This window comes from Stackebrandtia soli (genome assembly GCF_965137155.1).
Lineage (GTDB): Bacteria > Actinomycetota > Actinomycetes > Mycobacteriales > Micromonosporaceae > Stackebrandtia > Stackebrandtia soli.
Genome location: NZ_CBCRZX010000003.1, coordinates 42,306 through 99,976 on the forward strand (window position 1 = coordinate 42,306; position 57,671 = coordinate 99,976).

The window sequence follows — 57,671 nt, forward strand, 5'->3', positions numbered from 1 at the left end:
ATCGTCCNCCNNCCCCACAGTTCTTGGTGCTAGAGGCCGGCGAGGACGGCCTCCATGACGGCGTCGGAGAGGGCCTCGACCTCGCTTGCACCCAATGGGGGCTCGGGGTCCAGCACGGTGTCGAGTGTTGCGCGGAATTCGATGACCACAGCGCTCCCATGTGATGTGAAAGCCGCGCGCATCCCAAATCCATAAGTGTCTTCGGTCGGAATGTCGGTGCGGCAGTACTCGGTGTCTCCGACCATCGCGGGTCTGGTGGGGGTCGAACCTGGCGAGATCTTCCCCGATGCATACAGGAACCCGATTCGGTCATAGATCTGACATTCGTTCACAGGTTCGTCACTGCTCTCGAACAAGTGGGCCGCTGTTTCGAGGTCATCACTGTTGAGAGGGTTAATTTGGAGCACGATTTCGACGGACTGGGATTCCGTCACGGGCTGGTCGATCGAGCACTCCGCACCCCGGACGTCGAAGGGATTGTCCCTATCGACGGTGATGTCGGGCATGTCCAGCTTGTCCGCAGTGGCGGTTTGGACTGCCGCGCAGACCGTGTCGATTTTGTCGCCCGTGAATGGATCGCTGGTGAAGCGTTCGTCGAGGCTTGACTCGGTCGCCTCCGAAGGTGCTTTCGTCGCCTCAGATACGGGTGAGGCTTGACATCCGACCATCCCCAGCGTGATCAGCCCGGCGGTTATGGCGACGAGGCCTTGTCGAAGGGTCATGTCGTTGTCTCCCAATCATCTTCGAGGACTTCGTCCCATGGATCTCCGGTCGCGGATACCCCCGGTTTGTATTCCTTGCGTGCCAACGTGACGTCTCCGTCGGCGCTCCGGTCGTCCCGTCCCAGTCTCCGCTTTATGCTCACTTGTGGTCAGTAGGGTAACGCACTGTGTCAATGTGTCGATTTTGGCGTCGGTGATCGGGACGCGAGCCGTCGAGGCGCGGTCGCGTCGTCGTACGACGCCCGGGGACCGACGGTCGAGACGGCTGCCTTAGCCTGTCGGACTGGGTTGTTTGAGGAGGAGTTTGATGTTCAGCGCGGTCGAGATCATTCGGGTCAAACGGGACCGGGGCGAGTTGTCCACCGAAGAGATCAATTGGGTGATCGACGCCTACACGAAGGGCATCGTCGCCGACGAGCAGATGTCCGCGCTCGCCATGGCGATCCTGTTGAACGGCGCGACCGATCGCGAGATCGCCGACTGGACCGCCGCGATGATCGCGTCCGGCGAACGCCTCGACCTGTCCGGCGTCGGCAAGCCGACCGTCGACAAGCACTCCACGGGCGGCGTCGGCGACAAGATCACGCTTCCGTTGGCTCCGCTCGTCGCCGCCTTCGGCGTCGCCGTTCCCCAGCTGTCCGGCCGGGGTCTCGGTCACACCGGCGGCACCTTGGACAAACTGGAGACGATCCGCGGCTTCCGCGTCAATCTGTCCAATCAGGAGTTCATCGCGGGCCTGACCGGCCCCGGCGCGGTGGTGTGCGCGGCCGGAGACGAACTCGCGCCCGCCGACCGTCGCCTGTACGCGCTGCGGGACGTCACCGGCACCGTCGAGTCGATCCCGCTCATCGCCTCGTCGATCATGAGCAAGAAGATCGCCGAAGGCACCGACGCGCTCGTCCTCGACGTCAAGGTCGGCACGGGCGCGTTCATGAAGAACCCCGACGACGCCCGCGAACTCGCGCAGACCATGGTCCGTCTCGGCGCCGCCCACGGCGTCCGCTGCAGCGCCCTGCTGACCGACATGAACACCCCGCTCGGCCGCACCGCGGGCAACGCGCTCGAGGTCGCCGAGACGCTCGAGGTCCTCGCCGGCGGCGGACCCTCCGATGTGGTCGAACTGACGATCGCACTGGCGCAGGAGATGCTCGCGCTCGCGGGACAGCCCGAGGCCGACTGCGCGGCGGCGCTCACCGACGGCCGCGCGATGGATGCGTGGCGCGCGATGGTCACCGCGCAGGGCGGCGACCCGGACGCGCCCCTGCCGGTCGCGGACGAGACCGAGTACGTGACCGCGGAGTCCGAGGGCGTCATCACCCGAATGGACGCCTACGACGTCGGCATCGCCGCGTGGCGGCTCGGCGCGGGACGCGCCCGCAAGTCCGATCCGATCTCCGCCGGTGCCGGGGTCGAGATCCTCGCGCAGGTGGGGGAGCGCGTCGCCGCCGGGGAACCGATCATGCGGTTGCACGCCGACGACCCGACCCGGTTCGCCGCGGCCCGCAAGGCCCTCACCGGCGCCGTCGACATCGGCGAGCGCGGTGTGCGGGCGCCGCTGATCATCGACCGGATCGGTTGAGCCGACACGTCGTGACGACGACGCGGCTCGTTCCCGAGCGGGCCGCGTCTCGGCTGTGTGGGGTACAACCCGGAGATCCGAGCCTTCGACATCCACTTACTGGGCCAAGGGCCGCCGGAAACTTCCGGCTTGGTGGGGCGGTCTTCCTTGGGCCCGATGGATGTCCTTTCGGGGCATGCCTTTTGCTACCTACCAATACTTCTCGCCCTCGGGCCGGGTGGTCGGGTTTCCCGGCTTGGTGGGTCTCCCCTCCTGCCAGTGCATCATCGTGCGGCCCCGTACCCCGCCCCACCAAGCCGAAGGACGTCGCGCGGACGGTCGATCAATGCCACGGCGGGCCGAACCGGATCGACACTTCGCGCGTCCCATCTCCGATGAACCTTGGGCCCCAAGGGAAATCGAACACGGGAGAAGGAGATCGAGTTGAAGAAGTACATGATCGTGGCGGCGGCGTTCGTCGCTGGAATGGCGGTGGCCGTCGCCGGGTTGTTCCTGTTGCCCGGGCACAGGTGGTTCTCGACGCAGTACGCGGATGTCCTGTGGGTGTGCGACATCTCGAACCCGGAGGTGGTCGCCGAGGAGGTGGACAACATCTTCATCGGCCGGGTGACGGCGCACGGCGGTCAGCCGACGTACCAGGAGGGCGAGGACAGCCCGACCACGCTGTGGCAGGTCGAGCTGGTGGAGAACCTGAAGGGGGAGTTTCCTGAGACGGGGACGGTGACTCAGCTGGGTGGTTTCGACCGGGAGGGCACCACGCTGTATCTGAACGAGCTGCACGAAGAGCTGTTGACGGTGGGTGCGACGGTCCTGTTCACGGTTCACCTCGATGCCGAGTCGGGTGAGTACGTCATGATCCCGGCGGTTTCGGCGGGCCCGATCACCGAACCCCTCGGCCCCGACAACAAAATCCGCCAACTATGGCTCGACGCCATCGCTGGCTAGCCTCACACCCCCGCAGCACGAGTCTGGATGATTCCGACACACCTCGACGAGGCGAACCTGCCCGCCCTCGTCGATCGGGGCTACATCGGACTCGACGGCCGGATGATCGCGCCGCTGGAAAACAGACGCATCAAACCTGGTCCGCAGAGGAGCTACCACAGGATCCACGTCAGACTCCAAGCACCCGGAAGAACGCCTTCGCCGAGCTCAAAAAGTGGCAGATTCCCACGCGCTTGTGCTGCTCACCAGCCCGAGCCGCCGACATCGCCTGAGCCATTCACCACACAGGATGAAAGGTTCACGGTGCCTTTGATGTTGAACGGCGCCACGCCCTCGCGGGCCAGGCGTTCGGCTCCCATCGTCACACCTCCAAGGTGGAGTCGCGAGACGATCGTAGAAGGCAGTCACCTGAACGGCCATATCGATATAGTCCAAATGGGTTCCCTATTGGACTCTCTGACTACGTACGGTGATCTGGCGATATGTTGACAAAGTTGAATTGTAATGTGTGAACACTCCCTGGCCTGGGAAAGCGGATTCGGGTAGCTGGCCGAGTTTGAGGAAATCGCTTTCAAGGGCACTACTGAACGTGACGCCTCTTGTGGATACTCGAACTATCATCGAGGTCAAGTGGTCTTAGCGGTAACGGATCGGCGGATGAATTGACCGAGGGTGTCATCACCTTGAGGCATTCCAATGGCATTTCCAGGTTGGTCATCCCGCGAGGTCATTGAATCGATTGAAAAGCTGAAGTGGACAATCGAGCACGTGAAAATTGTTTGAAGTTACGGAAGGGAAGACTGAAGAACATGAGCCATGGCAAGAAGCCTAGATATTTCACATTGCGCGGTTGGGCGCATTTGATCGCTGCGGTGGCCGTTGGTAGCCTCGTCGGATCTTCTGTTGGAATTGGCGTTGCACAAGCTGCTACAGATCCGCTGGCGCGCCTCGTAGAACTGAATCCTGGAGCAACTGAAGCAGATGTACGGGAATCTCTGGAGGCGGCCTCAAAGGAGCTCGGTCAAACCTATGATCAGGTTCTTTTGCAGGGACTTGAGGAGGCTGAGGCAGCGGCAGTCGAGGGAACTAGTGGTTGTGGAGGTGATGAGTGCGTCAACGGAGGAGGCGGAGGCAAGGTACCCCTTCAGAATGAACATGCGGGCGCTATATTCACTTCGTATGCAACTACGGCACTTTACCCACACGGACACACCGGAATTTATTCGGAACGCAGCCGGATTGTGCACCACCCGGGCGCCGGTGATGTCAGTCGGTTCAAGTGGATTCATGAGGAACCAACCGTTACTGGACCGGTTTCACTGTATCGAGTCGAGACAACCGTTGCAAAGCGTGAAGCTGCGGGAGAGTATGCGTTGAATAGTCTGCGCTACAAGCCCTATGACTATATCTTTACATTTAACAGGGTCAACGGGGCATCGAAGCTCAATTGTTCGGAGCTCGTTTGGCGTGCCTACATGTATGTTGGAATTAATGTCGATGGTAATGGGGGAACCGCAGTATTTCCTTCGAACATTGCTGCGGACGGAAGTACAACGAGATACAAGACTCTTAATTAGTTGATTCGGGATCGCCTCGCCTATAAAGTCTGGCCAGGCGATCCCGTCTATCTGTCAGTTGGTACACGTAGGTATTTCTTGGGTGGAACTCTTGTCTCATTCGAGTACGCGTTGAGGGGTTTGATGAAACGGATTATTGGCGTTGTTGGAACTTGCTCGCTGGCGTTGTCAGCATGTAGCGCGGCAACTATGTTCGACGATGTTGCGGTGGAGAATGACTCCATCCGGCTCGATTCATCCTATGTGGTTGCCTTTATGGTGAGCAATATGGACGTTATTGACCAACCGCGCGAGGAGGGTCCGAGCTACCTTGTCCTTGTCCGGGAAGACGGCAGCTTCGTAACGACGCGCGTCGGTGACTTGATCGGCGGCGACATCGATTGGACGTCCGATGGTGTCTTCTTCAGTGACGCCGATAGTGATTACCAGCTCGACGAACGTGGCCTCTCGACTTCTCCGAGTGTCAAACGTGGTTCGGAGCAGCTTAGCCATAGTCTGGTCGGGCCGGAGATCCATGTCGGACTATACAATGTGGGCTTTGAGGGAAGCGATGGCTACGTTACGGAGGTTGTCGTATCGGGTGAACGCACTGAAGCGTATGACGTGCAGGGCGCCTACTACGACCACGCTGTGTGTGACGGCGTCTTGTTCGGGATCAGCAGTGAGGCAGGCGTCAATGCCGATAAGTACGATGGTGACAAGCCCGATGATGTCGAGTTCTTGGCTCAATTGTTTCCATCAGTGAACGGGAAGGAATCCCTGGTCGGATGGAAGGACACCGCGTCGCTCTCAGCGAGTGGTCCCATTCTTGCGTGTGAGGACGGCGTCATTTCCTATGTGGCCGTATCGGAGAAGGGGAGCCTCGATACGGACCCGGCTCTCTTGGTGAATTGGGATACCCGGACCGGCGACGTGGTGGAGCTGCCGTTGGTGACAGGTCCGGGAGAGTTCCTGACGAACGGTGAGATCGGCATGGCGCGATCGGCCCATCGGTCCATACGTGATGGCAACCTACAATGGATTGACGGCGCAGGGATGCTGTGGTCTACCGACCTGAAAACCGGAGCTACCGATCCTCATTTCGATACCAGCATGTCGTTTGAGAACGGGCTCGGTGCGACCAAGACGGTTTTCACAGGTGACTCTGTCGTCGTCTTCACGGAGCAAGCCGATGGTGGTGCCCGTGTTGTCGTTCTTGACCGGCTCACGGGTGACAAGGTGACGACCATTGAACTTCCTGGGTTGGTCGACAGTATCGAGCAGGATGGCCTGACGGTTTGGAGCGCGGCGGTTCGTCCAGAGTGGGCGTGAACCGCGACGAACGGTGCTTGTTGCGGCGACATCAATCCATACCGGTCTTGGAGCGGAACCTGACGTTCATCGGCGACAGATAGACCCGACCCCGAGCTGATGTCGCTGTCCTTGCCAGTACCAAGCAGCGCCTTAAGGGCGCTGCTTCTTTCATGTTGGGGGGGATGTATTGGCGCTCCCCGCCGGACCTCGCGTGGGGCCGCCTTCAAGTCACGGCCGGGCCGTCAAGCCGAACGTGGTCGGGTCCGAGTTAGAGGTGACGCTTCCGTCATAGCACAATCGACGGAACACGCGTATGTGGAGCGTGTGTGCATGTAGCGAGCTATATGAATGTGTCGAATGTAGGGGGTCGGGGCTTTCGNTGNNNCGTCACGCGGAGTAGTATCCGCTGGGTAGGTGTCTCGAAGATGCTTACCCCACAAGAATTCCCCACCGAGCCGTCGAACGCTCGCGTGTGGAGACATAGAACGACCGGAGCGGCACACAGCTTCCAGGCAAGTCCGCTCCGGTCTTTGAGAAAGGAGGTTCCCGTCATGGACGGAAACCGACCCCTATCCGTACCCATTGTGCCAGCCGGGTAACGGCCCGGCTACCTCGATACCGCAGGCTTCCACCACCATCGATNANTTTCACGTCGCNGCCTGCGGCTTAACACGATCAAACNTCGGCAAGGCCCGNCACNNCGNNGAGCGCCCNCGCCGCNANCGATCGTGCCCCCGTGGAGCCCGTGTCGNGCGGCGCGTCCCACCAAGGCGCNCCCCCCGACGCCCACTCGCTCCACACTCCACCATCCACTCTCGTACCGCGTGCCGGGGCGGCGCGTGCTGCGAGAAGCGCTCGAAATGGGGTTCTACATGCCTATCTACGACCCTGCCCACTGCCCAATCCGAGACCACAAGGGACTCAAAGGAGGCGACGCTGCCGTGCCCACACCACAACCGGACATCCGCACGACCACCGACGTCACACCCCGCCGCACCGCACTCACGGACCGAACCGCGACGCGAGGAACCGGAAACACCGACACCACAAGCGAACCGGCCCGACCGCTCGGCGTGTTCACCGTCGAAGGCTGCCCCGCCGTCATCACCACCACGGGCCGCGGGGAGGCGCGCGTCGACCTGCTCGGAAGCCGAGGCGTCGTCACCGGCCCGCTCGGAGCCGTCACCGGTCTCGACACCGCCGTACCACTGCTGTTCCTCGACACGCGCGAGCGCGCATGGGCGTCCGAACCAGCGATCGCCTGGCACATAACGAGGACCACCGTCGACCGCTACCGATCGACTCCCGTCACCGCCATCGAGAATCCGAGCCTCCCCGACGAACCCCACCTACGCGATACGCGAGAAGCCGAGAACCGCTGCGGTTCTTGGAAGCCCGTGGTCCCGTCAGACGTACGGTCATTGGGGACGATGGTCGTGGAGGGCCGGATCGTCGTGGTGACCATGGAGCGCCCCGGCCGTGCCAGGGTCGACCTGCTCGTCGGCAGCGGCGCCGTCGCCGCCCCGCTCGGCGTCGTGACGGCCCTCGGGACGGCGATCCCCTTGCTGTACCTCGATACCGGCCAACTCGACTGGGCCGGCGAACCCGCGATCGCCTGGCACATAACGAGGACCGTCATCGACCGCTACCGATCCGACGATCCGAACGACGCCACGACCGACGGCCCCGTACCCGTTCAACACACGATCGGCACCGAGGCATCCGCGTCCCGGCTCGATTCCCCAACGGTGAACCTCGCGTCGGCGTTGGCCGACCCCGAACCGATCGATGACCAGTACCGCCATTGGTTCGGTGACGCGCAGCAACGCCGATCCCATGCGCACAGTGGCAACTTCTACGAGAAGGCCACTATGGATGATGTCCACCCGGTAGCCGTGAACGGCGCCGACATGACCAACCTGGACGGTACCGACGCGGCGGTCGGGCGAGGGGCGGGCGGGCAGTGACGACCCTGAACTATCACCTCGACCTTCCGGCACCCGTGGCAACGCCGCGAATCGTTGCGGCCCAGCAATACCAGGAAGACTGGCGGAACCTCGCGCAACGCATCGTCGAACAGGCTCGGACTCGACGCCCCGGCTCGTCGGAAGAGTCCGTGCGTCACCAGGACCCCGCCGACGGAACCGCTGTGATGCGAAGCGCTGCGCGCCGAACCGGTCGTGACATCCCATGGCTACGGCGGCGGCCAGACGGCACGCCGGTGGCGATTTTCGTCGAGGTAGCGCCCGACCACCGACCGAAAGCCGATTCCCGACACCGCTGGGTGACGTTCTATCTGGATGGTCGCCGCATTCCTGGACCTGATGCGGGAACGTCCGGGCCACGCCACCTCACCACGGGCCGAGCCGTCGGACGATGCCCGGCCGTTCCAGCCGACCGACCTGGTTCAGTTGAAGGCGACCGGTTCCGTCCTAACAAGAAGCCGGATCGAGTCGGGCCGGTTCATTGGGACCTGACTCGACCGATCTCGTCAATGCGGCCGCCGTCGGCCACCGGGGCCGGATCCACGATGTCGAAGCCCGCGCTTCCTTCTGAGCCCACGCCGCCGGAACCCACACCCGAGATCGGACCGCCGACCACCCCGACGCCCGGCACAGTACCAGTCCCGCCAAGGGAGTGCGCCACGGAACACCGGAAAGCGACAAGCCGGGACGGCGATGCCGTGTGCCTGGCGCATGTTCCCCGTCGGTCAGGCCTTCGTCGGTTGGCGGTGCGGCTCTTTGGGCCGCGGGCCGCCCGCCGGGACCACAAGGTGGCGAGGTGTCGATCATGTCGGAGCGAATGGCCCTGTCCGACCTTGGTCGAGCAGCTCTGCCGCCGCTAGCACCTTTATCCCCCAGGGGTTTCGCACGGAGGTGGACCGTGCGGAGCCTCACCCGGCCGGGCCGCGTGGGCATCGCGGCCCGGCCACCTTTCGTCACCTTGGCGGGGTAGCGCGGTATCACGGCTTGATGGGTCTTTGCGTCGCCCCACCAAGCTGAAGGTGGGTGGTGTTGCGGGTGGGCTTCCCTGGTGGAATCGTTCCACCGGCTGGTTCTCACTCGACGGTTCGAGGATCAGTCGACAACCCGCTCCACGCTGTGCTTGGTGAGGCTGGCCGCTCCGGCGCCGTTGCCGAGTACGCCGACCTGACCTATCGCGGTGAGGAGCAAGCTCCACGCGCTGACGCCGGCTGTCATTGCCAGGATCACCGCGAACACTATGCCCGCCTGGGACGTGTCGGCGTCGTCGCCGGGGCGAACCAGTCCCTCACCGGCGGCGTTGTCGAGCATGATGCACGCGATCACCGCCAGCACGCTGACGAGAAGCGACGCGGCCGCGCACAGCTTGAGTACTCTAACCCTCTGTTTCATCGCACGGGTCGATTGCACTCGGAATTCGAGCCGTTTGCGGCACTGGGAGCATCGAACCGAGACCGTGGTGGGTGGATCACCGTCGAGTGGACGACGCGCGGACCAGAAATGGCCACGGTAATTCCACTGAGGACCTACTGAGTTCGTTCGGTGAATGAGTGTGAACTGTTCTTCGAGTCTTTCCTCTTCCGCCATGTTGTGACCCTATGGCCAAATGCTGAGTCCTGGCTCAGAAGATTACTGCGCTGCAACGTATTCGCTCCTCCGGCTGACAGAATCGTGTTGATTCGCAGTGTCGGCGTGTGCTCCGCTGATGCTGTTCTTGTGCTGGGCGTGGGTACACGTTGAAGTATGAACCTTCCTTCACAGCCTCTCTTCTTCGAAGGGCCGCGAGCCTCACGAAGGCTCGATGATCGCCACGGAGACCTGTCCAGCATCGCCCGGGCCGTGGAAGAGCTGAGGGACCAGGCGGCGCGGGCCGATGAGCGCCGCCGCCGCGTCATCGAGGACTTTGAGCATCGGGCCGCGTCGATGGTCGAGCGCCTGGAGCGTGAGACGCGCGAGTTGCGGACCACCGAACTCAAGAGCCCGGAGGGTGCTCCTTCCGGTTACCGGAAGGTGCTGGAACGTGTGAACAGCGGCGAGGTCAAGGGGGAGGACGTCTTGACCGGCGCCGGGGACGATCCGGACGTCCAGAAGGCACACGAGTGGATACGGCCCAGGCTTGAGGTCATGAGCCGGGTGGGGCAGTTGGTCAAGCAAGGGTTCGAATTCGAGCGTGCCCGTGAACTGGCGTTGGACGAGTACCGCGAGCGCATGGAGAAGAGGGCCCGATGAGTGTGGACGTCGAACCGAGGCATCTGCGCGGCTTCGCCAAGCAACTGGTTGGTGATTCCACTGTGATCGGCTCCATGGGCGCGTATTGCTCGACCAACACCGATCCCGCGAAGCTCGATGGTCCCCTTTGGTTGTTGCAGGACCTCATGGGGATGTACCGGGACAAGATGGTCGAAATCATGGGTGTGGCCGAAGACCGCATCCTGCGGATGTCCAACGAGTTGGCGTTGACCGCGGACAGGTATTGCCTGACCGACGCCGAGGGGGCCGAAGGCCTCGCGGAGAGCTACGTCGTCGTGCTCGACTTCGGCGACGATTCGGGGTACACGGGTGATGAGACCATTGGGGCGAGCCAGATCGCCGATGACAATCAGGGCGTCGCGGACGGATACAGCGACGGTCCGGACGTCGAGCTGAAGGAGCCCGAGTACGACTCGTTCTTCATCGACTGGGTGCGTGGGGCGCTCGACGACATCTTCGGCGGAATCATCGCCGATCAGTTGGGAACGGCCGGTCAGATTGCCGAGGTCGGTGCCGACATCGCCGGAGACGTCGTCGGGATCTTCGACGAAGAGGCCGGAAAGGCCGTCAGCCAGACGCTCAGTCTGTCCAGCAACCTCAACGATCTGATCAAGCAGTTCACCGACTACGACATCCTCGGAAAGCTGTCCACGGACGTCATCGGGGACTCCGGCCGATTGCGCCAGCTCGGCAAGGCCTGGGAACAGCTGGAACCCGCGTTCACCAAGCTGTACGAGGACTTGGAAAGCGGCGTGACCACCCTGGACGGTCATTGGGACAGTGGTCCGGGCGGCGCCTCCGAGGTCTTTGTGGACGATCTCATCCGCGGTCGGTGGGCGCCGTGCATGGACGGATTGGCGAACCTCTGCTGGATGCTCGCTCTCCAGTGCGAGGGCATGGCGATGCAGTATGAGCATCTCATTAAGACACTCGTCTGGCTCGCCAGGTTCTATGTGGGCAAGGCCCGCAAGTTTCTGCTCGCGCTCCTCGGTCAGCATGACGGTCCCAGCGGTGGACTGAGCGGGCTGATCGACGCTATCGGCGAGCTGTGGGATCTCATCCTCGGCGTCCTCGAGGCCATCTGGGATGAATGCATGATGTTCATCCAGTTCCTGAAGACCACGTACGCCACTATCAAGCAGTACGTGAACATCCTCCAAGGGGACTTCGACGTCCTCAAATAGATCAATGCGGCTGGCGCCGTTCTTCGTCGCCGGATCGTGATGTCTGCTTCGCTGGGATTCTCGGTAGGCTCGGCGGAACCACCGATCACCACGTCCGTGTCCTCGGGTCGGTCGGTAGCACACAGTGGAGGAAACATGCGACGTCGATCCCGGCTCGCCTGGATGGCTGCGGCCGTCGTCACCGTTCTCGCCGTGGCGGGCTTCGGCACCACGATCGCGACCGCCGACAGCGCGTCCGTGACGGTCTATCTGGCCGTCAATGGTGACGACGACGCCGACGGCAGTTCGGGGCGTCCGCTGAAGAGCCTGCGCGGCGCTCGGGATCTGTTGGCCGACATCGATTCCACGTCGGCGACCATCGTGGTCCGGCCAGGTACCTATTACGAGTCCGCGACCGTCAACTGGGCCGGCGTTCCGCAGACCACGATCGCCCTGCGACGCGACGGCGGCACCGAACGCCCGGTGTTCGACGGCAGCAGGGCCACCGGCACCGCGCGGTACTGGATGGACTCCCACGGCGGTCCGTCCCTGGACGTCCGGGAAGTACTGGTGCGCAACTACCGCACCGGCGGTCTTCGTCTGGACACCGACGGAAACACCGTCCGCAACATGATCTTCGAGAAGCTCGGCAACAAGTACGTCGGAGGGGGAGACGGCTACGCGGCCGTCCACCTGTTGGGCTCGTCGAACAACACCATCACCAACAACATCTTCCGCAAGCTGGAGAACACCGACTGCCCTGGCTGCATCCACGGTGTCTACGCGGCCAACGGCAGCAGCGACTCCGAGATCACCGGCAACCGCTTCTCCGACATCACGGGAGACGTGGTGCGGCTGCGCAACGGCACCGTCGACAACCTGGTGTCGGACAACACCTTCAGCCGATCCGGCAGTGCTGCCACCGACAGGGCGTTCGTCTCGTTCTGGCGGTTCCGCTCCAGCGAGACCTGCGGGTCCGGCAATCGCGTCGAGGACAACCAGTACGACGGCCGCTACTACAACGGAACCACCGGTCAGCGCATCGCCGGTTCGGGCGCAGAACCGGGCCTCTCGCGTTGCGTCAACGCGATCACGGAATCGGGCAACACTCGGATCTGACGACGACGGTCGGCCGTGACCCGTCGAATCGGAGTAGAGCCGGTTCACCATGATCGACTGGGCGATCCCCACGAGATCTGGCCGTCACGCTCCTCCCGCCGTGGCCGCCGCGGTTGATCGTTCCGGCGCCGGCGCCGGAACCTGCCGGTGTCGCAACATGATTCGGACCCCGACGAGCGGTGCGACCTCGACGGATATGACGCCCTCGACACAGGAATGCGGAGCGAACTCGGTGACGTCGGCAGGTGGTTCGTACTTCCGCTCTCATAGCCCGACGAGCCCTCCGGAGCATCCGCGGATGAGCGTGCCCTCGTGACCGTCGCGGTCTTCGCGATGCTGATCACGCGCGGAACCGTTGTGCGGCAGTCGGATTGTTCGTCGCCATCGTCCGCCTGGTCGTCGCGGCGGTGGCGGTTCGGCGTCGGGGCCTATGATGGCGCCGTGGCGACGACTCTGGGCATCGTGTGGAATCCGTCGAAGGGCGACAAGGGCGAGCTCGCGTCCGCCGCTGTCGCCGCGTTCGATCGAGCCGGGGTCGCCGCCGAATTTCTCTGGTTCGAGACGACGAAGGACGACCCAGGTCAGGGCCCCGCCGCAGCGGCGCTCGCCGCGGGGTGCGACACGATCGTCGCCGCGGGCGGGGACGGCACGGTTCGCGCCGTCGCGGAGAAGCTGGCGGGAACCGGAGTCAGCGTCGGCATCGTTCCACAGGGGACGGGGAATCTGCTCGCCAGGAATCTCGAGATACCGATCGCCGACCCGCGAGCGGCCTTTCACCGCGTCGCGACGGCCTCGCCGCGTTCGGTCGACATGGGGTGGGTCGAGATCGACACGGCCGTCGGGACGAGGAAGCACGGTTTCGTCGTCATGGCCGGCTTCGGCGTCGATGCGCGGATGCTGAACGAGACCGACGACGAACTGAAGGCCAAGATCGGCTGGATGGCATACGCGGAGGCGATGGGCAGGGCACTCACCGCGAGCGAACTGGTCGACTTCACCCTCAGCGTCAACGGTGCGACGGCGGCGCGAGTGAAGGCGCACACCATGCTGATCGGCAATTGCGGAACGATCCAGGGCGGCATGCGCATCCTGCCCGACGCGCGACCCGACGACGGAGTGCTCGACGTGCTCATGGTCAGCGCCGCCGGAGTCGGGGAATGGTTGGGAGCGCTCAAGACGATCGCCTGGGACAACGGCCTCAAACGACTCTTCGCCGGTGGTGCCGACGCCGAGAGCACCGACTTCGCCGAATATCTCACCGTCACCGAACTCGGCGTCGAACTCGCCGAGCCGCAGCCGTTCGAGATCGACGGCGACGAGGTCGGCGACGTTCGCGGCTTCTCGGTGACCGTCCAGCCGGGTGCCCTCTCACTTCGCTGACCGCTCCGTCCCACGGTCGTGAACACGGGGCCACGGCGGCCCAACCTGACGGCGAGCCGGTGTCGCCGAGCGTTTCGGGCGTCCGAGCCGGTGCCGCCGCCCCCTTCACGTTCGACGGACGGGTCCACATTTCGCCCCTGATTTCAGGAACGCTTAATTGTCCTCCCACATCCATAATCACTTCGGCAATGAGCGGATTCGGTGTCGGGCGACTAGCGCTCGCATCGCCGTCGAATGAATGAGCTGTTCGGCAGGGGTATGAAGGGCCGGATGCGGTGTTCTGAACCCGTACGGGCACCGTCCGGTGGCGTTCGCCCATAACCATGAACCATCCATGATGCATTGATTGTTGTATCCGTATCTAATCTATGCGGACGGCGACGAATCATGCTGTTCGTCAGGTGAATCGTCGTCCCTCATATCGGTTGCCAGAAAGGACCGGCACAATGACCGAGCAACCCGCCACCCCGCGTAAGACTCGGAGCCGACGGTGGCTCCTGACCCGTGGAAGTCTCATCGCGGCGACGGTCGCGGTTCCCAGCGCTTGGGCCGCGCACAGCGCCACCGCCGACGAAGTGCAGGCGCTCGCCACCGTCGACATGGAGATGGTGCTGGTGGCCGCTCAAGTCGATCCGCGTAAGTCGGGCACCGGCATCACACCCGGCGCGGGCCCCAGCGTGAAGCTGGTCGAGCAGGCACTCCAGGCCAAGGGGCTGCTCAACTCCGCGCAGGTCGACGGCCACTTCGGAACGTCGACGATCTCGGCGTACTCGGCATTGCAGCGCAGCCTCGGCTACTCGGGGCTGGACGCGAACGGCATGCCGGGTAAGACCTCACTCACGAACCTCGGTAGTGGACGGTACACCGTGTCTCGTCCGATCAGCCCCGGTTCCCGCACCGACTCCTACAGCGGAAAACGCACGAACACGCGGACCGTTCGGATGCTCGCCGCGGCCGATGCTCGACTGTCGACGAGCATCCGGTTGACTCAGGGCTCGTACACGTCGAGCAACCCCGGCTCCGCGGGCACCCACGACGGCGGCGGCGTCGTCGACATCAGCGTCAGCGGCCTGTCCACGACGCAGCGGTGGCAGATGGTGCGCGAACTGCGCCGCGTCGGTTTCGCCGCGTGGCTTCGCACGCCGGCGCAGGGCTTCGACTACCACATCCACGCGGTCGCAGTGGCCGACCCGGATCTGGCGAGCGCGGCTCAGCCGCAGGTCCACGACTACTACTTCGGCAAGAACGGCCTCGCCAGCCACGCCGCCGACAACACCCCGGAGGCGTACCGCCTGCCGTTCACGTGGTGGGAGAAGTACAACCGCGGTTAACCGCTCTGGCGTGTGCGGACTCCCCTCCGTCGTGGTTGTCTTCAGATGGATGCGCTTCGGGCGGCGAGGCGCCGGCGCCGGGAAACGAGGCTCCCACACACGCTTCAGCCCACGACTGTTCGTCCTTTTTGTGCGATTGTGACCGTGTCGGTGCGGCAAGATGGAAGGCCAGTCGTGGAAAGGGAGCAACCGTGGTCGAAGTCGTTCTGGACGTCAACGGTGATGATGACGCGCGCGACGAACTGTTCGCGTGGGTTCAACGGATTCCCTTGGTCGCCGAACTGAACCTTCGTCGCGACGGCGACACGATCGAGGCGACCCTGAACACCCCGGCCCAGTTGGGAACCCTGGCGATGGCCGTGGCGACCTTCCTGCGGATGAAGCCGTCGAGCCGACGACCCGCGGTGACGATCCAGGCTCCCAACGGGGAGTACCTGGACGTGCAGGCGACCCCCGACCCGAACGCCGTCCGGCGTGTCTTCATCGCCATGGACAAGGCGATCGCCCCGATCATCCCGGCCGTTCTGGAACCCGAGGTCGTGGACGCCGAGATCATCGAGGACCCCGTGCCTCCCACCACCCGTCGGCCATGACGCCGGTCGGCGGGCACTCGCCATGACCGTGTTCGACGTCATCTGAACATCCGTGGTCAGCGCGAACGATTGTGGCCGTTTAAGGTTGGCGGATGTCTCGCGATGATGAGTTCTTTGCCAAAGGCATCGCCGCACTGCGCGGCGGGGACATCCAGGCCGACCTGCCACTCGTCGACGGCGGGCCACGATGGGGCGTCAGCGCCGTCATGCGGCCGGGACGCGAGGCGATCACCGCCCTGTCCGACGTCGGAGCGGAGGCCGCCGCGCTCGCCGGCGCGGGACATTGGCTGCACGGCGAGCCGTCCATGCACGTGACCTTGCGTGGTTTCGAACCCCACAGCGTCCGAGACTTCAGCGGCGACGAGCACATCGCCCGGTACATCGCCGCGATCGACGCCGCTGCCGCCGCGTCCACCCCCATCACCGTGACCTTCCGCGGAGTCGCGCCGCATCGAGGCGGGGTCTTGGCTCTCATCGACCATTCCGGCGATACTCCCGAAGCGATTCACGGGAACCTCGTCGCCGCCGTCGAAGAGGCGGGCCACCCGGACTACGAGACCGACTTCCATCGCGACATCTGGTATGCGAGTCTGCTGCATTTCGCGGGGACCGTGATCGCCCCCGAGGCGCTCGCCGTCTGGGGCGAATACCACCGGGATCGACTCATCACGTCGAGTCGGCTCGACGTGATCGAGCTGGTGCGCTGGCGATACACGGGCAAGGGAGTCAGTGCCGAGACTGTGCACTCCGCGCCGATCGGTGGGCTCGACGGCGCCGTCGAGGACCTGAGCGAGACCGCGCGCCTGAACTGATGGCCAGTCGCCCCGGTACGAGTGACCTTCTCGGTCGGCAAGTCCGCAGACGGCGATGTGCCGTCATTCGCGGTGCGTCGGCTGCTCCACTCCACGCTGGCGGGACGCCGTCCAGTCTCGACGTATTCGGCGGCGATCCGTTTCGAATCCGTCATGCTGACACGGACGAGTTTCATTCTGTCAGGCGATGGTGGGAAGTATTGCGGCGCAGGAGATCCATATTCGTCCTCATTGTTCTCATCCGTCGCCGTTTCGAAAGCGCCTGGCTCGCGCCGCGAAGCACGGCTGGGTTTCCGGCGATGCCTTGACACCGCGCTCGCTTCGGGGACGGGACGGATCAACGCGGATATGACGGAGAACGCCGTCTTCGACGACGAGACGTTGAGCGTCCACCCTTCGGCTTCGGGCCGGGGCATCGTGGACGGCTCGGTGAGCGCTCCCCGGAACCCCGGCGACTACCTGCCCTCGATGTCGGCGTGGCTCGGCGGGCTCACCCGCGCGCGACGACTCCTGGCAGACGCGGAATGGACCGTCACCCTCGACGACCTCGTCGTCGAGTGGAGCGAAGACACCGGCTACTTCCTTCCCGGCATGGACGATCCCGTGCTGCGGGCCGAGCTCAGCCGGTTCGACTTTTGAGCCTGGGTGATGCCGATCGTCGTGGGATCCACTTGCCGAGCATCACCGCGCCCGCCGCTCCGACCGCCGCCGTCGCGAAGACAGCGGGAGCGAGCGCGAACATCGTCGCGATGCCAGAGATCAACAACGGACCGCCCGCGTTGCCGAGGTCGGCGCAGAGCCTCCAGCCGCCGAGGAACTGGGAACGGCCGACGGGAGGAGACGCGTCGGATCCGAGCGTCATGACGATTCCCGAACCCATCCCGTTGCCGAGACCGAGCAGCAGGGCGACCGCCAGGAGTGACCACAGGCCGGTCGTGAACGGCAGCAGCACGAGGGCGATGGCCATGACCGTCATGCACGGGACGGCGACGAACGCGCGCCCGAACCGGTCCATCGCCTTCCCCGCCGGATAGAACAGCAGCATGTCGACGGCACCGGACAGGCCGAAAACGATCGCCGTCGTCGTCGCGTCGAGACCGATATGTGCCGCCCACAACGGAATGACCACCTGCCGGGACGCGCGGACGGCGCCGACGGCGAGAACGCCGAGCCCGAGCGTGCGAAAGGTCGGCACATGCCGCCGCAGGACCGTCCACGTCGATTCGGCGTTCCCGCCTCCCGCTGGGGAGGTCGGGTTGATCGAGGCAGGGTCCTTCAAAAAGGCCACCAGCGCCGATGCCGCGAGCGCCGACACGATGTGGACCCAGTACGCGCCGTCGGTGTCCCACAGTCGCATCGCGGCGGCTCCGACGAAGGGCCCGATGAACATGCCGATGCGATGTGTCCCACCCAGTGTGGACATCGCGCGGGCGCGCAGGTGGTACGGCACGACCTCGGTGAGGTAGGTGTGTCGGGCGATGCCCCAGACGGCCCCCGCCAGCCCCGTCACGAAGATCGCGATGCCGAGCACCCACACCGTCTCCGCCAGCACGCAGACGAGGAGTGCGACGCACATGAGGATGCCGGAGGCGATCATGGCGGGGCGTTCCCCGAAACGGTTCGCGAGCGCCCCGGCGGGTAGATCGCCGATGAGCTGGCCGATGCCGACGAGCGCGACGACGAGACTCGCGACGCCGATCGACGCGCCCATGTCGAGCGCCGACAACGCGACGATCGGCGCGATCGCGCCCTGGCCGATTCCGAATAGGATCGCCGGCACGAAGATCGTGGGTGTGACGGAACGCAGACTGGTGATGGTTGTCGTTCCGCTGTCAGACATCGAATGACATCTTGCCGGAACCGGCGCCCGCCGTCGATGTTCTGTGCGCGTTTTCACGGTAAATCGCCAGGCAGTGGCCGGATACGCGCTCACCGTCGTGGACTCGGACGTCGTACTTCTCGTGATTCCGATGTGGCCCTGAGCCTCGCGTGGTTCGAAGCGCCGGGGTCGCTCGGCGGCTGCGTCGGGAATCCGTCCACTGGTGAGGATCGATGCTCGGCGCGCCAGCTGGAGGCGCGCCGAGCATTGCCCTTGGTCGTTCCCTTTCCGGCGGTTCGGTTCCGATACCTTGTGACGGGACGACCGTGGGACGGTGCCCACCGCGCGGGTGCCAGCGGCGCCTCACGGCGTTGCCGGTGCACCGGTACTCGGTGGCACCTCCGACCCCGCGCCGCCTCCACCTGAGACCCGCTTGGTACGGAGGCGGACCCGACGCACGCGCCCTAGTCGGGGCGGGGGCTGGCGTTGAGCATCACCGATCTCAGGAGCGGGCGGCTGATCGCGCTCGCCGCGATCACTCCGACGACGCCGAGGCCGATGGTGGCGAGCAGGGTGGTGACGCCGACGGCGTTGAACTCGGAGGCGATCGGCAGACCGAGGATGACACCGGTCCCGATTGAACCGCCGCCCATGATCGCGAGCGGCCACATCGTCTCGGCGAGTCGGGCCCGGTTGAGCACGCCCATGGGGGTGCCCGACAGGTGCAGCAGCGCATAGGTGCGACGCCGGTCGAGAACCGATGAGGCTCCGGAGATCGCGGCGGAGACCATCGCGATGACGATCGAAACGGACATCACGACCGTCACTCCGACGCGGATGTCGGTGAACAGGAGGGCCTCGGACGTTCGACCGTCGCTCGTGGCGAACGGCGGCGATGCGGGCGACCAGCCGGCGAGCAGAGTGCGCACCTCGTCGACGAGCGCCGCGTCCGGCTCGACATCGACGTGAATGAAGGTGAGTTCGCCTTCGCCGGATTCGTGGTCGGGGGGAAGGAGAGTGGCGTTCGTCGGGAGGCTCTCGGCGATCTCGGAGCGGGCGTCGTCGCTGGTCTCCGCCGGTACCCCGACGCTGACCGTGACGACCTCGCTTTCGGCACCCGACATGGTCGGCGCGAGCATCGCGATGAAACCCGCGACGAAACCCGTCATCGAGACACCGGCGACCGTTCTCCACGCCGAACGTGGATCGTCGAGGAGACGACGCCCCGCCAACAAGGTCGAGGCCCGACGCGACGTGGAGGACAGGATCACCCCGATGAGGCGGACCACCCACGGCCCGGCGTAGTTGATCGCGACGAAGGTCGCCCCCAGCATCACCAGGATCATGATGGTGCCGAAGGTGTCACTGCTCGATACCGTTCGAGTGAGGACGATGAACGCCGCCCCGAACACGACGACCCCCGCGAGCCGGAACACTCGCAGCGCCGGAGGCGTCTGCCGCGCGGTGACCCCGGGCGACTGACGACGACGCGACGCAGACCGATCACGGCCGACACCCCGACCAGCAGCGGCACCGCGACGAGACTCCCGGCAATCCACAGTGGTGGAGGTATGAGATCGCCGACGAACCAGCTCGCGCCGTCGATCGGGATCTGCGCCAGGAGCGGCGTCGCCGCGAGGTAGAGGAGGGTGCCGCCGATCGCGCCGACGAACGCGGCGATGACCGCCTCCACCGCCGTCATGCGCACGACCTGGCCGGGGGTCGCGCCGATAAGGCGGAGCGTGGCGAGGCGTTCGTCCCGCCGGGCGACCGTCAACCGGGCCGACGCCCCGCCGAACACGAGCAACGGGACGACCATGAGGACCGTCGCGATGCCCATCAGCGCGCGATAGAGACCGTACGGATCCGCCGTTCGACCGGAGTCGAAATCGGCGATGAAGGTCGAGCCGGGGCCGAAACGCTGCGCCGTCATCGCGGGTGAGTCGGCTTTGTTGCCGACGACGACCACGAGCTCGTCCGCGTGGGCGAGCGCTTCGTCGCCGAGGACGCCCGTGATGTCACCGAAGCGATCGGCGAGCCGGTCGTTCGGCAGGTTGCCGATGAGGTCGCGCAGAGCGGGCGACACCCAGACCTCCCCGGGCGCGGGAAAACGATCCAGCCCCGGAGGAACCGGGGCGACCTCGCCCGGGATCGCGGCCAAATCGATCCGTGAATACGGAAGATCGTCCACATAGTCGATCGCGTAGGCCTCGATCGCGGTGGCGTCGCTCTCGGGGACCGAGTCCGCCTGCCTCCAGGTCGTGCGATCCGCGCGGTCGGCGAACGCGTAGTTGCCGGAGACCGCGAACAACAGCAGGGCCGTCGCGAGTACGACGGCGGCGATGGTCAACGTCTGCGCCAGCAGCGCTCGCCACCCGCCCGCGCGGACCAGTCGCCACGCCAGTTTCAGGCTCGTCATGAGCTCGCTCCTCTCGACCTGAGAGAGGGCCGTCTCCGGGACGACGTGTGCCGGACGAACACTCGAACGTTCACCACTCGCCCGCCTTCACCGGCATCGACGCGGTCGCCGTCCCCGTGGCGATCAAGCCGTCGACGACCTCGATCGTGCGGTCGCAGTGCGCCGCGACCGCCGGGTCGTGGGTGACGACCACAAGGGAGGTTCGTTGGCCCTTCGTCGCCGATACGAGCGTGCGCATCGTCTCGTCACCGGTGGCGCGGTCTAGCGCGCCGGTCGGTTCGTCCGCGAAGACGACGACGGGACCGCCCACGAGCGCGCGCGCCAGCGCGACGCGCTGCGCCTGCCCGCCCGAGAGCTCACCGGGACGGCGGCGTTGGAGCCCGTCCAAACCGAGGGACGGGAACCACGTGTCGGCGGCGGCCAGCGCCTTCGCCTTCGGCATTCCGTCGAGCATGCGCGGCAACGCGACGTTCTCGATCGCGGGCAGTTCGGGGAGGAGTTGGCCGAACTGGAACAGGAACCCGAAGCGGGTGCGCCGAAGTCGGGAGCGCTGCGCCTGCGACATGGTGTCGATGCGCTCGCCGAGGAGCGTCACCTCGCCCGCGTCCGGGGCGAGGATGCCCGCCAGACAGTGCAACAGCGTCGACTTGCCGGAGCCGCTCGGGCCCATGACCGCGACCGTCTCGCCGCGTTGGATGGTGACGTCGATTCCGGCGAGGGCCACGGTCGAACCGAAGCTCTTGCGCAGGCCCCGACCTGTCAGGACGATCTCGGTCACGACCGGTCCCCTTTCGGGTGGTCGCGGTCTTCGTTGAGGTGCCACAGGGGGATGAGGACGCCGCCGGCGATGACGAACGCCGCGCCGATGACGACCCCGATGAGGGTGATGGTCGTGGTGACGAATTCCATGTGTCCCACGATCACGCGCCTGGTCGTCGTCGCGCATCGGTCGGTGGACGGGTTGTCGTCGACGGCTCTCGGTCAGATGGCCGAGGCACCCGGCTCCGGCGCTACCGTGGGCGGGTGATCTCCAGTGACCGCATCCACCGGGTGGGTGGATTCATCATCCGCGCGAGCATGGCCGCCGTGCTCGCGGGTCTGGTGCTGCTCATGGGGCTGGGGGCCGATCCGGGCGAGATGGTGGTCCTGCTGCCCGGGCTGGCCGCGATCGCGATCGTGTTCTTCGGTGAGACGCTGCTGCCGCGCTGGGGCCTGGTCGTCGCGGGCGCCTCGTTGCTGGTCACTCTCGCGGCGGCCCTCGTACCGGACCGTTCCCACCTCGTCGTCTCCCTTCCGGAGGCGGGCGCGGTCCTCATCCTGCTGGCGTGGTCGGTACGCCGGTGGAGCGCGCCGCAGGGGCGGGCGACCGTCGCGCTGCTGGTCCTCGCGCTCGTGCTGATCCCCGCTCGCGGCCCCGCCGTCGATCGCCCGCAGGTCCTGTTCGCCGAGTTCATGCTGCTCGTCGGAGTGACGGTCGCCGTCGCAATCGGATCCTATTTGTACAGTTCTGACGCGAAGCGGACGCGCATCCTCTCCGACGTTCGACGTATCGAGCGTCTCGACATCGCCCGCGACCTGCACGATTTCGTCGCACACCATGTGACGGGCACGGTGGTGATGGCACAGGCCGCTCGGTACATCGCCGACGGCGACACGGCCGCGTTCCGCGGAACGCTCGCCGACATCGAGCGCTCCGGTATCGAGGCGCTCGCGTCGATGCGCCGTCTCGTCGCCGTCCTGAGGGAGGACGACGGGGGTGCTGGGGTCCGCCCGGTGGGGGATCTGGATCGACTCGAGGCGCTCGTCCGCGACTTCGACATGAAGGATGACAATGCATCGCTATATATCGATCCCGAGGTAATCGGGGCTCCGCCGCCGCCGGAGGTGGCCGCGACGGTCTTCCGCGTCGTCGTCGAGGCGCTCACCAACGTCCGCAAGCACGCGTCCGGGGCGACGGGGGTCGCGGTCACCGTCGCCCGCCACGGTGGCGGTGTGGAGGTGGCCGTCAGGGACAACGGTGGCGGCACCCGTGGTCGGCTGTCGGCGACGGGTGGCGGTTTCGGGTTGATGGGCCTCACGGAACGCGTCGCGGCCCTGGGTGGCTCGTTCGAGGCCGGCCCGCGCCCCGAAGGCGGTTGGCAGGTCGTCGCCTGGTTGCCAGAGAGCGTCACCGCCGCCCCCGCCCCAAGAGTCCAGAAAGGACAACACTGGTGACCGTGTCCGACCCGATCCGCGTCGTCATCGCGGACGATCAGCAGATGGTGCGCACAGGCTTTCGGATGATCCTCGACGCCCAACCCGACATCACCGTCGTCGGGGAGGCCGCCGACGGTGTCGAGGCGGTGGATCTCGTCCACGCGACCTCGCCCGACGTGTGCCTGTTCGACATCCGGATGCCGCGCAGAGACGGCCTGGAGGCGACCCGGATGCTCGCCGGCCCCGACGTCGCGAATCCCGCCCGCATCGTCATCGTCACGACCTTCGACATGGACGAATACGTCTACGGGGCGCTGCGGTCCGGCGCCACCGGCTTCCTTCTGAAGGACGCCGGGCCGATCCTGCTCATCGAGGCCGTCCGCGCCGCGGCGGCGGGCGACAGCCTGGTGTCGCCGTCGGTCACGGTCCGACTGCTCCGCGAGTTGGCTGTGCCGCGCCGTTCCCCGCGAGCGGTGCCGTTGACGGAACGCGAGCTCGACGTCGTGGAACGGGTCGCCCGCGGGCGTACCAACAACGAGATCGCCGCCGAGTTGTTCGTCTCCCTGTCCACCGTCAAGTCGCATATGGAGTCAGTGCACGCCAAACTCGGCGCCCGCAACCGTGTCGAGGTTGCGGCGTGGGCGTGGGAGAACCGAATCGTCGGGTGACGCGTCAGTACCGTGCCGCTCCAGCCCATCCGAGGGCGCAGATCAGCACGAACACGACGACGATGATCCCGACGACGATGCCGACGGTCGCCCACACCCGTCCCGCGGACATGAACGACGTGTCGCTCTGCGGTGGGCGCGGCGCCTGGTACGCCGGGGGCATCATCGGTTGCTGCGTCGGCGACGTCGGATGCTGCCAACCGGGCGACATCGGCTGCCCCGACATCGGTTGCCCCGTAACGGGTTGCGCCGACACCGGGTAGTTCGGCGGCGGGGGCGGGTACGAACCCGGTTGGGTCGGAGACATGCCGTGCGGGGTCTGGTGCGACGGCCAGCTCGTGTCCTGCGGGGCGGGCTGGTAGCCCGGGCCGTCGAAGGAGTACTGCTCGCCGACCGAGTTCCCCGAATCCTGGTCGGGTTTTTTGTCCGATTTATCCGGTTGTTGCGAGCCGAACGGGCTGTATGGGTCGTAGTTCGTCATCGCGGGCTTGGAACTCCTCACACATCAACCGTCTAGGCCCGAGCGTGGCGACGTCGCGAGAAGGTAAGGCTCCGTGAGACTCGCGGCGCGCACGCGCGGGGAAGAAACGGACTTCCGGTTTCGGTGGTCACCTGTCACGATCCTGATCGAGGGGGCCACGACAGCCGGATCGTATTCCGGGACAACCATTCGCGGTAAGGATATGTCGTCCGCGCCAATCCTCGCCAACGCGCCGTCGCCGATGGGCGCGCTCGAGGCACCACGCGATATTGGAATGATGCCCACATGGTGGGCCTATACGATGTCCAGCGTGACTCCCGAGACTCTCGCCGAGAAGGTATTGACGGCCGCGCGGGCCGCGTTTGACGACGCCGGACTGGACCCCCAGTCCCTCACCTCCGGGGTGAATCTGGAGCGTCCGCGCAACCCCGAACACGGCGACTACGCCACCGCCGTCGCGTTGCAGACGGCCAAGAAGGTCGGTCGACCGCCGCGCGAGATCGCGACGTTGATATCCGAGCGCCTGCGCGAGGTCACGGGCATCGCCGCCGTCGACATCGCGGGCCCGGGCTTCCTGAACATTCGCCTCGACGCCTCGGCGACCGGCACGATCGCTCGCGACATCATCACCGCCGGTGACGCGTACGGCGAGAACGAGACCATGTCCGGTCAGTCCCTCAACCTGGAGTTCGTCTCCGCGAATCCGGTGGGGCCCATCCACATCGGGGCCGTTCGTTGGGCCGCCGTCGGCGACGCGCTCGGGCGGGTGCTGCGGGCGTCCGGGGCGAAGGTCGCGACCGAGTACTACTTCAACGACGCCGGTGTGCAGATTGACCGTTTCGCCGAGTCGCTGTTCGCCGCCGCGCAGGGGGAGCCGACTCCCGAGGACGGCTACGCCGGTGAGTACATTCAGGACATCGCGAAGCGCATCGTCGGGGAGCGGTTCGACGTGCTGCACTCGACCGACCCGATCGCCGTCTTCCGAGAGGAGGGCGTCGCCCTGATGTTCGCGGACATCAAGCGCTCTCTCGACGAGTTCGGTGTCCACTTCGATGTGTTCTTCAACGAGAAGGACCTGCATGATCGCGGCGAGCTCGACGCCGCGTTGAAGCGGCTCCACGAGGAGGGCCACACCTTCGAGGCGGACGGTGCGGTCTGGTTGCGCACGACCGATTTCGGCGACGACAGGGACCGCGTGTTGCGTCGTTCCGACGGCCGGTGGACGTACTTCGCCGCCGATTGCGCGTACTACCTCGACAAGCGCAAGCGCGGGTTCGAGCGTTGCGTCATCATGTTGGGCGCCGACCATCACGGCTACATCGGACGGATGAAGGCGATGGCGGCGTGTTTCGGGGACGACCCGGACGCCAATCTGGAGATCCTCATCGGGCAGATGGTCAACCTCGTCCGTGCCGGCGAGGCGATGCGGATGAGCAAGCGCGCCGGCACGATCCTGACGCTGGACGAGCTCGTCAAGGCGATCGGAGCCGACGCCGGACGGTATGCGCTGGCCCGGTACTCGAGTGATTCGAACATCGACCTGGACCTCGACCTTTGGACGAAGGCCAGCAGCGAGAACCCTGTCTACTATGTCCAGTACGCGCACGCGCGCATCTCGTCGCTGCTGCGCAACGCCGCCGAGCTCGGCCACGCGCGTGGCGACGACTACGACCCGGCCCTCCTGTCGCATGATCGGGAGAAGGACGTCCTGAAGCAGCTCGCCGAGTTCCCCGCGGTCGTCGCGACGGCGGCGGAACTGCGCGAACCGCACCGTGTCGCCCGGTACGCCGAGGAGCTCGCGGGCGCGTACCACCGGTTCTACGACGCGTGCCGCGTTCTGCCGCAGGGCGACGACCCGTTCACCGCGACGTCGGCCGCTCGACTGTGGCTGGTCGAGGCGACGCGAGTCGTCCTCGCCAACGCCCTCCGGCTCGTCGGTGTCTCCGCTCCGGAGCGTATGTGATGCGGTCACACGAAGCGGGGGCGCTGCACGGCGATTTCGGGCACGGTCCGTCCTGGCTGAGGCCGCCGACGGATGTCAACGACCTGCTGCCCCAGCTGTGGGCCAGCACGGTGGAACGGGACGCAGGCGGTGTCGTGAACGTCGGCGGGATCAGCGTCGTCGATCTGGCCGCGGAGTTCGGAACGCCGATCTACGTCGTCGACGAGACGGACTTCCGGGAGCGGTTGGCGGCGTTCAAGTCGGCGTTCTTCGACCGGTTCGGTCAGGGCAGCGTCTACTACGCGGGCAAGGCCTTCCTGTGTAAGGCGGTCGCGCGCTGGGTCGACGAGTCCGGCGTCAATCTCGACGTGTGCACGGGCGGCGAGCTCGCCGTCGCGTTGGCGGTCGGCATGCCCGGCGAGCGCCTCGCCTTCCACGGCAACAACAAGTCCGAAGTGGAGTTGGCGGCTGCGTTGGACGCCGGGGTCGGGCGGATCGTCCTCGACTCCTTCGACGAGATCGGTCGGTTGACGGTGTTGGCGCGCCAGCACGGCGTCCGACCGAAGGTGCTGATCCGTACGAAGGTCGGCGTCGAGGCGCACACCCACGAGTACATCGCGACGGCCCACGAGGACCAGAAGTTCGGTCTCTCGTTGGCGGAGGCGTCGATGGCGGCCGACCAGATCATCGCGGAGGGCGTTCTCGACCTGGCGGGGCTGCACTCCCACATCGGATCGCAGATCTTCGACACGACGGCGTTCGAGGTCGCGGCGAAGCGCGTTCTCGGTCTGCACCACCGTATCGCCGCGACGAACAGCGTGACGCTGCCCGAGCTGGGTCTCGGCGGCGGCTTCGGCATGGCTTACACCACTCAGGACGATCCGCAGTCGCCCGAGCGCCTCGCCGACGGGCTCGCCAAGATCGTCGAGCACGAGTGCGCCGCGTACGGCATCGACGTGCCGCACATCAGTGTCGAACCGGGCCGGGCGATCTGCGGCCCGACGACGTTCACGCTGTACACGGCGGGCACGATCAAACCGGTCGAACTCGACGCCGGTCAGCTTCGCTGCTACGTCAGCGTCGACGGCGGTATGAGCGACAACATGCGGACCGCCCTGTACAACGCGTCATACTCCGCGACTCTCGCGTCGCGGGTGTCGGACGCCGCGCCCGTGTTGGCGCGTATTGTCGGTAAACATTGCGAGTCCGGTGACATCGTGGTCAGGGACGAGTTTCTCCCGGGGGACGTGGCACCCGGCGACCTGCTGGCGGTGCCCGGCACGGGCGCGTACTGCCGCAGCATGGCCAGCAACTACAACCATGTGCCCCGACCCGCCGTCATCGCCGTCGCCGACGGCGCCGCGCGGGTCATCGTCCGAGGAGAGACAGTGGACGATCTGCTGCGACTGGATGTGGGATGACAATGAAACTGGCCTTGATCGGTTGCGGCACCGTCGGTTCCGAGGTGGTTCGGCTCCTGCACCGGCAGGAGACGGACCTGACGTCCCGCATCGGGGAACCGATCGAGATCGCCGGGATCGCTGTTCGCCGTGGGGGACGGGATCGAGGCGACCTGCCGGTCGATCCGTCACTGTTCACGACGGACGCCCTGGGCCTCGTCAACCGCGATGACGTGGACATCGTCGTCGAGGTCGTGGGCGGCATCGAGCCCGCCCGCGAGTGGATCACGACCGCGTTGCGAGCGGGCAAGGCCGTCATCACCGCGAACAAGGCCCTGCTGGCGGAGGACGGTTCCGCCTTGGCGCAGGCGGCCGTCGACGGTGGCGCCGACCTGTACTACGAGGCGGCCGTCGCCGGGGCCATTCCGTTGCTGCGCCCCTTGCGCGAATCCCTGCACGGGGACACGATTCACCGCGTCATCTCCATCGTGAACGGAACGACCAACTACATCCTGTCCCGCATGACGGAGACGGGCGCCGGCTTCGCCGAGGCTCTGGAGGAGGCGAGCGCCCTCGGGTACGCCGAGGCCGATCCGACCGCCGACGTCGAGGGCTTCGACGCCGCCGCGAAGGCGGCGATCCTCGCGTCGCTGGCGTTCCACACGCGCGTCACCGTCACCGACGTCTACCGCGAGGGCATCACCGAGGTCAGTGCCGCGGACATCGCCTCGGCAGCCGAGATGGGCTGCGTCGTCAAACCACTGTGCATCGCCAGCCGTGACGGCGACGTCGTCAGCGCCCGCGTCCACCCGGCGATGATTCCGCGTGAACATCCGCTGGCGAGCGTCAACGGCGCGTACAACGCGGTTTTCGTGGAGGCGGAGGCGGCGGGTCGGCTCATGTTCTACGGCGCGGGCGCGGGGGGCGCGCCGACCGCGTCGGCCGTTCTCGGCGATCTCGTCGCGGTGGCGAGGAACCGGCGCGCGGGGGCGACCCCGATGCCGCCGACGGTGTACGCCGACCTCGCGATCCGGCCGATGGGGGACGTGCTGACCCGCTACCACGTCAGCCTCGACGTCGACGACGAGCCGGGCGTCCTCGCCGAGGTCGCGTCGGTGTTCGCCGCGCACGGCGTCAGCATGCGAACCGTGCGGCAGTCGGGGCGCGGTCACGAGGCCGTGCTCGTCGCCGTCACGCACACGGCGACGGACGCTCAACTGTCCACTACGGTCGATCAACTGTCCAAGCTGGATTCCGTACGTCGGGTCGCGAGCGTCATGCGCGTCGAAGGAGAGGTGTGACATGGCCTGGCGCGGACTCATCACCGAATTCGCCGACCGTCTCCCGGTCACGCCCGAAACGCCCGTCATCACCTTGCGGGAAGGCGGCACGCCCCTACTGCCCGCGCCGGAACTGTCCGAACGCACCGGTTGCACCGTCCACCTGAAGGTCGAGGGGGCCAATCCGACGGGATCCTTCAAGGACCGGGGCATGACCGTCGCCGTGTCGAAGGCCGTCGAGAGCGGCGCCAAGGCCGTCATCTGTGCCTCGACCGGCAACACCTCGGCCTCGGCCGCCGCCTACGCCGCGCGCGCCGGGATCACCTGCGCGGTACTCGTTCCGCGAGGAAAGATCGCGCTCGGCAAGCTCGCGCAGGCCCTCGTGCACGGCGCGAAGCTGCTACAGGTCGACGGAAACTTCGACGACTGCCTCGCGTTGGCGTCGAAACTCGCGCTCGACTACCCCGTGTCGCTCGTCAACTCGGTCAACCCGGACCGCCTGCAGGGGCAGAAGACCGCCGCGTTCGAGATCGTCGAGGCGCTCGGCGACGCCCCCGACGTCCACTGTCTACCTGTGGGCAACGCGGGGAACATCACGGCCTACTGGATGGGCTACATGGAGGACGCCGAGGCGGGCAACGCCACGCGTCGTCCCCGCATGTTCGGGGTGCAGGCGTCCGGGTCGGCTCCGATCGTGGACGGGCGGGTCGTCGAGCACCCGCAGACCATCGCGACCGCGATCCGCATCGGCAACCCCGCGAGCTGGACGAAGGCCCTCGACGCGCGCGACTCCTCGGGCGGCGACATCTTCGCCGTCACCGATCGCGACATCCACGCCGCGTATCTTCTGTTGGCGCGGAGCGAGGGCGTGTTCGTGGAGCTCGCGTCCGCCGCGAGCGTCGCCGGCCTCCTCCAGGCTGTCGACAGTGGAGCGATCGAGCGCGGTTCGACGGTCGTGTGCACCGTGACCGGGCACGGCCTCAAGGACCCGGACTGGGCCGTGTCGACGGCGCCGTCGCCGCAGACGATCCCCGTCGACGCGATGGCGGCCGCCCAGGCGCTCGGTTTGTGACAACCCGGATCGCCCCGGTGAGTCGCGGGGCGGCCCATGAATCGAGTGATGGCCGTCGAGCCGGCCGGGCCGTCGTCCGTCCCGCCGGCCCGAGCGCGGACGCCAGGGGCATGGCCGGGTCCTCGTCTCGCATTTCCGTGAGACGACGGCGCGACCATTCGCTGCGCGTTCCTCGGGTTGCCCGAGATTGTCGGTCCGGCCCGGTACGGTCGCTGATGGTCGGCGAGGGGCGCCGACGGTGGTGGAAGGCGGCCGAGATGGTGAGGAAACCGGAGAACGTCGACGAGTACGTCGAGCGGTTCGGCGCGACCGCGCAGCGGGTGCTGGTCCGAGTCCGCGAGATCATCGCCGAGGCGGCGCCGGAGGGGGAGGAGTCGATCTCCTACGGCATGCCGACAGTGACAGTGGACGGACAACGGCTGCTGCACTACGCGGCGTGGAAGCACCATGTCGCCCTCTACGGCGTTCCGACCCTGCCTGACGCCATCGAGTCGCGACTGCGTCCCTACCGCGGAGACAAGGGCACCATCTCGTTCCCCTTGGCCGAGCCGATACCGTTCGACCTGATCGCCGACGTCGTCCGCCAATTGCTCGCACGCTGACCGCTACGCGTGCCCGACGATCCCACAGCCCCGAGAACCGACGGCCCGCCTGCTCCTGCCGCGGCCACCTCGATCCGGAGAGCGATGGCCCGGGTGGACACCGGATCTGCTCGTACTGTTTCGGGGAGGAAGATCCGATTCAGCCGCGCCGGCCCGATTGGAGCGGCGGCGCGAACCGTTCGTCACTGATCGAGGCGCAGCGCCGGTACGCCGCGTCGGAGCCGTCGATGAGCGGTTCCCGAAGAACGTCGAGGAACCGACGTGGAAACACCTCACACGACGCGTTGTTCCGGTCAATCGGCCCGTGCGTCGACTCCTTCGAACCGAGTGGCTCGCGACCGCGCCGTAGCCGACCGAGATGACCACTTTGTACTATTCGCTCGGAGCTTCCGGCGCGGACACCCGAGCACGATTCGTTGACCGGAACGCCTACCGCCGAACAGGTTCCGACGCGCCACGGTGGATCACCCGAGAAGCGATTTCTCCTCTACAGTCGAGGAATGAACGCGTATCTCCCCCCAGCAGAGTGGTTCGCGACGTTGCCGACCGTCTTCGTGTCGACGGGCGCGCTGATCACGGCGGAGGACGGCAGCGTCCTGCTCGTCAAGGCGAGCTATCAATCGCACTGGGGTTTCCCCGGTGGGGTCATCGATCCCGGCGAGGCACCCCACGAAACGGTGGCTCGGGAAGTCACCGAGGAGGTCGGGCTCACGGTCGAGGTCGGCGCGCCTCTCGTTCTCGACTGGAACCCCACCGAGGGAGAACGCCCGAAACCCTTGGCGTACTTCGTCTTCGACTGCGGCACGATCCCGGCTCGGACACCGCTGGTGCTTCAGGAGTCCGAGATCGAGACCGCGGCCTTCGTTCCGGTCGTCGAAGCCATTACCCGGATGGACGGCTACGGCCGACNGCGGTACCGACCCTCGGCGGGGCCGGACCCGTTGGCGCGCCCCGACGACGGGAATCACCCGTGAAGGAATCCACCTCATCGCCGTGGAACGGGCTCGTCGGCGTGATCCTCGGCGTGCTGGTCCTGTCGTTCGGCTTCAGCAGCGTCACCGACACCTACGAGTTCGACGGACGCGAGGTCAAGGGCAGCGACTACTGCTACGACCTGTCCTCCGAAAGCGACTCCGACTCGAACCGCTGCGAGGATGTCGCCGAACTGAAGGAGACCAACGTGGGCAGCCGAATCTGCGTCGGTCTCGCCGGGGGCGGCTTCATTCTCGGGGGTCTCTACGTCATGCTGGCCCCGGGCCGCCCCACCAGACCCGACGGCCACCCGACGGACTGACGATCACGCCCGCGACCGCCGCCTCAACGGATGCGATGGGTCGCGCCCCAGGCCAGAATGGTCGCGGTCAGGCCGGAGAGCTCGCCGTCAGCGAGATGCTTCCACATGCGAGTGAAGGTCGGTTCGTCGTCGGGCCACGACATGCGTGGCGCCGCCTTCCGTGCCCAGGTCTGAATGGCGAGGTCCGTGTACGGGTAGTACCCGAAGTCGCCGTGGATGTCGGTGACCGCTACGTGTGCCGACCACGCCCCGAGGCCGTCCACGCGACGAAGCTCGTCCACCAGCGCTCCCGGCGACAGCCGCCGCCACCGCGCCGAGTTGTCGAGATACGCGCGCGCGGCCGTGCCCAGCAGCTCGGATCGGAAACCGAGCCCGACATCGGCGAAACCGCGCTCGGGGAGCGCCGCCACCGTCTCGGCGTCGGGGAACAGGGCGTACTCCGTCCCGTCGGGAAGGGTGAGACGGCGTCCGTGCGCGGCCGCGAACGCCTCGCACAACTGGCGGACCTGCGCCGCGCGGGGGACCTGCCGGATGATGGCGACGCCGATCGCGTTCCACCAGCCGGGGTTGCGGAAACGCCGTACCGTCCCGAGCCCGGCGAGCGCGGTCGCGAGGTCGCGGGCGCTCGTCCACAGGCTTTCGGGCGGGCGATAGGTGGGCGGGTCGCAGTCGATGGGGAGGTCGGTGTCGAGGTTGACGGCGGTGATCGTGTCCCCCACGACGTCGACCAGATAGTGGCAGGTGCCGTCGGCGAACACGCGTCGATAGCCGCCACCGCCGTATCGCCACTGAGGACACTCGGTCATCACGGTGCCATGAAATTCTCGGCTCATTGCGCTTTCCTGTGGGCCGCTTAACGAGTGGGGCCATCGATAAGCTATGTCTCTTATGGACTTACAGAGGTGATGCTGGTGCTTCGTGTTGGGTCACGATCGATCTGGGCTTGCGGGTGTCGTTCTTGTCGCAGGATACGGCCATGGGCACCCTCTGCGGGGCAAAACCACGCCGAATCGTTGAGGGACCTGACGTTGAACGGTCATGCGGTCCGGCAAGGTGTCCTGGATGCGCTGGGGCGATGGAAAAGCGTGAATAGGTGACGGTCCCGGAAAGCTCGAGACCTCGTCGTGCGCGGGCGTGGAGGCACGATAATCCATGATGGATGGTAATGGTGTCGCTAAGGCGTGGGGGCGATCCCGTTCCGGGCCGACCTCGACAGCTCCGCTTGGTTGGGCAAATGTCGGAAACAGGCGTGTTTTCGCAATTTGCCCAACCAAGCGGAACTTTTGCCCAACCAAGCGGAACTTTTGCCCAACCAAGCGGAGTCGACACGTGGGGGTCAGGACGGACCAACCGCTGGTTCAGTCCTTGACGCCCGTCCAGCTGCGCCACAGGTCCCGGTATGGACCCGCGGCCGCGAGCAGTTCGGCGTGGCTGCCCTCCTCGACGACCTGTCCCTGATCGACGACGATGACGCGGTCGGCCTGCTCCGCCTGCGTCAATCGGTGCGCCACCACGAGCGTCGTCCGGCCCTCGGTCGCGGCGAGCGCGGCCTGTTCCAGCCGTCGGGCCCCGGCGCTTCCGGCTTCCGCCGTCGCCTCGTCCAGGATCACCACGGGGGGATCGGCGAGGACGACCCGCGCGAGCGCGAGCTGTTGCGCCTGAGCGGCGGTGAGTCGGTGGGCGTTCTCGCCGACGCGAGTCTCCAGTCCGTCGGGCAGGGTCGCGGTCCACTCGTCGGCCGAGACGACCGCGAGAGCCGCGCGCAGGTCGTCGTCCGTCGCGTCCGGTCTCGCGAGCCGAAGGTCCTCGGCGAGGGTTCCGTTGAAGACGTGGACTTCCTGACTGATGAGCGCGATCGAGGAACGGACCTCGCGGTCGGGAAGCGCGGAGAGCTCGGCGCCCCCGAGTCGGACCGTTCCCGCCGTCGGCAGGACGACGCCCGCCGCGATCGCCGCGATCGTCGTCTTTCCCGCGCCGGACGTGCCGACGAGGGCCACCTTCTCGCCGGGGGCGATTCGGATGTTGACGTCGCGGACGACGGTGGGCCCGTCGTAATGGTGCGAGACCCCGGTCAAGGCGAGTCCCGCGTCGAGAACCTGCGGCGGTTCGGTGGGTTCCACCGCCGACGGCATCAGGGTGACCCCGGCGAGACGGGCGAGGCTCGCGCCTGCGGACTGGATCTCGTCGAAGTTCGACACGAGCGCGCCGATCGGGTTGAACAACCGGTGGAAGTACAGTGCCGCGGCCGTCGTCGCGCCGACCGTCACCAGGTTCGCGTCGACGAGGAAGAATCCGACGACGAGCACGGTGACCAGACCGACGCACTCGGCCCGGTTGTTCCGAGACGCGAAACGCGTGAAGAGCCGGAACACGCCGAGGGACAGGTTCATCGCGTCCTCGGAGCGGCGCCCGATCACGCCGACATGAGACTCGGTGAGTCCGTACGCCGTGACCGTCGCGGACCCGCGCAGCGAACCGACGAGCGCCTCGGACCGTTCGCCCATCGCGACGCGTTCCTTCGCGTAGAACGGCCCGGAGCGGGGGAGATACCAGCGCAGCGAGAGGTAGTAGGCGGGCACCGCGATGAGGCCGGCCAGTCCGAGTCGCCAGTCCAACGCGAACAGTCCGACACCGGTCAGCAGCACGGTCAGCAGCGAGTTGATCAACTGTGGACCGGTCGCGATGATCGCCTCGGACACGACGGACACGTCATCGCCGACTCGTGACAGCAGGTCTCCGCTGCGGATGCGCTCGGCCGTCGCGGTCGGCAGGTGCATCGTCTTGTGGACGACGCGTTCGCGCAGGTTCGCGAGGATGGTGTTGCCGAGGCGGGCGACGAGCACGGTGCCGACGCCGGTCAGCGCGGCGGCGGCTAGCGCGGCCGCGACGAGGATGATGACGACGTTCGTCAACGACGCGACGTCCTGGCCGTCGTTGACCGCGTCGACGAGGACGCCGAGCATCCATGGGGCGACGAGCGCCGTCGCGGCTGCGGCCGTCGCCGTCAACACGGTCAGGACGACCGAGAGACGGGACGACGCGAACTCGCCGCGCAAGACCGCCCAGGTCTGCGCGGGATCGGCGATCGGCAGCAGCTCACCGGTTGGGACCGACGGCGCCTCGGTCGCGGTATCGGGACGTGTCATCGCAGGACCGCCGTTCGGTAGGACTCAACACGGTCAATAAGATCACTGTGGACACCATCGGCGACGATCCTGCCGCCGTCGATGACGACGACCCGGTGCGCCTTCCCGAGCAGCGCCGGCGACGAGGTGATCGCCACCGTCGCCAGGCCGGCATCGTCGTCGAGACCGCGCATCGCGATCAGGCCCTCCGCAAGGCGTTCCTCGGTGGCGGCGTCGATCGCGGTCGTCGCGTCGTGCAGCACGAGGACCCGTGGAGCGGCGACGAGCGCCCTCGCGACACCGATTCGTTGCCGCTGCCCGCCGGACAGGCTCGCGCCTCGGTCCGTCAAGCGTCGTTCCAGCCCATCCGGGTGCGCGGCGACGACGTCCGTCGCGGCGGCCGCGCTGACGGCTCGGTCTATCGCGTCGACGGGAGCGTCGGCGGGCAGCCGAGCGGCGAGGTTGTCGGCGAGGGTGCCTTCGAACAGGTCCGCCTGATGTGGTTCGAGGTGGACGAACTCGCGCAACGTCGCCAAGTCGATGTCGGCGATCGGCACACCGCCGACGCGAATCTCTCCAGTGTGGTCGTTCGGCGCGGCCCGGCGCCCGAGCAGTGCGAGGAGGGCGTCCGCGTCTCCCGGGTCATGGCACACGATGCCGAGCACTTCGTCCCGCCCGACGCTCAGGTTCAGCTTCGACAGGCCCCGGTACGAGACCTCCTCCAGCTCGATCACGGTCGGCGCGTCCGGCGACGGCGCGGCGGTGCCGTGATCCTCGACCAGCGGCGCCGTGTTCAGCATCTCGACGACGCGGCGGGCCGAACCCCGGGCGATCGCCGCGATCTGACCGCAGTAGCCGAGCGTCTGCATCGGTTCGGCGATGAACTGGGCCAATCCGACGATCGTGACGAGCTCGCCGACGCTGATGCGGTCCGTCAACGCGAACCAGCCGGCGAAACTCGCGATACCGGCCAGGAAAAGTCCACTGAGGGCGGTGGTAACGCCTTGGAACACGCCCGCCGAGTTCGCGGCCGAGAGTGATCGATTCAGCGCGGCCCTGCTCGCGGTGCGATACCGGACGGCGCCGTTGTCGGTCGCTCCGATCCCGCGCAGGGTTCGCAGCCCCGTCACCAGATCCGTCGCGACTCCGGTCGCGCTCGCGGTCGCCTCCTGGGCGTCGGCGCTGCGGCGCGACAGCCACGGCGCGAGCGCCTGTAGCGCGCCGAGCAGCAATGGCACTCCGATGAGGACGGATAGACCGAGCGTCAGGTTGATGCGTAGCAGCGCCGTCGCGGAGACGACGAGGGCCACGGTCGCCGCGATTCCCATCGACACCGCCCGCACGATCAGTGCCGTCTTCTCCGCGTCCGAGGTGGCGAGTGACAGGGTCTCCCCGGTGTTGTTGCCACTGGTGATTCCGCGCGGATCGAGTGCGCGACTCGCGACGAGCATTCGCACGCGGTGGATCTCGTGCTGCATCGCCGTGACACCGAAGCGTGATCCGAAGCGCCAGGCCAACGCGAGGACGGTGAACAGCGCGACGATGCCGCCGACGCACCACGCGAGCGCGATCGGATCGCCGGTGTCGACGGCGACGTCGATCGTGACACCGATGGCGATGGGAACCGCCGCCTCGCACGCCTGGTGCAGGGACAGCAGTAGCCAGCCGATCGCCAGCCTTACTCGGTTCCGCCACACGATGTCGCGCATCAGCGCGCCGGGCGTGCTGGGGTGATGGGGTGTCGGCACGGTCTTCCTCGGGGGCAGTAAACCGCCGACGGCGGGTGCCGCCGGCGGTGAATACGGACCACTCTCGGCGAGGTCCTCGCGCCACGTGGCGGACGCGGCTGTTCGCCGATCATGAAGTCGTCTTCGTGCTGCGGCCAAGCGAACAACCCGACGTCTCTTAGGTAAGCCTAACTTAAGCCGATGGGGCTGTCGACGGTGGCCACGCGGGCTTGTCATGAAGAGTTCGCACGATGCCTCGCCACCGGGCGAGCGTCCACTTCTGCTCCGCTGCCCGCCCAGCATAGGTGGACCGTCGCAGAGTGGCACCCCGATATGACGCCCACGTGTCCGGGCGCCCGATAGCGCTCCACGGCGAATCGGGCCACTCGCCACCCGCGTCCGCAGTTTCCTTGCGCCCGAACGTTTGTCCAACGGCCTGCTCATTTCCAAGGCGCCGAGAGGGCAGCACCGAGAGGACCGATCGTGAGAGTCGCTGTGCCGACCGATGGGATCCGCATCGTCACAAGGCGGCCTTGGGCCGCCGATGGAGGCCGGTGCCCCGGTCGCCCGGCTTGACGGGCTCGGCCCTCGGGCACGGTTGAAACGCACATTCGCACATTCGCCCTGCCAAATCGAAAACACCCCGGTCGGCCGTGTGGTCCTCAACCGGGCTCGTCCGCTCTGAATACCGGGCGCGTGCCTTCCATTGAACGTCAATGGTTCCCGGCGAGGACCGAGTGGCCCGTGACTTTCGGCCTGGTGGGCGGCGTACGCGACCACGCTATTCCGGTGACGGCACGGAGCCCCACCACGCCGCAGAGACGACCACGCGCGGACCGCGAGCCACTGAAAACCATCGAGCTCCACCGCCCGACTCCACTGCCCATCGAGAGACGCATGGTCCCAGAACCTCAGGTACCCAAGGATCTCAAGAAATCGAGGAGGGTGCCGGCACAAACCGACACCCTCCTCGAAGTCGAGTTCTAACGGACGATCGGGAACTGGCCCGTGTTGGCCAGCGCCTCGTCCAACAGCGGGCGCACCTGGGAGGTGAAGTGCCCGATCTCGTAGCCGAGCTGCTCACGTCCACACTGCGAGACCGCCAGCAGCGACAGGCAGATCTGTGGCCCGACCGGCGCCGCCAGGAGCAGACCCTCGGCCATCTCGACGATGATCTGGTTGGCCACCCCCGTCTGCATGACCTGACCGGCACCATCGCCGATGGACAACAGGCCCGCTCCGATACTGGCCAGCTGTAGCGCTCGCTCGCGCGGGAGCCCCGCCGACATCGCCAGTGGCATGCCGTCGACACTCACCAGCGCCGCGTGCGACAGGCCTGGGGTGCGCGCCACCAGGGACGCCAACAGCATGCTCAATGAACGTTCGTAAACGCCCAGATCTGTCACGTGTCACCCCACCTACTCTCCACCGACGCCGGCACCGACCGTTTCCCTGCGGGCTCTGCTCCAGCCCTTGAAGTAACCCGAGGTGTGCGAGGCGAGAGTCTGCGCGTCCCGGTTGATCGGGGCGGGCGTCGTGTCCGACAGAATCGCGGAGCCCGGAACGAGGTTCGCCTGGGGAACCCGGCGCGGCAAGCCGACACCGGTCATGTCCTCGGGCGGGTTCTTGCTGGTCGCGACGCTTGCGGCGGCACGCCAACCCTCGTCGGCGGGCGACGTCCAATCGTCCTCCGTCTCGTCGATCGCCGTCGGGCCCTTGAACCAGGCCGATCGGGCCTGGCTGAAGATCAGCAGGTCCTCGTCGGTGTCGATCCCCTCGGGAAGCCCCGGGGCGTCCAGCGCGTCACCGGCGGTCAGGTTCGGCAGCGGCAGATCGGGCTGCTGGTGTGCCGGAGTGAAGAACTCGTTCTCCATGAAGGCCGGCGGTTCCGGCATGAGCGGGAACCCTCGTGACGGGGTGCGCGGGTTCACCGGCTCCTCGACGCGCGGAGGCAGCGGAGCGGTCACCGGTTCCGCGTGAGCGGCCCGGGATGGCTTGTCCCGCATCGGTAGTCCGTGCGACGGCGACAGGTGCGACGTGTCCTCGCGGGGAATGCCGCGCGGCGGTGAGAGACGTGCCGTGTCCTCGCGGGGAATGCCATGCGGCGGTGAGAGACGCGACGTGTCCTCGCGGGGAATGCCGCGCGGCGGCGACAGACGTGCCGTGTCCTCGCGCTGCTGCGGTACCTGTCGGGTGGAACCGGCCATCGCCGCGGCGAGTGACGGGTTGGCCCGTCGGCGCGGCTCTTCCTCGACCGGGGCGCTCTGCTGCTGCGGTGGCGCCGCCTTCGGGCGCGGTGCCGGCTTGCGGCGCGGGTTCAGGTGCTCGTTGACCGCGTCGGCGAGGGCGTCGTTGGCTCTGTCGCACGCGAGGACGGCGTCGGCGGCGGCGCTGATCGCGTCGGCCAAAGCCAGGTCCGGTGCCGGGTGGTGCTCGGCAGAGGCGGTCATGAGGCTGTCCACGAGCTCGCCGTGTTCCTCGGTGTCGGCGTAACCGCGCAGCCGTTTGGCCACCTCGGTCGCGGTGACGTCCCCCGCCGTGTCCGCTGGGTCCGGCAGGACGCGCAGGAGCTCCAAAGCGGTGCTGCAGGTCGGATCCGGCCAGGCCATGAGTGTGGCCGGGTGGCATTGGCGCAGCAGCTCGATCATTCCCTGTTGGGAACCGTGTCGACTGAGCGCCATCGCGTGCATCGACGACACGAGGCGCGCGATCGACGCCGGGTATCCGCTCTCGGCCGGCTCGCACACGAGCTGACCGAAGGCGATCTGTCGTCCAATGCGGACAGCCGCGTCGAAACCGTGCTCACCCTCCACATCGGAGGCTGTTCCGGTCGCTTGACCTCCGGCTGCCGCGAGCCGCAGCAGCGCCTCCGTCGTGCCGTCATCGGCGACCGACACACACGCCACATCCACGTGCCGTACCCACATCCGGCACAGATCCACATAGCCATGTGGATCGTCGCTGACCTCGGCGGTGGCGATAACCCCACCGCGCTCATTGACGAGTGCCGCGGCTACGCCGTCTTCAACACTCGTCAAACCGCAAAACACCCGCACTGCGTCCAAGCTCCTTCCAGGCCGCCACGTCGACGTTACCCGCCGCGTGTGACAACCGCTAGCAACGATGATGTCGCATAGGCGCTACTTCCGCCAATCCACCTTCTCGCTGATCTTCGAGACGATTCCGCGCCACGCCAGTGACGTCTGCTGTTCCCCGATCTTGCGGACCTTGCGCTTCGCGAACGTGGCCCGCAGGCCGCCATCGGCGATGGTCCGCATCGTGTTGTCCAGGCTGTCCAGAGGAGAACCCTCGGAGAGCGTCGCCATCACCGTCGGCAGCCGCAGGGCGTAGCCGAGGTCGCGCGCGAGTTCGCCCGCGCTGACGAGCAGCTCCGGTTCCCACGTGTCGTGGCCGCCGCGTAGGTTCTTCACGACGAGGTCGAGTTCGTACGTGTCGTCCTCGGTCGCCACGACGTAGGACGGCTTGATGTCCTTGACGAGTTCGTCCCACGTGTCGATCGAACGCAGCGCGTTCGGAGCGTCGGACTTCACGAACTCCACGAGTGCTTCGGCCGTTGTGAACAGCGGCAGACGGCCCTTGTGGCTCAAGAAGATCGGGATTTCCTCGACGAGCTCTTCTTCCTCGTCGTCTTCGTCGTCCTTCGAATCCGAGTCGTCGTCCTTGTCGTCGGACTCCTCGTCTTCGTCCTCGTCGTCCTCTACGTCGGAGTCGTCCCCGTCCTCATCGCGGGTCTCGGGCTCCTCGGTCTCGGGTTCCTCCACCGACTCCTCGTCGATCTCGTCCGCTTCGACCTCATCGGACAAGCGATAGGCGCGCAGGGTGAGTCCGACGCCCTTCGGCATCGCGATTTCAACCGGCTCAACGCGAACCCGCCGCCAGAACTGGTCGGCGGTCGAGCTGCGCTCGGCGGTCCTGGCGTCAGCGTCCAACGCGTCGATCTCGGCGTCGGTGGACTTGTCGTCCTTGTCGGGCGCCTGGCTGTGCCGTCCCACAGCGGCCTCCATGTCCTCATACAGCGGTCAGGGTCGGCATAGAGCTTATGGTGTCGATCTCCTCGGCCACGCGTGGCCTCCACCGACACGTTCACACTCCGGCCGGGTGCCAGACGGTCTTGATCTCGACGAAACGCCGCAGCCGGTCGAGGCCGGGTGCGCGGGTCGCGTCAAAGGACTGTGGACGGACGACGCGTGTCAGGGTGTCCGCTGCCGCGACCTCGGCCTTGGTGGCCACGTCGGTGTCGGTCACTCCGCAAAGGTCGATGGTGTTGACATCCGCGTGCGACGCCAGCCACGGCACCAGTTCCGCCTGGTATCCACTGAGGATGTTGACGACGCCGCCCGGAACATCCGATGTGGCGAGTGCTTCGGCAAAGGTGATCGCGGGCAAGGGATGCGACTCGGACGCGATGACGACGACGGTGTTTCCCGACACGATCGCCGGTGCGATCGTGTCGACCAGCCCGAGGAGGCAGTCGTGGTCGGGCGCGACCATGGCGACGACACCGACGGGTTCCGGCGTCGACAGGTTGAAGAACGGACCGGCGACGGGGTTCGCCCCGCCCAGGACGGACGCGAGCTTGTCGGTCCACCCCGCGTACCAGACCAGGCGGTCGACGGCCGCGTCCACCTGCGCGCCGGCGGCCTTCATGCTGCCCCCGACCGCGTCGCGGATCTCGCTCGCGAACTGCGCCCGACGTCCCTCCACCATCTCCGCCATCCGGTAGATGATCTGGCCACGCAGGTAGGGCGTGGCGCCCGCCCAGCCACGCTGAGCGGAGCGCGCGGCCCCGACCGCGTCCCGAACGTCCTTTCGGGACGCCCGGGCGGCGTTGGCGAGCAGTCCACCGTCCGACGCGTTCACCTGGTAGGTCCTCCCCGATTCGCTGCGCGGAAACTTCCCGCCGATGTACAGCTTGTACGTCTTGCGCACCGTCAACCGATCAGACATCGAGATAACCCTCCAAACCATGGCGGCCACCCTCACGGCCGTAACCGGATTCCTTCAACCCACCGAACGGTGACGTCGCGTCGAACTTGTTGAACGTGTTCGCCCAGACGACGCCGGCCTTGAGCTGGTTGGCCGCCCACAGGATGCGCGAACCCTTCTCCGTCCACACTCCCGCGCTCAGACCGTACGGCGTGTTGTTCGCCTTCGTGATCGCCTCGTCGGGCGTGCGGAACGTCAGCACCGAGAGCACCGGCCCGAAGATCTCCTCGCGCGCGATGCGGTGCGACTGCTGCACGTCGGTGAACACCGTCGGCGCGAACCAGTAGCCGGTGTCCGGAAGCGGACAGTCGGCCGTCCACATGTTCGCGCCCTCGTCGGCGCCCGAACGGGTCAGCTCGCGGATGCGCTGCAACTGCTCGGCGGAGTTGATCGCGCCGATGTCGGTGTTCTTGTCGAGCGGGTCGCCGAGCCGCAGCGTTCCGATGCGGCGCTTCAGCTTCGTCAGGACCTCGTCGGCGACCGACTCCTCGACGAGCAGCCGCGAACCGGCGCAGCACACGTGACCCTGGTTGAAGAAGATCCCGTTGACGATGCCCTCGACGGCCTGGTCGATCGCGGCGTCCGCGAAGACGATGTTGGCGGCCTTGCCACCCAGCTCCAGACTGAGGCGCTTGCCGGTGCCCGCGACCGCCTTCGCGATGAGACGACCCACCGCCGTCGAACCCGTGAACGCGACCTTGTCGACGTCCCCATGGGACACGACGGCGCGCCCGGTCTCACCCGCGCCCGTCACGATGTTGACGACGCCCGGCGGCAGGTCCGCCTCCTGGCAGATCTCGGCGAACGCGAGGGCCGTCAGGGGCGTCGTCTCGGCCGGTTTCAGCACGACCGTGTTCCCGCACGCGAGCGCGGGCGCGATCTTCCACGCCAGCATCAGCAGTGGGAAGTTCCATGGAATGACCTGGCCCGCCACGCCGAGCGGGCGCGGGGTCGGGCCGAATCCGGCATGGTCGAGTTTGTCGGCCCAACCGGCGTTGTAGAAGAAGTGCGCCGCGACCAGCGGCAGGTCCACATCGCGGGTCTCCTTGATGGGCTTGCCATTGTCGATCGATTCGAGGACGGCCAACTCTCGCGAGCGCTCGGCGATGATCCGCGCGATCCGGTACAGGTATTTCGCGCGCTCGGAGCCCGGCATGGGGCCCCACACCGTGTCGTAGGCGCGGCGGGCGGCCGCGACGGCGGCGTCCACGTCCTCGGAGGAGGCGTCGGCGATCTCGGCGAGGGTCTCCTCCGTCGCGGGGTTGACGGACTTGAACGCCTCACCACCCTTGGGGTCGACGAACTCGCCGTTGATGAACAAGCCGTAGGACGGTTTGATGTCAACGATGTCGCGGGATTCGGGTGCGGGTGCGTATTCGAACATCAGTCAACCGTCACGTAGTCGGGGCCGGAGTAGTGGCCGGTGGTCAGTTTCTGCCGCTGCATGAGCAGGTCGTTGAGGAGGCTGGACGCCCCGAACCGGAACAGGTCCGGCGTCAGCCAGTCGTCTCCCGCGGTCTCCTTCACGACGACGAGGTACTTCATCGCGTCCTTTGTGGTACGGATTCCGCCGGCGGGTTTCACGCCGATGACGCGCCCCGTCTCGTCACGGAAGTCGCGCACGGCCTGGAGCATCAGCAGGGTCACCGGCAGCGTCGCGGCGGGGGCGACCTTCCCCGTGGAGGTCTTGATGAAGTCGGCGCCCGCGTACATCGCCAGCCACGACGCGACCCGCACGTTGTCGTACGTCGCGAGTTCGCCCGTCTCCAGGATCACCTTCAGGTGCGCGTCACCGCACGCCCGCTTGATCGCGACGATCTCGTCGTACACGACGTCGAGCCGACCGGACAGGAACGCGCCGCGGTTGATCACCATGTCGATCTCGTCGGCGCCCGCCGCGACGGCCGCCTCGGTGTCGGCGATCTTGACGTCCATCGGAACTTGACCGGACGGGAAGCCCGTCGCGACGCTCGCGAGGTGCACCCCGGATCCGGCGAGCGCTTCGGCGGCGGTCGGGACCATCGACGGGTACACGCACACGGCCGCGACGGACGGGCAGTCGGGTGAGCTGGGGTCGGGTCGCTTCGCCTTGGCGCACAACGATCGCACCTTGCCCGGGGTGTCGGCACCCTCCAGGGTCGTCAGGTCGACCATCCGGATCGCGGTGTCGATGGCCCACGCCTTGGCGGTCGTCTTGATCGACCGGGTGGCGAGGCTCGCGGCGCGTTGCTCCAACCCGACCTGATCGACGCCGGGGAGGCCCCGCAGCCGGGCGGCGAGCCCGTCGGCGGCAAGTAGAGAGGTCATGCGAGGGAGTCTAGAGGCTGCCGTGCGTCGCTACTGAAGGCCCGTTTGGGCAGCTCGCCCGCTTCGTCGTTCGACGGCCCCACGACGCACCGCGACGAACGAAACACCCGGTCACGGCACCCGGCTCGGTGCCCGTCGCGTCGAGGTGACCGGGCGGTAGGCTGAGTGCTCGTGGATGTAAACGTCGTAGATCACCCCCTCGCCGCTTCCCGTCTGACGGTCATGCGCGACCACGCCAGCGACTCGGGCACCTTCCGGGCCGCTCTGCGCGAGCTGACGACCCTGCTCGTGTACGAGGCCACCCGAGACATCGAGATCACCCGATTCCCGATCACGACGCCCGTCACCGAGACGACGGGTGTCCGCTTGGCGAACCCGCCGTTGCTGGTGCCCGTCCTGCGGGCCGGTCTCGGTATGGCCGATGCGGCGCACGCGCTACTTCCGGAGGCGACGATGGGTTTCGTCGGTCTCGCCCGTGACGAGGAGACGCACCTGCCGCGCGCCTACATGGAGTCGCTGCCGGAGGACCTGACGGGCCGCCACGTGATCGTGCTCGACCCGATGGTGGCGACGGGCGGTTCGCTCGTCCGTTGTTGCGAGATGATCGCCGAACGCGGCTGCACCGACATCGACGTCGTGTGCGTGCTCGCCGCCCCGGACGGTGTCGAGAAGCTGAGCGCCTCGGGTCTGCCGCTGCGGGTCACGACCGCGTCCGTCGATATCGGACTCAACGACGCGGCGTTCATCGTTCCCGGGCTCGGTGACGCCGGCGATCGTCAGTTCGGCGAGTACCGGCGCTTCTGACGCCATCGGTCGCCCACAGCAGGTTTCGCGCGGTCGGGCACTTCGTCATGGGTGTCCGGCCGTCGCCATTCCATCGCGACGCCACCCACGGTGATGGATCTATCGCAAGGCGTTGAGTAGCATCACCCTTTGTGAATCCTCCTGTAGTGAGCGTGATCATCGCGGTCGACGATCCGGTCGACTGGTCGCCCCTCGGTATCGAGTCGGTGCTGGACCAGCGGCTGCACGCCGGGGAACTGGAGGTCATCGCGGTCGCGTCCGGAGCCGCCGCGTCGATGGTCGAGGACGTCGCCCGATCCCGACGCGGTGTGCGGGTCGTCGCCGGTCAACCGGGCGGTGGCGCGGCCGTCGCGAACGCCGGCATCGATCACGCGCGCGGACGCTACCTGTACTTCATGGACCCGGGGGACCGACTGCACCCCGATCACCTGCCGAGACTCGTCGTGCTCGCGGAGCGCACGAAGGCCGACGTCGTCGTACCGGTTTCGGCGGGCGAGGACTGCGGTTTCCGCCGTCCCCCGTCCGACCGTGAACGGGTCGGGCTGTTCGACTCGTCGGTGTACGACGACCTGGGATCGTCGAAGCTGTTCCGGCGGGGTTTCCTTGCGGATTGGGGGCTGCGGTTCGGTTCGGGCGATCGGGTCATCGGCGGGCGGGCGTTCGTCGCGCACACACTCGTTCATGCCCGCACCGTCTCGATCGCCTCTGGTTTGGAGGCCGTCGCGGGGGCGCGACCGCGTTCGACGCGCCGTGGCGGGGATCCGGCCGAGGCGGTCACGGAGGTCGACAAGCTGGCCCTGTTCCTGGCGCAGCATTTCGAGCCGGGGGAACGCCGGGATCGTCTGATCCGCCGCCATGTCGAGGTGGAGGTCGTGTCGGAGGCGATCGCGGGCTCGTGGCTCGACGCCGACGAGCCGTTGCGAGCCCGGTTGTCGGAGACCGCCGGAGCGTTTCTGCGGCGCTGGCTGACGCCGGGGGTGATGGCCGCGTTGCCGCCGACGCACCGACTCATCGCACACGCCGTCATGAAGGGTGACGGGGAGGCGGTTCGGGAGCTGGTTCGCCAGTACCGATCGCAGGCGACCCCCGAGGTCCTCGTCGAGAGCGGCCGAGTGTTCGCCGTGCTGCCGTACTTCCGCGCGGGGGCCGACTTTCCCGACGAACTGTACGACGTGACGGCCTCGCTGAGCCCCCGGCACGGCATGTCGGTCGCCCAACTCGACGGCGACGTGCTCCGCTTGGCCGGTTTCGCGTACCTGCCCTGTCTCGACGCGACCGATCAGACCGTGACGGTCCTGGTGCGGTCGGCGGACGGCGGGTTGTTGCGGCGAATCCCCGCAGAGTGGACGTCCACACCGGACCTGACGGTGCGGCACGGGTACGGTCGTTACGACTATTCGCGGGCCGGTTTCGCGGCGGCGATCGACGTGGCGGCGATCGCGCGCGCGCATCGCGACGATGCGGGTCCGTTGCGTCTCGACATCGAGGTCGCCGTGTCGGGTGTGGTGGCGAGCGCGCCGTTGGGCACGCGGCGGGTGCGCGGCCTGTGCCTGCCGCGGTCGAGTCGACTGGTCGGGGCGGCCGACGGCGCGGCGGTGGTGCGTACGGGTGAGGCGGACGACGGGGCGTTGCGGCTGGACGTTTCGCGCGGGCTCGCCGACAGGGTCGCGGTCCTCGTCTCGCGGGAGGCCACGAGCACCGGTCTGACGCTGACGGTGCGGGGCGATCTGGTGAATCTCCCGCACGGCGTGATCGGGGAGGTCGCGTTGATCGGCGGCGACACGACCCGTCACGTTCCGGCGCTGTTGGAACGCGGAGACACCGGCTATCTGCTCACCGCGAAGCTGCCTCCGCCGCGGTTGTTCCTCGGTCGGGGCGTGTGGCGGCTGGGTGTGCGGTTCCGGTGGGCCGACGGCGAGGTCGTGTCCCCGATCCGTGGGACGGACGACACGGTCGTCACGATGATCGGCCGCCCCTCGATCGCGGCGCTGTTGGCGCGCATCACCGGTCGGGCCGTCGAGTCGTAGCGGTCGGGCCGTCAGTCACGCTTTTCCGAATACGTCGCCACGCATTGTCACGTACTGTCGGTGGGAAGCTGTCGGCGTCATCGATGGATTCGAAGCGCGTCGCTGGTGTGGTCGCCGTCGGGTCTTTTGAACACATCGGATAGTGCCGTCTCGGAGGTGCCGTCAGGGGTGCCTCGGGCCCCGCGTCGGGGGACGGCCATGACGTGAAGAGCACAAGTGCGGTGTCGCTGGGGAGGTCGTCGTGAATGGTGCTGCGCGCGAACCACGGTTGAGCGTGATCGTCCCGATCTACAACGTCGAGAGGTATCTCGACGAGTGCCTGGAGTCGGTCGCGTCCGTCGACTATGACAACTTCGAGGCGATCCTCGTCGACGACGGTTCGACCGACACGTCGTCCGAGATCGCTCGACGTTGGTGCGACCGGGACCCGCGCTTCCAGTTGATCACCCAGGAGAACGCCGGGCTGGGCGCTGCGCGCAACGTCGGGGCCGATCTGGCCTCCGGCGAGTACCTCGTGTTCCTCGACAGCGACGACGTCGTCCCGTCCGGCGCCTGGCGCGCGATGGTCGACTCCCTCGACGAGACCGGCTCGGACTTCGCGACCGGAAACGTCCACCGGTTCGACTCGGGCCGCACCTGGCAGGCCCCGATGTACCGGGGCCTCATGAACGCGCCCCGGCTGTCGACGCACGTCACCCGCGATCACGATCTGCTCAAGGATCACCTGGCGCCGAACAAGGTCTGGCGATCGTCGTTCTGGCGCGACGCGGACCTGAAGTTCCCGACCGGCGTGTTGTACGAGGACGTCCCGACGATCATTCCCGCGCACGTCCAGGCGGGCGCGGTCGACGTTCTGTCCATAGTGTCGTCAATGTGGCGGGTCCGGGATCGGGGCGACCTGTCGATCACTCAGGCGAGGCGTTCCGACCCCCGTCAGATCCACGACCGGGTCGAGGCGCTGCTGTCGAACTCCCGCTTCATCGCCCAAACGGCGGGGGAGGAGCTCAAGACCGACTACGACATGCTCGCCCTGTCCCGTGACCTGCGGATATTCGTCGACCTGTACCCCGATGTGGACGAGGCGTATCGGAAGGAGCTGTCGGCGGCGACCGCCCGGTTCCTGTCCGAGGCGTCGCGGGACGCCGTTCGCCGCATCAGCGCCGATGCTCGGCTCGCGCTGGTCCTCCTCAGCCAGGGCGCCGGGTACGAACTGGAGGAACTACTGCGCGCAAAACGCGCCAAGACCCTCCGTTTCACTCCCGTCGTGGTCTCCGGAGACACGGTCGTCCTCGACGCCCCGGCGCGCCGTTCCGGCGTCGTCGATATTCCCGACGTCGTGGTCGACGTCGCGGACGAGCTCGGCCTCGTTTCGAGGATCAGCGATGTCCGGCTCGTCAAGGGCCGCCTCGAAATCGACGGGTGGGCCTACATCGATCGCTTGCACGGTTCCGGGGTCACCGGTGAACCGGCCCGGATCTGGCTCGAGAGCGACGGCACCTGGATCGACGCGAAGATGACGCCCCGCGTCGAACCCCTCGCCGACGCGCTCGCCACGCCGCCCGCCCGCGACTGCGCCGCGACCGGCTTCACCGCCTCGATCCCGCTCCGTCGCCTCCGCCGCGCATGGCGCTGGAGCAAACGCACCTGGCGCGTGATGATCGCCGCCGGATGCGGCCCCATCACCCGCAGCGGCCCCGTCACCCGGCCGTTGCCGGGCCCGGCGCAGCGCCCCCTCCAGACCCCGCTCGGCGGTGGCTGGTGGTTCCGCCTCTGGTGGGAGGGCGGCGAACTGCGCTGCGGATCCCAATTGGAACCGGCACTACTGTCCAGCGCCGAAGTCGACGGCGACCAACTCGCTCTGCGCCTCGACACACCCGAGCCGCTATCAGCCGAAGCCGAGATCCAACTGCGCAAGCGCAACCGCAAGAAGTACACGGCGCTGCCGGTGTCCCGCGACTGCGACGGCGCCGTCTGCCATATCGACCTCGCCGCGGTCTACGCGCCAGGCGAACCACCCGAAACCGACGCGGACACGCCGCCGGCGAACTGGGAACTGTTCCTCAAACCCGGCGCCGACGCACCCGCTCGGCGACTGCTCACCGCGCCGGACCACGTCACGAAGCCACTGTCCGTCGGCGCCCACGAGCTGCGGGTCTGGCGCGGCCCCAACGCGGGCGCCCGACTCCGGCACGGACCCGCGCTGGCGAGCCTCGCCGACGTCGCCGTCGAAGCCGACGCGACCGTCACTATGACGATCCACTATGAACACATCGAGCGGGCGCGGGCGCTGCTCCTCTCCGCCCGTCGACGCACCGAACAGCACCGCTTCGACGTCACCGTCGACGGCGACCGGCTCACCGCCGTCCTCCCGCTGTCGACCCTCGACCGCTTCGGCGACACCGTTCCCATCCGCGCCGGTGTGTGGGACGTGCGGCTGATCACCGCCGACGGGGACGTCCCCGTCACCGTCGACAACGCCGAGACGACCGGCCTTCCGATCGACACGACCCATGCCGACCGCCGGTACACCGTCACCGATGTCAAGGGCCGCAACCTCGTCATCGACGTCGGCTCCGACCTCGACGTCACCGAGACGGGCACCGCCAACCAATACTGGCTGCGCACCGAGTACTACCCGAGCGCGCGCGGCCCGATCCGGCCCGCCGTCCTTTACGAGTCCTACCTCGGAAAGCAGTACTCCGACAGCCCGGCCCGCGTCTTCGAGTCTGTTATGGAACACCGCGACGACCTCGAACACCTGTGGGTGGTCCGAGACCAGCAGTTCACCGTCCCCGCCGGGGCCACCGCCGTCCCGTACCGCAGCGCCCGTTACTACGAGGCTCTCGCCACATCGCGGTACATCGTCACGAACGGCCACCTGCCGCCGGTGTTCGCCAAGTCCGCGGGCCAGACCGTCGTCCAGACCTGGCACGGCGTCGGAACGAAGAAGATCGGGCTCGACATCGACCGGATCGCGTTCGCCAACCAGGGTTACAAGGACACCATCGCGACCGAGTCGGCACAGTGGGACTACCTGGTGGCGCCCGGCCCCTTCGCCTCGTCGATTCTGGAGCGAGCCTTCTCCTACAACGGTGTCACTCTCGACACCGGGGCGCCCCGCAACGACGTCTTCCGCGCGCCGGATGTCGCCGACCGCGCGGCGCTCGTCCGGGAGCGGCTCGGTGTCGACGACGGCCGCACCATCGTGCTGTACGCGCCGACGTGGCGTGACAACGCGCATCGCGGTGGTCGCTACCAGCTCGACCTGCGCGTCGACCTCGCCGAGATCGCCGACCGACTCGGGGACGACCACGTCCTGGTATTCCGCGGCCACGCCAACATCGCCGACCGGCTCGGCGTGTCAAGCGGCGTCATTGACGCCACCGATTACCCTGACGCTCAGGATCTCCTGCTGGCGACGGACATCCTCGTCACCGACTACTCGACGATCATGTGCGACTTCGCCAACACCGGGCGGCCCATGCTGTTCTACGCGTACGACCTCGACAACTACCGTGACATCCTGCGTGACTTCTACTTTGACTACGAGTCCACCGTGCCGGGCCCCATCCTCGACAACGAGGCGGATCTCGCTCGAGCCGTCCACAATGCGCAGGCCCTGCACGCCAACCACGCCGAGGAGTACAAGCGTTTCGTCAATCGCTTCTGCCCATGGGATGACGGCGAGGCAACCGCGCGCGTCGTCAGCGCCGTCTTCTGGGAGTAATCGATGAGGGGCCGGCCCCGTCGCGCCGTCAGTCACGCCATGCGTCGCCTCGGCGGCGCATGGCATCGGTTCAGAGCCGGTCGCATCGCGGAGAAGTGTTATCGCACGGCGCTAGCGCTCGATCCGAGCAACATGGTCGCCGTCCGACGTTCCGCCGAGGCCCGCCAGAAACTCTACGACCTCTCGGGAGCCGTCGACGTCTACAGTCGAGCGATCCGGGTCGGCGCGCGGCTCAGCAACCGGGATCTCGCCGACTGTCTTCGTCGGCGCGCGGCTCTCTCGGGCCGCCTCGGCGACTGGGCCGAGGCCGCGGAGGACTATCGCCGCGCGCTCCGGCTCGAACCCTCGAACGTGGACGTGATGCGGTTCCTCACGATGGCCCTGGAACGCTCCGGCGACACCCACGGCGCGATCGCCGTCGCTCGCGCGGCGAGAGCGCATTTCCCCGCCAGCGATCGCTTGGCACGATGGCTCGCGAACGCGCTCGGCGAAGTGGGGGACTGGCACGGCGCGTTGCGACTGAGCCGGGAACTGACCGAGTCGCAGCCCGGCGACCTCGGGTATCGGACGGGCTTGGCGGCGATCGCCGCGCGTGCCGCCGAAGTCCCGTTCGCATACGAGGACGGCGAATACGTTCTATCGACCGCCGAGGAGCGACGTGAATGGTTCGACATGGCGGTCGGCGCGCTGAACCGTGTCGTGTCGGCGGCCCCGTCGCGGGTGCGTGACCTGTTCATGTTGGGGACGCTGTACGAACGCGATGGACGGGCGGTCGACGCCGCCGAGCGTTACACGCGGGCCCTCGACGGACTGCGCCAGGTCGACGCGGCATGGACCCACCGGGCGAACCTGGCGTGGCGCTTCCGTCTCGACTACGTGAGCCACCGGCTGGGTGAGGACCGGGAGACCGTCGACTCGCGCGTCGACCGGTCGGTGCGCGCCGACGCGGACGGGGAGGAGATCATCGCCGGATTCGTCGCCGCGACGATCGGGGACCATGGACTGTCCATTCAGGGCTTCGTGCTGCCGGACGGCCCGCGTGAGGTCGTCGTCGAATGTGACGGCGTCCCGCTGAAGACGTTGCCGGTGGACGAGGGGCGCGCGCTTCCGGGCTTCGGTTGGACGGTCCTGCACCCGGTCCTCGAACTGTTCCCGTCCACGTCCCGGTTGACCGTCCGCTGTGGTGAGACTGCGCTACTGAACACCGAGGGAGGCGCGTCGTTCACCGTGGAGGTGCCGGGAGGCGCGGGGAAGCTCGGTCGTCTGCTGGACGAGGGATACGCGGTCAACAAGAAGGGCCGACTGTCTCCGCCCGGGAGCGGTGACGGGCGGCTCGAAGCGGCGTGGCTGGGGGCGTACGAGGCGGCGCGTTCGGTGTTCCGTGAGCGGTTTGGGCGTGAACTTTTCGCGGTGTACGGGACGCTGCTGGGCGTGTGGCGCGACGGCGCGATCATCCGCGGTGACGACGACTTCGACGTCGCGTTCCTCTGCCGTGAAAGCGATCCGATGGCGGTACGCGGGGAGATCATGGACGTGATGCTCGGTGCGATCGAGGCGGGCTTCGACGTTCGCCTGGCCATAGACGGAAGGCCGTTCCATCTCGGCATCGACGGCGTCGGAATCGACGTCAACCCCGTATGGTTCCATAAGGGACGTTGTTGGTCCTTCGCGGCGCACAACTTGACACCCGCCGATTTCGAGCCGTGCGACTCGCGGACGATTCGGGGGGTAGAGGTGGCGGTTCCGCGCCGGCCGGAGGCGTTCCTGCGCGACACCTACGGCCCGGACTGGGGCACCCCGACCTCGGCATTTCGCTACTACCGCTCTTCCGAGGACCTGCGTGTGCTGCGACGGATCAGGCTGACTCGAGGCGAGGTGGAGGATCTGCGGGGTCGTGTCGGCCGGGAGACCGAGGGCGCCCCGGACGCCGGTCGCTTCCTCGGCCACGCCGATCCGAATCACCCGTCGTTCTAACGGGCGTCCCCCCATTGTGGTGCGAGGTAGGCGAACCGGGGTCCCGTGCCACGGGGACTCTTGCAGCACTGGCGGCCATCGAACTGGTCGCGCCGGCCACCGTCGCCGTGTCGCCGTCATCGCGACGTGGGCCCGCCAGTCAGGCCCTCGGGGTCCCGATGCGCAGCCGATTGCCGTCGGGATCACGCAGCTCCGTCTCCCGTGCCCACGGAGCCTCCTCCACGGGCACTCCGAAGGCGGCTGCCATCGAATCGACATCGGCAACCCTCAGATACACCAATGTGTCCGGTCGCGCGTCGCCGGTGTGTTCCGACAGGAACAGCCGCATTCGCCCGCGCGCGACCTCGACGAACGCGGGTAGACCCGGCTCGAAATGGTGCTCCCACTGCTTGACAAACCCGACCGTGAGTACCAGTCGACGGCGATCACGGCGTCCTTCACCCGCAGGACCGGGATCACTTCCTCTTCGGGCTCCATCCCGTCATCCTGTCAGCATGGCCGGATGATCGTCGTCGTCACTCGACCCGAAGTAAACGGTGGCCCTGAATCCGCTTGGTTGGGCAAAAGTTCCGCTTGGTTGGGCAAATTGCGAAAACAGGCGTGTTTTGAACATTTGCCCAACCAAGCGGGACGTTTAACCAACCAAGCGAACCGAGGGGTTCTCGGTCTAGAGACCGAGCGCCGCGCCGATCTCGGTCCGTAGCGCGGCGAGCGAGGCACGGGCCCGGTCGCGGGCGGCGGTGATGTCGTCGCCGTCGGCGTCGTTCGTGACGTGCTCGACCACCTCGAGGTACGCCTTCAGCTTCGGCTCGGTGCCGGACGGCCGGACGACCACGCGGGCGTGTTCGGTGTGGAGAGTCACGACGTCCGCGTGCGGTAGCAGATCGGTGTGCTCGACCACCGGGTCGTCGAGGAGCGACGTCGGCAGGTCGGACCGGAGCCGCGCCATGGCGTCGGAGATCTCGCGCAGGTCTTCCACCCTGATCGACAGCTGGTCGGTCGCGTGCACACCGAACTCGCGAGCCAGTTTGTCGAGCCTGTCTCCGAGCGTGTGCATCTCCGCCTTGAGCCCGGCGGCGAGCTCACAGGCAAGCAATGCCGCGCTGACTCCGTCCTTGTCGCGAACGTGATCGGGAGCGACGCAGTATCCGATCGCCTCCTCGTAACCGAAGGCCAGATCGGCCGCGGCTCGGACGATCCACTTGAAACCGGTGAGCGTCTCCGCGTAGTCGACGCCGCGAGCCTCACAGACGCGGCGCAGCATCGTCGACGACACGATCGTCGTCGCGTACGTCCCGCCGCGTCCCGATCGGATCAGGTGGTCGGCCAGCAGCACGCCCAGTTCGTCGCCGCGCAGCGCCCGCCATCGTCCGTCCGCGGTGGGAATGGCGACCGCGCAACGGTCGGCGTCGGGGTCGAGCGCGATCGCCAGGTCCGCGTCGGCGCTTCGAGCGAGGGCCAGCAGCAGGTCCATCGCGCCGGGCTCCTCGGGGTTCGGGAAGGCGACGGTCGGGAAGTCCGGGTCCGGCTCGGCCTGCTCCGGTACGAGCGTCGCGGGGGCGAAGCCCGCCCGGTCCATCGCCGCCAGCAGGACCGCGCCGCCGACACCGTGCATTGGGGTGGCGACAGTGGACAGTTCCTTGGGGTGGTCGGGGTCGACGACCCCGGCTACACCGGTCAGGTACGACTCGATCAGTTCCTCGCCGATGACCGTGGGAGCGGCGCCGAGCGGAATCTCCGTGAGGGGCCCGAGTGCGTCCATGCGCGCCTCGATCTCGCGGTCGACGGGGGAGACGATCTGCGCGCCCGCGCCGTCGACTCCGCCGAGCTCCTTGCCGAGGTACACCTTGTATCCGTTGTCGGCGGGCGGGTTGTGGCTGGCGGTCACCATGACGCCCGCCGCCGCGCCGAGCGCGCGGACGGCGTGAGCGAGCACCGGAGTGGGGAGCGGCCGGGGCAGAATGAGGGCGTCGCGACCGGTGCCGGTGACGACTCGCGCGGTCTCCTCGGCGAAGTCGGTGGAGCCGTGCCGGGCGTCGAAGCCGATGACGACGGGGCCGACGGCGCCCTTGTCGTCGAGCCACCCGGATAGACCCGCCGCCGCGGCGCGCACGACGGCGCGGTTCATCCCCATCGGACCGGCGCGGACGGGCCCGCGCAACCCCGCGGTGCCGAACGCGAGACGTCCGCCGAAGCGCTCGGTGAGCTCGGTGGTGCTGCGGGGCAGCGCGTCGAGGAGCCGGTAGAGCTCGTCTCGGCTGGCGGGGTCCGGGTCGTCGGTGATCCATTGCAGGACTGTGGCCCGCAAGGTGCTCAGGGACGGGTTCTCGGCGGCGGTCGACTCAGACATGGGGTCGATCCTCCCACAATGGTGCCGCCGGTCGCGGAATGGAAGGCGGTGCGATCCCGCGCCCCGGATGGATCCGATATGGACCGATGTTCGGCGGCGGGACCCGCGTGGACCGACCCCGATCTTCGGGCGGCCCGTCCGCGCCCGGGACCCGAAACGGGTGTGGGGGGCCGCCCNAAGGCGGCCCCACCAGGGAGTTCAGGGTGTCGCGGCCGTCACTCGCCGACGGCGAAGGTCGCGGCCGCCGTGTCGAAGTACGGCTTGCATTCGGCGAACTTCGCGTCCGGTACGGACATGTACACGTGGTACCCGACCTCGCCGTCGGTGACGATCGCCCACATTCCGTGCCGCAGGACGTCCTGTTTGTTGACGCCCTTGTATTCGAGCATCCAACCGTCCATTCCGGCGATGGTGATCTCCGTCAGCCCGACCTGCTCGTATTCCTTGAAGTCGTGCTTCTTGAGCCACTTGCCACCGCTGACGAGGGCGTTCTTCGGCGCGGTCTCCTTGGTGACGTTGAAGCGAAGCCACACCGAGCCGTCCTCCGGGTCGGAGATGTCGGTCTTGCCGTTGACGGCGGCCTTCCAACCCTTCGGGACCATCACGTTGAACTTGCCCGCCGGGTCGACGTACTTCTCGGCCTCGAACTCCGGGCTGTGCTCCGGTTCCTGCTCGTTGGTCGCCGTGTCGTCGGGATCCGTCGGAGGTTCGTTCGGACCCGAGAACATGTTGATGCCGAGGATGGTGATCAGCGCGAGGACGACGACGCCGATGCCGGCGCCGAGTAGGACGCCCACCTTGCTCTTCTTCGGTTCGGGACGCTCGGCGTATCCGGTGCTGGCGTAGCCGCCCGGACCACCGGGGCCCGACGGACCGTAGCCGTCGGCCGGACCGTACTGCCCTGGAGGGGTGAACGGCGCCGGTTCGGGTTGCCGATTCGACGGGCCGTACGGGGCGCCCGTCATCGGGTCGACCCGCGCGGGAGGCTGCTGATGCGGGAGCAGTTGGGTGGCTCCGGGTGGGATGGCCGGTTGCGGCGGGGCACCGTAGGCCCCCGCCGACGACGGAATGCCCGAGATCGGTCCGCCCGAGACCGGGCCACCGGACACCGGCGGCGCGGACGGGTCGTCGCTGAGCGGCCCGGACAGCAACGCCGTCAACGTGTTGCGCGTCGTCGCGGTCGTGTACCGCTTCGTCGGGTCCTTCTCCAGGAGCCCGCCCAGAAGCGGCGTCAGCACTCCCGCGTGCCGGGGAGCCTCAGGCTGGTCGTGGACGACCGCCTGCATCGTCGCGGTGGTGTCACCGCGGTCGAAGGGCGGACGGCCCTCGAGAGCCGCGTACAGCGTCACGCCGAGGGAGAACAGGTCGCTCGCCGGTTCCGCCTGCCCGCCGATGGCACGTTCCGGCGCGATGTAGTGCGCGGAACCGAGCACCATGCCCGGCGCGGTGTGGCCGGTCCCCGCCGTGCCCGCCGCGGCACCGAAGTCCGAGAGCACGCAACGCCCGTCGGAACTGATGAGAACGTTGCCGGGCTTGACGTCCCGGTGCAGGATCCCTGCCGCGTGCGCCGCCTCGAGCGCGCCCGTCAGGGCCAGCCCGATCTTCGCGACGACTCGCGCGGGCATGGGACCGCTGGACGAGATGATCGTCGCGAGGCTGCGCGCCTCCAACAGCTCCATGACGATCCACGGGCGGCCGCCCTCGTTGATGACGTCGAACACGCGCACCACCGACGGGTGGGACAGGCTGGCGGCGGCCTGCGCCTCGCGCAAGGTTCGTTCACAGCGTTGCTGTCGCTCGTCCGGGGGGAGCTCGGGCGGCAACGTCACCTCTTTGACGGCGACGTCACGGCGTAGCAGCCGGTCGTGCGCGCGCCAGACGGTGCCGTGTCCGCCATCACCGACGCGCTCGGTCAACTCGTAGCGGTCGGCGAGCACCGTTCCAGGCCTGGCCTGTTCATGGAAAGGCCGCCCCTGGGCGGTGGCGGCATCGGGCGGGAACGTCACTTGGGGGCCTCCTTCAACCGTCCTAGTGTGGCGCGTCGCCGCAACTTCGACGACTCCGGGGACCGCGTTTCACTTCCCGTACGCGTGACCGTGCGCTCCGATTCGTGACATTCGCGATGGTGTGGCGGCTTTCCCGCTCCGTGCACCGCCACGGCCTGCGGTGACGTCCGCCACGGTCGACCTTTGCGTCCATCCCCACCGCTTCGTACTTAAGATCGGTTCATGTCTGAGCGTCGCAGCGAGTCCGGTTTCGCGATCACCCCCGTCTACGGCCCCGAGGACGTGGCCGACGGTCTCGCCGATCGTCTCGGTGTCCCCGGCTCGTATCCGTACACGCGCGGGCCGTACCCGACGATGTACACGACGCGGCCGTGGACGATGCGCCAGTACGCCGGGTTCGGCACCGCGACCGAGTCGAACCGTCGCTACCACCAGCTGCTCGAGGCGGGCACGATGGGCCTTTCCGTCGCCTTCGACCTGCCGACGCAGATGGGCTACGACTCCGACGCCGCCATCGCGCACGGCGAGGTCGGCAAGGTCGGCGTCGCCATCGACTCCCTTGAGGACATGCGGACGCTGTTCTCGGGCATTCCGCTCGACAAGGTCTCGACGTCGATGACGATCAACGCGCCCGCGTCGCTGCTGTTGCTGCTCTACCAGCTCGTCGCCGAGGAACAGGGCGTCGATTCGGCGGCTCT

The 57,671-nt window shown here is 67.2% G+C and carries 46 protein-coding genes and 1 pseudogene (1 of these 47 only partly in view); 27 read left to right on the forward strand and 20 right to left on the reverse strand.

All coding sequences use genetic code 11. From position 1 onward, the window contains the following. Nucleotides 1–29: 29 nt before the first annotated feature. Entirely contained in the window at nt 30–737 is a 708-nt protein-coding gene (locus ACM9NP_RS02565; protein ID WP_415644918.1) for a hypothetical protein, read from the reverse strand. A 292-nt stretch (nt 738–1,029) separates the two neighbouring features. Between ACM9NP_RS02565 and ACM9NP_RS02570 the strand changes: the two genes are divergently transcribed. From ACM9NP_RS02570 to ACM9NP_RS02590, 5 genes are all read left to right on the forward strand, one after another. Next, entirely contained in the window at nt 1,030–2,301 is a 1,272-nt protein-coding gene (locus tag ACM9NP_RS02570) for a thymidine phosphorylase (protein WP_415644919.1), read from the forward strand. A 423-nt stretch (nt 2,302–2,724) separates the two neighbouring features. Further along, complete coding sequence (locus ACM9NP_RS02575) at nt 2,725–3,246, forward strand: hypothetical protein (protein ID WP_415644920.1); 522 nt, start codon at nt 2,725–2,727, stop codon at nt 3,244–3,246. 809 nt (nt 3,247–4,055) lie between these two features. Next, nucleotides 4,056–4,823 carry a hypothetical protein gene (locus ACM9NP_RS02580; protein ID WP_415644921.1) on the forward strand — a complete coding sequence of 256 codons (768 nt, stop codon included), beginning with the start codon at nt 4,056–4,058 and terminating at the stop codon, nt 4,821–4,823. Between the two features lie 189 nt (nt 4,824–5,012). Continuing rightward, entirely contained in the window at nt 5,013–6,134 is a 1,122-nt protein-coding gene (locus ACM9NP_RS02585) for a hypothetical protein (protein WP_415644922.1), read from the forward strand. 923 nt (nt 6,135–7,057) lie between these two features. Then, nucleotides 7,058–8,083 carry a hypothetical protein gene (locus ACM9NP_RS02590; RefSeq protein WP_415644923.1) on the forward strand — a complete coding sequence of 342 codons (1,026 nt, stop codon included), beginning with the start codon at nt 7,058–7,060 and terminating at the stop codon, nt 8,081–8,083. A 1,110-nt stretch (nt 8,084–9,193) separates the two neighbouring features. Here ACM9NP_RS02590 and ACM9NP_RS02595 read toward each other — a convergent pair. Continuing rightward, on the reverse strand, nt 9,194–9,490 hold the full coding sequence (locus tag ACM9NP_RS02595; RefSeq protein ID WP_415644924.1) for a hypothetical protein: 297 nt from the start codon (nt 9,488–9,490) through the stop codon (nt 9,194–9,196). 447 nt (nt 9,491–9,937) lie between these two features. On the opposite strand from ACM9NP_RS02595, the gene ACM9NP_RS02600 reads away from it, so the two are divergent. The 8 genes from ACM9NP_RS02600 (at nt 9,938) to ACM9NP_RS02635 (ending at nt 17,385) form a co-directional block, all read left to right on the forward strand. Further along, nucleotides 9,938–10,327 (forward strand): hypothetical protein, encoded by a 390-nt coding sequence (locus ACM9NP_RS02600; RefSeq protein ID WP_415644925.1) that lies wholly within the window; start codon nt 9,938–9,940, stop codon nt 10,325–10,327. Next, entirely contained in the window at nt 10,324–11,532 is a 1,209-nt protein-coding gene (locus ACM9NP_RS02605; RefSeq protein ID WP_415644926.1) for a hypothetical protein, read from the forward strand. The genes ACM9NP_RS02600 and ACM9NP_RS02605 overlap by 4 nt, the downstream gene beginning before the upstream one ends. 135 nt (nt 11,533–11,667) lie before the next feature. Next, nucleotides 11,668–12,630: a right-handed parallel beta-helix repeat-containing protein gene (locus tag ACM9NP_RS02610; protein WP_415644927.1), complete on the forward strand. Its 963-nt coding sequence runs from the start codon at nt 11,668–11,670 to the stop codon at nt 12,628–12,630. Between the two features lie 441 nt (nt 12,631–13,071). Further along, nucleotides 13,072–14,010, forward strand: a complete 939-nt coding sequence (locus tag ACM9NP_RS02615) for a diacylglycerol/lipid kinase family protein (protein ID WP_415644928.1) — start codon at nt 13,072–13,074, stop codon at nt 14,008–14,010. 446 nt (nt 14,011–14,456) lie between these two features. Then, nucleotides 14,457–15,341 carry a peptidoglycan-binding domain-containing protein gene (locus ACM9NP_RS02620; RefSeq protein WP_415644929.1) on the forward strand — a complete coding sequence of 295 codons (885 nt, stop codon included), beginning with the start codon at nt 14,457–14,459 and terminating at the stop codon, nt 15,339–15,341. A 191-nt stretch (nt 15,342–15,532) separates the two neighbouring features. Further along, the gene (locus ACM9NP_RS02625) at nt 15,533–15,934 is read left to right on the forward strand and encodes a hypothetical protein (RefSeq protein WP_415644930.1); all 402 of its coding nucleotides are present in this window, start codon (nt 15,533–15,535) and stop codon (nt 15,932–15,934) included. A gap of 92 nt (nt 15,935–16,026) precedes the next feature. After that, complete coding sequence (locus ACM9NP_RS02630; RefSeq protein WP_415644931.1) at nt 16,027–16,746, forward strand: hypothetical protein; 720 nt, start codon at nt 16,027–16,029, stop codon at nt 16,744–16,746. A 348-nt stretch (nt 16,747–17,094) separates the two neighbouring features. Continuing rightward, entirely contained in the window at nt 17,095–17,385 is a 291-nt protein-coding gene (locus ACM9NP_RS02635; RefSeq protein ID WP_415644932.1) for a hypothetical protein, read from the forward strand. On the opposite strand, the gene ACM9NP_RS02640 is transcribed toward ACM9NP_RS02635, so the two are convergent. The 5 genes from ACM9NP_RS02640 to ACM9NP_RS02660 all read right to left on the reverse strand — a co-directional run bounded on the left by ACM9NP_RS02640 (nt 17,366) and on the right by ACM9NP_RS02660 (nt 21,893). Continuing rightward, complete coding sequence (locus tag ACM9NP_RS02640) at nt 17,366–18,586, reverse strand: MFS transporter (RefSeq protein WP_415644933.1); 1,221 nt, start codon at nt 18,584–18,586, stop codon at nt 17,366–17,368. The genes ACM9NP_RS02635 and ACM9NP_RS02640 overlap by 20 nt on opposite strands. Before the next feature lie 443 nt (nt 18,587–19,029). Next, nucleotides 19,030–20,001, reverse strand: coding sequence for an ABC transporter permease family protein (locus tag ACM9NP_RS02645; protein ID WP_415645106.1), 972 nt, complete (start codon nt 19,999–20,001; stop codon nt 19,030–19,032). Continuing rightward, nucleotides 19,908–20,984, reverse strand: a complete 1,077-nt coding sequence (locus ACM9NP_RS02650) for an FtsX-like permease family protein (protein ID WP_415644934.1) — start codon at nt 20,982–20,984, stop codon at nt 19,908–19,910. The genes ACM9NP_RS02645 and ACM9NP_RS02650 overlap by 94 nt, the downstream gene beginning before the upstream one ends. 70 nt (nt 20,985–21,054) lie before the next feature. Further along, nucleotides 21,055–21,762, reverse strand: coding sequence for an ABC transporter ATP-binding protein (locus ACM9NP_RS02655; protein WP_415644935.1), 708 nt, complete (start codon nt 21,760–21,762; stop codon nt 21,055–21,057). Next, on the reverse strand, nt 21,759–21,893 hold the full coding sequence (locus tag ACM9NP_RS02660) for a hypothetical protein (RefSeq protein ID WP_415644936.1): 135 nt from the start codon (nt 21,891–21,893) through the stop codon (nt 21,759–21,761). The genes ACM9NP_RS02655 and ACM9NP_RS02660 overlap by 4 nt, the downstream gene beginning before the upstream one ends. 114 nt (nt 21,894–22,007) lie before the next feature. Between ACM9NP_RS02660 and ACM9NP_RS02665 the strand changes: the two genes are divergently transcribed. Both ACM9NP_RS02665 and ACM9NP_RS02670 read left to right on the forward strand, forming a co-directional pair. Continuing rightward, the gene (locus ACM9NP_RS02665) at nt 22,008–23,198 is read left to right on the forward strand and encodes a sensor histidine kinase (protein WP_415644937.1); all 1,191 of its coding nucleotides are present in this window, start codon (nt 22,008–22,010) and stop codon (nt 23,196–23,198) included. Between the two features lie 44 nt (nt 23,199–23,242). Continuing rightward, the gene (locus ACM9NP_RS02670; protein ID WP_415645091.1) at nt 23,243–23,848 is read left to right on the forward strand and encodes a response regulator; all 606 of its coding nucleotides are present in this window, start codon (nt 23,243–23,245) and stop codon (nt 23,846–23,848) included. Nucleotides 23,849–23,852: 4 nt separating this feature from the next. On the opposite strand, the gene ACM9NP_RS02675 is transcribed toward ACM9NP_RS02670, so the two are convergent. Then, complete coding sequence (locus ACM9NP_RS02675; RefSeq protein WP_415644938.1) at nt 23,853–24,329, reverse strand: hypothetical protein; 477 nt, start codon at nt 24,327–24,329, stop codon at nt 23,853–23,855. A 310-nt stretch (nt 24,330–24,639) separates the two neighbouring features. On the opposite strand from ACM9NP_RS02675, the gene argS reads away from it, so the two are divergent. From argS to ACM9NP_RS02710, 7 genes are all read left to right on the forward strand, one after another. Beyond that, nucleotides 24,640–26,292, forward strand: coding sequence for an arginine--tRNA ligase (argS, locus tag ACM9NP_RS02680; protein WP_415644939.1), 1,653 nt, complete (start codon nt 24,640–24,642; stop codon nt 26,290–26,292). Continuing rightward, nucleotides 26,292–27,692 (forward strand): diaminopimelate decarboxylase, encoded by a 1,401-nt coding sequence (gene lysA, locus ACM9NP_RS02685; protein ID WP_415644940.1) that lies wholly within the window; start codon nt 26,292–26,294, stop codon nt 27,690–27,692. Before argS ends, lysA begins: the two co-directional genes overlap by 1 nt. Then, nucleotides 27,689–28,972: a homoserine dehydrogenase gene (locus ACM9NP_RS02690; protein WP_415644941.1), complete on the forward strand. Its 1,284-nt coding sequence runs from the start codon at nt 27,689–27,691 to the stop codon at nt 28,970–28,972. The genes lysA and ACM9NP_RS02690 overlap by 4 nt, the downstream gene beginning before the upstream one ends. A gap of 1 nt (nt 28,973) precedes the next feature. Next, on the forward strand, nt 28,974–30,023 hold the full coding sequence (gene thrC, locus ACM9NP_RS02695; protein ID WP_415644942.1) for a threonine synthase: 1,050 nt from the start codon (nt 28,974–28,976) through the stop codon (nt 30,021–30,023). Nucleotides 30,024–30,280: 257 nt separating this feature from the next. Next, nucleotides 30,281–30,625: an iron chaperone gene (locus tag ACM9NP_RS02700; protein WP_415644943.1), complete on the forward strand. Its 345-nt coding sequence runs from the start codon at nt 30,281–30,283 to the stop codon at nt 30,623–30,625. Next, nucleotides 30,622–30,987 carry a CPCC family cysteine-rich protein gene (locus ACM9NP_RS02705; protein WP_415645092.1) on the forward strand — a complete coding sequence of 122 codons (366 nt, stop codon included), beginning with the start codon at nt 30,622–30,624 and terminating at the stop codon, nt 30,985–30,987. The genes ACM9NP_RS02700 and ACM9NP_RS02705 overlap by 4 nt, the downstream gene beginning before the upstream one ends. Before the next feature lie 138 nt (nt 30,988–31,125). Further along, nucleotides 31,126–31,534 (forward strand): NUDIX domain-containing protein (locus ACM9NP_RS02710; RefSeq protein ID WP_415644944.1); only part of this gene is annotated, 409 nt, incomplete at its 3' end. 408 nt (nt 31,535–31,942) lie between these two features. On the opposite strand, the gene ACM9NP_RS02715 is transcribed toward ACM9NP_RS02710, so the two are convergent. The 9 genes from ACM9NP_RS02715 to deoC all read right to left on the reverse strand — a co-directional run bounded on the left by ACM9NP_RS02715 (nt 31,943) and on the right by deoC (nt 44,085). Beyond that, on the reverse strand, nt 31,943–32,752 hold the full coding sequence (locus ACM9NP_RS02715; RefSeq protein WP_415644945.1) for a hypothetical protein: 810 nt from the start codon (nt 32,750–32,752) through the stop codon (nt 31,943–31,945). Nucleotides 32,753–33,277: 525 nt separating this feature from the next. Further along, the gene (locus tag ACM9NP_RS02720; RefSeq protein ID WP_415644946.1) at nt 33,278–35,065 is read right to left on the reverse strand and encodes an ABC transporter ATP-binding protein; all 1,788 of its coding nucleotides are present in this window, start codon (nt 35,063–35,065) and stop codon (nt 33,278–33,280) included. Then, complete coding sequence (locus ACM9NP_RS02725) at nt 35,062–36,792, reverse strand: ABC transporter ATP-binding protein (RefSeq protein ID WP_415644947.1); 1,731 nt, start codon at nt 36,790–36,792, stop codon at nt 35,062–35,064. The genes ACM9NP_RS02720 and ACM9NP_RS02725 overlap by 4 nt, the downstream gene beginning before the upstream one ends. 962 nt (nt 36,793–37,754) lie before the next feature. Beyond that, nucleotides 37,755–38,141, reverse strand: a complete 387-nt coding sequence (locus ACM9NP_RS02730) for a roadblock/LC7 domain-containing protein (protein WP_415645093.1) — start codon at nt 38,139–38,141, stop codon at nt 37,755–37,757. Between the two features lie 48 nt (nt 38,142–38,189). Further along, on the reverse strand, nt 38,190–39,827 hold the full coding sequence (locus ACM9NP_RS02735; RefSeq protein ID WP_415644948.1) for a hypothetical protein: 1,638 nt from the start codon (nt 39,825–39,827) through the stop codon (nt 38,190–38,192). An 84-nt stretch (nt 39,828–39,911) separates the two neighbouring features. Beyond that, the gene (locus ACM9NP_RS02740) at nt 39,912–40,784 is read right to left on the reverse strand and encodes a DNA primase (RefSeq protein ID WP_415644949.1); all 873 of its coding nucleotides are present in this window, start codon (nt 40,782–40,784) and stop codon (nt 39,912–39,914) included. 91 nt (nt 40,785–40,875) lie between these two features. Then, a complete protein-coding gene (locus ACM9NP_RS02745; protein ID WP_415644950.1) occupies nt 40,876–41,739 on the reverse strand; it encodes an aldehyde dehydrogenase family protein in 864 nt (287 codons plus the stop codon). Continuing rightward, nucleotides 41,732–43,162 (reverse strand): aldehyde dehydrogenase family protein, encoded by a 1,431-nt coding sequence (locus tag ACM9NP_RS02750; protein ID WP_415644951.1) that lies wholly within the window; start codon nt 43,160–43,162, stop codon nt 41,732–41,734. The genes ACM9NP_RS02745 and ACM9NP_RS02750 overlap by 8 nt, the downstream gene beginning before the upstream one ends. Continuing rightward, the gene (gene deoC, locus ACM9NP_RS02755; protein WP_415644952.1) at nt 43,162–44,085 is read right to left on the reverse strand and encodes a deoxyribose-phosphate aldolase; all 924 of its coding nucleotides are present in this window, start codon (nt 44,083–44,085) and stop codon (nt 43,162–43,164) included. The genes ACM9NP_RS02750 and deoC overlap by 1 nt, the downstream gene beginning before the upstream one ends. A 171-nt stretch (nt 44,086–44,256) precedes the next feature. Here deoC and upp point away from each other — a divergent pair, with 171 nt between their 5' ends. The 4 genes from upp to ACM9NP_RS02775 all read left to right on the forward strand — a co-directional run bounded on the left by upp (nt 44,257) and on the right by ACM9NP_RS02775 (nt 52,617). Beyond that, nucleotides 44,257–44,889, forward strand: a complete 633-nt coding sequence (gene upp / locus ACM9NP_RS02760; protein ID WP_415644953.1) for a uracil phosphoribosyltransferase — start codon at nt 44,257–44,259, stop codon at nt 44,887–44,889. Between the two features lie 146 nt (nt 44,890–45,035). After that, a complete protein-coding gene (locus ACM9NP_RS02765) occupies nt 45,036–46,916 on the forward strand; it encodes a glycosyltransferase (RefSeq protein ID WP_415644954.1) in 1,881 nt (626 codons plus the stop codon). Nucleotides 46,917–47,157: 241 nt separating this feature from the next. Continuing rightward, nucleotides 47,158–50,643: a bifunctional glycosyltransferase/CDP-glycerol:glycerophosphate glycerophosphotransferase gene (locus ACM9NP_RS02770; protein ID WP_415644955.1), complete on the forward strand. Its 3,486-nt coding sequence runs from the start codon at nt 47,158–47,160 to the stop codon at nt 50,641–50,643. Nucleotides 50,644–50,646: 3 nt separating this feature from the next. Then, complete coding sequence (locus ACM9NP_RS02775; RefSeq protein WP_415644956.1) at nt 50,647–52,617, forward strand: tetratricopeptide repeat protein; 1,971 nt, start codon at nt 50,647–50,649, stop codon at nt 52,615–52,617. A gap of 139 nt (nt 52,618–52,756) precedes the next feature. Here the strand turns inward: ACM9NP_RS02775 and ACM9NP_RS02780 are convergent. From ACM9NP_RS02780 to ACM9NP_RS02790, 3 genes and pseudogenes are all read right to left on the reverse strand, one after another. Then, nucleotides 52,757–53,094: pseudogene (locus tag ACM9NP_RS02780) on the reverse strand (glyoxalase superfamily protein). Between the two features lie 190 nt (nt 53,095–53,284). Next, complete coding sequence (locus ACM9NP_RS02785) at nt 53,285–54,967, reverse strand: phospho-sugar mutase (protein WP_415644957.1); 1,683 nt, start codon at nt 54,965–54,967, stop codon at nt 53,285–53,287. A 215-nt stretch (nt 54,968–55,182) separates the two neighbouring features. Further along, a complete protein-coding gene (locus ACM9NP_RS02790; protein WP_415644958.1) occupies nt 55,183–56,973 on the reverse strand; it encodes a serine/threonine protein kinase in 1,791 nt (596 codons plus the stop codon). A gap of 222 nt (nt 56,974–57,195) precedes the next feature. Here ACM9NP_RS02790 and ACM9NP_RS02795 point away from each other — a divergent pair, with 222 nt between their 5' ends. Further along, nucleotides 57,196–57,671: the 5' portion of an acyl-CoA mutase large subunit family protein gene (locus tag ACM9NP_RS02795; protein ID WP_415644959.1), read on the forward strand. The gene runs 1,105 nt beyond the window's last position; the window shows 476 of its 1,581 coding nt (coding positions 1–476); its start codon is at nt 57,196–57,198; its stop codon lies beyond the right edge, outside the window.

What these genes read in the sequence shown, in the direction of transcription:
- thrC (WP_415644942.1), top strand. Translation starts at nt 28,974, where the DNA reads ATGGCCTGGCGCGGACTCATCACCGAATTCGCCGACCGTCTCCCGGTC.
- ACM9NP_RS02620 (WP_415644929.1), top strand. Translation starts at nt 14,457, where the DNA reads ATGACCGAGCAACCCGCCACCCCGCGTAAGACTCGGAGCCGACGGTGG.
- ACM9NP_RS02720 (WP_415644946.1), bottom strand. Translation starts at nt 35,065, where the DNA reads ATGACACGTCCCGATACCGCGACCGAGGCGCCGTCGGTCCCAACCGGT.
- ACM9NP_RS02650 (WP_415644934.1), bottom strand. Translation starts at nt 20,984, where the DNA reads ATGACGAGCCTGAAACTGGCGTGGCGACTGGTCCGCGCGGGCGGGTGG.
- ACM9NP_RS02730 (WP_415645093.1), bottom strand. Translation starts at nt 38,141, where the DNA reads ATGCTGTTGGCGTCCCTGGTGGCGCGCACCCCAGGCCTGTCGCACGCG.
- deoC (WP_415644952.1), bottom strand. Translation starts at nt 44,085, where the DNA reads ATGACCTCTCTACTTGCCGCCGACGGGCTCGCCGCCCGGCTGCGGGGC.
- ACM9NP_RS02785 (WP_415644957.1), bottom strand. Translation starts at nt 54,967, where the DNA reads ATGTCTGAGTCGACCGCCGCCGAGAACCCGTCCCTGAGCACCTTGCGG.
- ACM9NP_RS02660 (WP_415644936.1), bottom strand. Translation starts at nt 21,893, where the DNA reads ATGGAATTCGTCACCACGACCATCACCCTCATCGGGGTCGTCATCGGC.
- ACM9NP_RS02585 (WP_415644922.1), top strand. Translation starts at nt 5,013, where the DNA reads ATGTTCGACGATGTTGCGGTGGAGAATGACTCCATCCGGCTCGATTCA.
- ACM9NP_RS02675 (WP_415644938.1), bottom strand. Translation starts at nt 24,329, where the DNA reads ATGACGAACTACGACCCATACAGCCCGTTCGGCTCGCAACAACCGGAT.
- ACM9NP_RS02670 (WP_415645091.1), top strand. Translation starts at nt 23,243, where the DNA reads ATGGTGCGCACAGGCTTTCGGATGATCCTCGACGCCCAACCCGACATC.
- ACM9NP_RS02775 (WP_415644956.1), top strand. Translation starts at nt 50,647, where the DNA reads ATGAGGGGCCGGCCCCGTCGCGCCGTCAGTCACGCCATGCGTCGCCTC.
- ACM9NP_RS02580 (WP_415644921.1), top strand. Translation starts at nt 4,056, where the DNA reads ATGAGCCATGGCAAGAAGCCTAGATATTTCACATTGCGCGGTTGGGCG.
- ACM9NP_RS02640 (WP_415644933.1), bottom strand. Translation starts at nt 18,586, where the DNA reads ATGTCTGACAGCGGAACGACAACCATCACCAGTCTGCGTTCCGTCACA.
- ACM9NP_RS02595 (WP_415644924.1), bottom strand. Translation starts at nt 9,490, where the DNA reads ATGAAACAGAGGGTTAGAGTACTCAAGCTGTGCGCGGCCGCGTCGCTT.
- ACM9NP_RS02610 (WP_415644927.1), top strand. Translation starts at nt 11,668, where the DNA reads ATGCGACGTCGATCCCGGCTCGCCTGGATGGCTGCGGCCGTCGTCACC.
- ACM9NP_RS02635 (WP_415644932.1), top strand. Translation starts at nt 17,095, where the DNA reads ATGACGGAGAACGCCGTCTTCGACGACGAGACGTTGAGCGTCCACCCT.
- ACM9NP_RS02690 (WP_415644941.1), top strand. Translation starts at nt 27,689, where the DNA reads ATGACAATGAAACTGGCCTTGATCGGTTGCGGCACCGTCGGTTCCGAG.
- ACM9NP_RS02750 (WP_415644951.1), bottom strand. Translation starts at nt 43,162, where the DNA reads ATGTTCGAATACGCACCCGCACCCGAATCCCGCGACATCGTTGACATC.
- ACM9NP_RS02570 (WP_415644919.1), top strand. Translation starts at nt 1,030, where the DNA reads ATGTTCAGCGCGGTCGAGATCATTCGGGTCAAACGGGACCGGGGCGAG.
- ACM9NP_RS02715 (WP_415644945.1), bottom strand. Translation starts at nt 32,752, where the DNA reads ATGAGCCGAGAATTTCATGGCACCGTGATGACCGAGTGTCCTCAGTGG.
- ACM9NP_RS02700 (WP_415644943.1), top strand. Translation starts at nt 30,281, where the DNA reads ATGGTGAGGAAACCGGAGAACGTCGACGAGTACGTCGAGCGGTTCGGC.
- lysA (WP_415644940.1), top strand. Translation starts at nt 26,292, where the DNA reads ATGCGGTCACACGAAGCGGGGGCGCTGCACGGCGATTTCGGGCACGGT.
- ACM9NP_RS02605 (WP_415644926.1), top strand. Translation starts at nt 10,324, where the DNA reads ATGAGTGTGGACGTCGAACCGAGGCATCTGCGCGGCTTCGCCAAGCAA.
- ACM9NP_RS02630 (WP_415644931.1), top strand. Translation starts at nt 16,027, where the DNA reads ATGTCTCGCGATGATGAGTTCTTTGCCAAAGGCATCGCCGCACTGCGC.
- ACM9NP_RS02745 (WP_415644950.1), bottom strand. Translation starts at nt 41,739, where the DNA reads ATGTCTGATCGGTTGACGGTGCGCAAGACGTACAAGCTGTACATCGGC.